This is a genomic window from Rathayibacter sp. Leaf299, from assembly GCF_001423055.1.
Classification (GTDB): Bacteria; Actinomycetota; Actinomycetes; order Actinomycetales; family Microbacteriaceae; genus Rathayibacter; species Rathayibacter caricis.
The window spans coordinates 111,056-166,689 of the sequence record NZ_LMNT01000004.1 but is presented as its reverse complement, the minus strand read 5'-3'; the positions used below and the strand labels follow the sequence as shown (position 1 = coordinate 166,689).

The window sequence follows — 55,634 nt, the reverse complement described above, 5'->3', positions numbered from 1 at the left end:
CGGTAGTCCCAGTTGCGGCTGCCGCCGAACTCCTCCGGGAGCGACGTGGTCGCGGCGGCCACGATGCCGCCCGTCTGGTCGTCGGTGAGGGCGCGGAGGGTGAGCAGGGAGCGCACGACCGCCTCGCGGTACGGGCCGTCGTAGCGGATCGATCCGGCCCACTCCGACCACCAGGCCAGCGTGGTCTCGAGGGCCCGATCGACGTCGAGGGCCTTGGGGGAGCGGTGGTGGGAGGGGAACCAGGCCATCGAGAGATCGGTGACGGCACCCGCGGCCACGTCGAACTCGGCGCTGTGGACGTGGTCGGTCGCCGTCAGCCGCACACCGCGGACGACGACCGCGTCCGGCCCTGCCACGGCGACCAGCAGCGGAGCCTCGTCCGTGCCCTCCTGGCGCACCCACGGCACGACCCGCGCGTAGTCGAAGCGGAGGCGCAGCTCCTGCCGCATCCGCACCGTGCCCGAGACGCCGCGCACCCGGCGCACGAGCTCGGCCCGGTCGTCCCGCAACGGCATCACGTCGGTGACCTCCACCACTCCGCTCGACGTCGTCCACCGGGTGAGCAGGGCGAGCGTGTCGCCGAGATAGCGGCGCTCGACGCGGGCGTCGGGATCGACCGGCCGCAGGGACCAGCGCCCCTGCTCGTCGCCGCCCAGCAGGGCGCCGAAGACGGACGGGGAGTCGAAGCGCGGGAGGCAGAGCCAGTCGATGCCGCCGTCGCGGGAGACGAGAGCGGCGGTGCGGCAGTCGGAGAGGACCGCGTAGTCCTCGATCGGGGAGACCATGCACGGATCCTCTCAGCACGAGCCGGGCACTCCCCGTCAAGGCGGAGCGTCGGTCCTCACCCGCGCCGTAGGGTGAGCCGCATGACGCACTCGGTCTCGACACTGCTCATCCTCGGAGCGACGGGGGACCTCTCCTCCCGGCTCCTGCTCCCCGCGATCGGCCAGCTGCTGACGCGCGAACCCGACCGGAGGCTGCAGCTCGTCGGCGCCGGCCGCGAGGACTGGACGCAGGAGCACTGGCACGAGGTCCTCTCCACCTCGCTCGCGACGGTCGAGACGAGCGGCACCGGCGCCGACGAGATGGTGGCGGGCACCCGGTACCAGCAGATCGACGTCACCGATCCGGAGGCGCTCGCCGCGCTGCTCGCGAGCTTCGCAGGACCCGTCGCGATCTACTTCGCCCTGCCGCCCGCGATCGCGGCGAAAGCGTGCGACGCGCTCGCCGCGCACGACCTGCCCGCGGGAACCGTGCTCGCGCTCGAGAAGCCCTTCGGCGTCGACGAGGAGAGCGCCCGTGCCCTCAACGAGCGCCTCGCCGCGCTCGTGCCCGAGGAGCGGGTCCACCGGGTCGACCACTTCCTCGGCCGCGCCACCGTGATGAACCTGCTGGGCCTGCGCTTCGCCAACCGGATCCTCGAGCCGCTGTGGTCGGCCGAGCACATCGAGAGCGTCGCCATCGTCTACGACGAGCAGCTCGGGCTGGAGGGGCGCGCCGGCTACTACGACGGCGCCGGTGCCCTGATCGACATGATCCAGAGCCACCTGCTGCAGGTGCTGGCGGTCGTCGCGATGGAGGCGCCGTCGACGCTCGACGCCGCCGACCTGCGCGACGCCAAGGGAATCGTGCTGCGCGCCACGCGGATCCGCGAGGAGGAGGGCTCTCGCCGGGCGCGGTACACCGCCGGGTCCGTCGACGGACGCGAGCTCCCCGCGTACGCCTCGGAGGAGGGCGTGGACCCCGAGCGCGGCACCGAGACGCTCGCCGAGCTCACGGTCGAGATCGACACCTGGCGCTGGGCGGGCGTGCCCTTCACGCTGCGCTCCGGCAAGGCGCTGGGCGAGCGCCGCCGCGAGGTGGTCATCCGCTTCAAGCCCGTGCCGCACCTGCCGAGCGGCTTCCACGGCACGGAGTCGCCCTCGGTGCTGCGGCTGTTCCTCGCTCCGGACAAGATGGCGCTCGAGCTCAACATCAACGGTCCCGGCGACCCCTACACGCTCGAGCGCGCGTCACTCGAGGCGACCTTCGGAGCCGGCGAGCTGCTGGCCTACGGCGAGGTGCTGTCGGGCATCCTCGACGACGACCCGTCGCTCTCGGTCCGCGGGGACGCGGCCGAGGAGTGCTGGCGGATCGTGCAGCCGGCACTCGACGCCTGGCGCTCGGGCGCCGTGCCGCTGGACGAGTACCCCGCGGGCAGCGAGGGCCCGGAGGGCTGGAAGCAGGTCTGAGCGGGAGGCGCGTCTCACGACCCCGCGGTGGAGGGGGGGATCTCGATACGCCCGCTGCGCGGGCTACTCGATCAGCAGGGGAGGGGCGGGGTCCGCTCGCCGCGCCTAGCGGGTCGCGTCGACCGGGAGCTGCGCTGGCGCGTCGGGCTCCGCCCAGACGGCGATCGGCTTCGGTTCCCAGGTGAGGGCCGCGGGCTCCGTCTCGACGGGCGGAGTGGAGGCGCGCATCACCGGGATCGCCGAGGTGACGGGATTCTCGGTCTCCGCGACGCCTGCGCGCAGCTGCTGCGCCTGGATCGCTCCGGCGAGCTCGTGCGCCAGGGACCTCGCGAGCATCCCGTGGAAGATCGGATCGCGGTCGTCGTGGCTGCGGCGTGTGACGACCCACGCCCCGTCGGAGCCGACGAACGCGGCGAGGCGCTCGTGCACGACGGCGAAGAGCTCGTCCTGCGTGAGCGCCGGGGCCGCGACGACCTCGGGGACCGGCGGGCGGCGCCTCAGACGAAACCTCATGACGAACCCCGATTCCCGTGCGACCAACAGCTGAGACCAGTGTCGCGGGGGAGCGGGGACGCAGTCCGCTGACACGCCGCCGCACAGGGCGAACGGCGCGTCAGCGGGCACGATCAGCGATCGCGCTTCTTGCCCTTCTCCTCCTTGGCGAGCTCCTTGGAGTCGTAGGAGACGGATCCGAAGGCGACCGCCACGGCGATCGCCCAGCTGACCCACTGCAGGACGAGTCGCCAGTCGCGCGGCCCCTTGCGGGTCGTCTGAAGGATCGACCAGCCGCCGACCAGCGCGCTGATGACGCTCGAGTTGAGGATGAACTTGCGCATCGATTGCCTCCCGGTGTTCACGACGACGCTACCGGTGCCGTCGCGATGCCCGGAGCGGTTGACAGGACGGAGCCGTTCTCCCGCTACCGTGGACCGCCGCCCGGCAGCATCCGGGCGCCGGGAGGATCGGAACCGCATGCGCACCGCAGTCATCGGGGTGGTCCTGCTCCTGCTCGGAGCGGTGGCGGTGCTCACGGGCGTCCTCCCTCCCGAGGCGCTGGGCGCGCTCGTCGAGCGGACGGGACCGATCCTCGCCTTCGTGGTGGCGGTCACGGTCGTGGCCGAGCTGGCTTCGGAGGCGGGCGTCTTCACCGTGGTCGCCGAGCGCGCCGCCGTCTGGGGTCGGGGCCGCACGGCCGTGCTCTGGCTGCTCGTCGTGCTCCTCGCGGTGCTGAGCACGGTCTTCCTGTCGCTCGACACGACCGCGGTGCTGCTGACGCCCGTCGTGGTGCTGCTCGCGGCGCACGTGAAGGTGTCGCCCCTGCCGTTCGCGATGGCGACGGTCTGGCTGGCGAACTGCGCGTCGCTCCTGCTCCCCGTGTCGAACCTCACGAACCTGCTCGCGGAGCGTCGGCTCGGCGTCGACGGGCCGCTCGAGTTCGCCGCGCTGACCGCTCTGCCCGCCCTGGTGGCCGCCGCGGTCCCGGTGCTGGTGCTCGCGATCCGGTACCGCCGCGAGCTGGCGGGCCGCTACAGCGCGGGGGAGCGGACGCCGATCGGGGATCGCGTGCTGCTCGTCGGCTCCGGCGCGGTGGTGGCCCTCCTGCTGCCCGCGCTGGTGTCCGGACTGGAGGTGTGGATCCCCGCCACGGCCGCGGCGGTGGTGCTGGTCGTCCTGTTCGCGGTGCGCCGGCCCCGCGCGCTCCGCGCCTCGCTCCTCCCGTGGCAGCTCGTCGTCTTCGCGGCCGGCCTCTTCGTCGCGATGGAGGCGGCGCACCAGCTCGGGCTGGGGGCGGCGCTCGCCGTGGTCGCGGGGCAGGGCGGCACAGTCGCGGACCTGCTGCGTCTCGCCGGCTCCGGAGCCGTGGCCGCGAACCTCGTCGACAACCTGCCGGCGTACCTCGCTCTCGAGCCCGTGGCCGCGGATCCGGTGCGACTGGTCGCCCTGCTGATCGGCGTCAACGCCGGTCCGCTGATCACGCCGTGGGCGTCGCTCGCGACCCTGCTCTGGCACCAGCGGCTGACGGCGATGGGCGTCCGGATCTCGTGGGCGCAGTACGCGCTGCTCGGTCTCGTCGCGGTCGTGCCGACCGTCGGCGGCGCGGTCCTCGCGCTCGCCGTCACGCAGGGTTAGGCGGCGGAGGGACATCTCCTGTCCGACACCCGTTCGAGAGGGGCTGGTAGCCTCCTGGGGTCCACGACGACCCGATTCGACGAGGGGTACACCATCTCCGAGCACGCAGTTCCCGACCTCCAGGACGGTGCTCCGGCGCCGCGCAACGCGTTCGTGGTGGTGTCCAACCGGCTCCCCGTCGACCGTGTGACGGCCGAGGACGGCACCGCCTCGTGGAAGACGTCCCCCGGCGGCCTGGTGACCGCGCTCGAGCCCGTCATGCGGGCGAACGAGGGCGCCTGGGTGGGCTGGCCGGGAGTCGCCGACGAGGTCGTCGCTCCGTTCGAGAACGACGGCGTGCTCATCGTGCCCGTCGCCCTCAGCGCCCAGGAGCTCGAGGACTACTACGAGGGCTTCTCGAACGACACGCTCTGGCCGCTCTACCACGACGTCATCGCGCCCCCCACCTACCACCGCGACTGGTGGGACGCCTACGTGCGGGTCAACCGGCGCTTCGCCGAAGCCGCCGCCGCGGTGACGGAGGAGAACGGCGTGGTCTGGGTGCAGGACTACCAGCTGCAGCTCGTGCCCAAGATGCTCCGCGAGCTCCGACCCGACGTCACGATCGGCTTCTTCAACCACATCCCGTTCCCGCCGTACGGGATCTTCGCCCAGCTGCCGTGGCGCAAGCAGATCGTCGAGGGCCTGCTGGGCGCCGACGTCATCGGCTTCCAGCGCCAGGGCGATGCGGGCAGCTTCCTCCGGGCGGTGCGGCGACTGCTCGGCTACGACACCCGCAGCACCGTCGTCGAGGTCCCGGTCGAGGACGAGGCCGCCGGCGGCACCCGGCGCGTCAACCGCTCCCGCCGGGGGGCGAGCGTGCGGCCCGTGGTCGCCCGGCACTTCCCGATCTCGATCGATTCGGCCTTCTTCGAGGAGATGGCCCGCACGCCCGAGATCCAAGCGCGCGCGAAGGAGATCCGCGACGAGCTCGGCAACCCCGAGGTGATCATGCTCGGCGTCGACCGGCTCGACTACACCAAGGGCATCGGGCACCGCCTGAAGGCGTTCGGCGAGCTCCTCGCCGACGGCCGCCTCAGCACCGCCGACGCCGTGCTCGTGCAGGTCGCCAGCCCGAGCCGCGAGCGCGTCGACACCTACCGCCAGCTGCGCGACGACATCGAGCTGCAGGTCGGCCGGATCAACGGCGACTACGGCCGGATCGGGCACCCGGCGATCAGCTACCTCCACCACGGCTACCCCCGCGAGGAGATGGTGGCCCTCTACCTCGCCGCCGACGTGATGCTCGTCACCGCGCTGCGCGACGGGATGAACCTCGTCGCCAAGGAGTACGTCGCCTCGCGCTTCGACAACGACGGCGTGCTGGTGCTGAGCGAGTTCACCGGAGCGGCCGACGAGCTGAAGCAGGCGGTGCAGATCAACCCCCACGACATCTCGGGGCTGAAGGACGCGATGGAGGCCGCCGCGCGCATGCCGCGGGCCGAGAAGACGCGGCGGATGCGGGCCCTGCGCCGTCGGGTCCTCGAGAACGACGTCGCGCGCTGGTCCGAGAGCTTCCTCTCGGCGCTCACCGAGCACGCCGCGGGCCAGCAGCTCGACGTGCGGCCGGCGGCGCGCGGCCAGGAGGCCCCGGTCGGCCAGGAGGCCGAGCACCGCGAGGACTCCGAGCGCGGCAAGGAGGCGGAGGCGCGATGAGCACCGTCACCCCCTCGCCCGTCGACCCGCACCTCCCCGGCGTCCCCGACCGCCTCGTCCTCGCCCTGCGCGAGTTGGCGGCGACCGGGCGGCTGCTCGTCGCCCTCGACTTCGACGGCACCCTCGCCCCGGAGGTCGACGACCCCGCGCGCGCCCGCGCCCTGCCCGAGGCGCGCGAGGCCGTGCTGCGCCTCCTGGGCCTGCCCGGCACCCGTGTCGCGCTCGTCTCGGGTCGCGCGCTCGAGAGCCTGGAGGAGGTGTCGCAGCTCCCCGACGAGGCCCTGCTCGTGGGCTCCCACGGAGTGGAGATCCGGCTCGACCCCGACGAGGACGCCGTGCGCCTGAACCCCGTCGAGCTCGCCAAGGTCGACCGGCTCGAGGGCGTGCTCAAGGGCATCGCCCGCGGGATCGACAACGTGTGGATCGAGGACAAGCCGGCCGGCTTCGCCCTGCACACCCGTCTCGCCACCGACAAGCACAGCAGGGTCGCGCACGTCGTCGCCCTGTCGGAGGCGCGCGCCGAGGTCGCGGGCGTCCACGTGCGCGAGGGAAAGAACGTGCTCGAGTTCTCGGTGCGCTCCACGACCAAGGGCGAGGCCGTCGAGCACCTGCGCCGCTACACCGGCGCCACCGCGGTGCTCTACGCGGGCGACGACGTGACCGACGAGGACGCCTTCGCCGTGATGCGCGCGGGTGACGTGGGCGTGAAGAGCGGGCCGGGCACCACCTCCGCGGCGTACCGCGTGCGGGGCCCGGAGCAGGTCGCGCACGTGCTCTCCCTGCTGGCGGAGTTCCGCGGCGCCCCGGCCTGACGAGGAGCGTGATCGGGGCGCTCGGGAGCGCCGGAGCAGGGGTCGCGAGGCGGTAGCCTCGTCACATGCCGGAAATCGATTGGAAGCCTCGTTCGCGCACCGTCACGGACGGCATCGAGGCCACGACGTCCCGCGGGATGCTCCGCGCCGTCGGAATGGGCGACGACGACTGGGAGAAGCCCCAGATCGGGATCGCCTCCTCCTGGAACGAGATCACCCCCTGCAACCTCTCCCTCGAGCGCCTCGCGCGCTCCGCGAAGGAGGGCGTGCACTCGGGCGGCGGGTACCCGCTGCAGTTCGGCACCGTCTCGGTGTCGGACGGCATCTCGATGGGCCACGAGGGCATGCACTTCTCGCTCGTCTCGCGCGAGGTCATCGCCGACTCCGTCGAGACCGTGATGATGGCCGAGCGCCTCGACGGCACCGTCATGCTCGCCGGCTGCGACAAGTCGCTGCCCGGCATGCTGATGGCCGCCGGGCGACTCGACCTCGCCGCCGTCTTCGTCTACGCCGGATCGATCGCTCCGGGCTGGGTCAAGCTCTCGGACGGCACCGAGAAGGACATCACGATCATCGACTCCTTCGAGGCGGTCGGCGGCGTCAAGGCCGGGATCATGTCCGAGGAGGACGCCAAGCGCATCGAGTGCGCCTTCGCCCCGGGCGAGGGCTCGTGCGGCGGCATGTACACCGCGAACACCATGGCCAGCGTCGCCGAGGCGCTCGGGATGAGCCTGCCCGGCTCGGCCTCGCCCGCTGCGGCCGACCGCCGCCGCGACTACTTCGCCCGCAAGTCCGGCGAGGCCGTCGTGGAGCTGCTGCGCAACGGCACCACCGCGCGCGACATCCTGACGAAGGAGGCGTTCGAGAACGCGATCGCCGTCGCGATGGCCTTCGGCGGATCCACCAACGTCATCCTGCACCTGCTCGCGATCGCCAACGAGGCCGAGGTCGACCTCACGATCGACGATTTCAACCGCATCGGCGACACGATCCCGCACATCGGCGACCTCAAGCCCTTCGGCAAGTACGTCATGAACGACGTGGACCGCCACGGCGGCGTCCCCGCCGTCATGAAGGCGCTGCTGGACGCCGGCCTCCTGCACGGCGACTGCCTGACGGTCACCGGCAAGACGGTCGCCGAGAACCTCGCGGCGATGGACATCGCGCCGCTGGACGGCGAGGTCATCCGCACGCTCGACAACCCGATCCACGCGACCGGCGGCCTCACGATCCTCAAGGGCTCGCTCGCCCCCGAGGGCGCGGTCGTCAAGACGGCCGGCTTCGACGCGTCCGTGTTCGAGGGCCCCGCGCGCGTCTTCGAGCGCGAGCGCGCCGCGATGGACGCCCTGACGAACGGCGAGATCGAGAAGGGCGACGTGGTGGTCATCCGCTACGAGGGACCGAAGGGCGGCCCGGGGATGCGCGAGATGCTCGCCATCACCGCCGCCATCAAGGGCGCGGGCCTCGGAAAAGATGTACTACTCTTGACCGACGGACGATTCTCAGGCGGCACAACCGGCCTGTGCATCGGACACATAGCACCCGAATCGGTGGACGCAGGTCCCATCGCATTCGTGCGCGATGGGGACCCGATTCGGGTCGACATCGCCGCTCGCTCGATCGACCTACTTGTCGACGACTCCGAGCTCGCCGCCCGCCGAGAAGGCTGGGCCCCCCTTCCTCCGCGCTACACCCGCGGTGTCCTCGCCAAGTACGCCAAGCTCGTGCGCTCGGCGGCCGTGGGCGCCACCACCGGGTGACCCCGGCCCGCTCCCGCCGGCCGCGCACTCGCGCCTCCCGCGTCCAGGACCTCGCGGTCCCGGGCCCGCCGCCGCACTCCCTCTCGAAGGAAACGACACCCGCATGACCCCGGACCCGTCCGCCGTGCATCCCGCACCCACGCCCCAGCCACCCCGCCCCGCCGCGTCCGCAGCGGCCCCGGCCCCCGCGGTCGAGACCCTCACCGGAGCGCAGGCGGTCGTCCGCTCGCTCGAGATGCTCGGGATCGAGGACGTCTTCGGCCTGCCCGGCGGCGCGATCCTCCCGGTCTACGACCCGCTGATGGACTCGTCGAAGATCCGCCACATCCTGGTCCGCCACGAGCAGGGCGCCGGCCACGCCGCCGAGGGCTACGCCTCGGCGACCGGCAAGCTCGGCGTCTGCATCGCGACGTCCGGCCCCGGAGCGACGAACCTCGTCACGGCGATCGCGGACGCCTACATGGACTCCGTCCCGATGCTCGCGATCACCGGTCAGGTCTTCTCGACGCTGATGGGCACCGACGCCTTCCAGGAGGCGGACATCGTCGGCATCACCATGCCGATCACGAAGCACTCGATCCTCGTCACCCGCCCCGAGGACATCCCGCAGGCGCTCGCCTCCGCCGCCCTCATCGCCACGACCGGCCGTCCCGGCCCCGTGCTCGTCGACATCACGAAGGACGCGCAGCAGAACGAGGCGCCGTTCCTCTGGCCGCCGAAGATCGACCTGCCCGGCTACCGCCCGGTCACCAAGGCGCACGGCAAGCAGATCCAGGCCGCGGCGCAGCTGCTGGCCGAGTCGAAGAAGCCGGTGCTGTACGTGGGCGGCGGCATCATCCGCGCGCGCGCCTCCGCCGAGCTCCTCGCGTTCGCCGAGACGTCCGGCGCACCGGTGGTCACCACGCTGATGGCCCGCGGCGCGTTCCCGGACTCGCACGAGCAGCACCTCGGCATGCCCGGCATGCACGGCACCGTCCCCGCGGTGCTGGCGCTGCAGGAGGCCGACCTGATCCTCGCGCTCGGCTCGCGCTTCGACGACCGCGTGACCGGCAAGGCGGCGCTCTTCGCCCCACACGCCAAGGTCGTGCACGTCGACATCGACCCCGCCGAGATCTCCAAGATCCGCACCGCCGACGTGCCGATCGTGGGAGACCTCAAGGATGTGCTGCCCGACCTCACCGACGCCTACGCCAAGGTGATCGACGGCGGCGCTCCCGACACCTCCGAGTGGTGGTCCTACCTCAAGGGCCTCCAGGAGGAGTTCCCGCTCGGCTACACGGAGCCGGCCGACGGCCAGCTCTCGCCGCAGTACGTGATCAAGCGCATCGGCGAGATCACCGGTCCCGAGGGCGTCTTCGCCTCCGGAGTCGGCCAGCACCAGATGTGGGCCGCGCAGTTCATCAAGTACGAGCGCCCCAACTCGTGGCTGAACTCGGGCGGCGCCGGCACCATGGGCTACTCAGTCCCGGCCGCCATGGGCGCCAAGGTCGGCGAGCCCGAGCGCGTCGTGTGGGCGATCGACGGCGACGGCTGCTTCCAGATGACCAATCAGGAGCTCGCCACCTGCACGATCAACGACATCCCGATCAAGGTCGCGGTGATCAACAACTCCTCGCTCGGCATGGTGCGGCAGTGGCAGACCCTCTTCTACGAGGGCCGCTACTCCAACACCGACCTCAACACGGGACACGACACCGTGCGGGTGCCCGACTTCGTGAAGCTGGCCGACGCGTACGGCGCGCTCGGCATCCGGGTCACGAAGCCCGAGGAGATCGACGACGCGATCCGCCTCGCGATCGCGACGAACGACCGCCCCGTGGTCATCGACTTCGTGGTCAGCCGCGACTCGATGGTGTGGCCGATGGTGCCCCAGGGCGTCTCGAACAGCTACGTCCAGTACGCCAGAGACCACAGCCCGACCTGGGACGACGAGGAGTAGACCGCATGACGCACCACGTTCTCTCCCTGCTCGTCGAGGACAAGCCGGGACTGCTCACCCGTGTCGCCGGGCTCTTCGCCCGACGCGGCTTCAACATCGAGTCCCTCGCCGTGGGTCCGACCGAGCTCGACGGACTGTCGCGCATCACGGTCGCCGTCGACGTCGAGGACCTCCCGCTCGAGCAGGTCACGAAGCAGCTCAACAAGCTCGTCAACGTGATCAAGATCGTCGAGCTCGACCCCGACCAGTCGGTGCACCGCGAGCACCTGCTCGTGAAGGTGCGCGTCGACAACGTCACCCGCTCGCAGGTGCTCGAGGCCGTGAACCTCTTCCGCGCGCGCGTGGTCGACGTCGCGACCGACGCCCTCGTCATCGAGGTGACGGGCGACTCCGGGAAGACCAACGCCTTCCTGCGGGTCATCGAGCCCTACGGCATCAAGGAGATCGCGCAGTCGGGCCTGCTCGCCATCGGGCGCGGCTCGAAGTCGATCACCGAGCGCGTCTTCAAGAACTGACCGCGACCACTCCTCAACAGAAAAGGACACACCACGTGACCGAGCTCATCTACGACACCGACGCCGATCTCTCGATCATCCAGGCCAAGAAGGTCGCCATCGTCGGCTACGGCTCGCAGGGCCACGCCCACGCGCAGAACCTCCGCGACTCCGGCGTCCAGGTCGTCATCGCGCTCAAGGACGGGTCGAAGTCGACCGCCAAGGCCGAGGACGACGGCTTCGAGGTCAAGAGCGTCGCCGACGCCGCCGACTGGGCCGACCTGATCATGATCCTCGCGCCGGACCAGCACCAGCGCGCGATCTACAGCGAGCAGATCGCCGACAAGCTGACCGAGGGCAAGACGCTCGCCTTCGCGCACGGCTTCAACATCCGCTTCGGCTACATCGAGGCCCCCGCGGGCGTCGACGTGATCCTGATCGCGCCGAAGGCCCCCGGCCACACCGTGCGCCGCGAGTTCGTCGCCGGCCGCGGCATCCCGGACATCATCGCCGTCGAGAACGACGCTACCGGCACCGCCTGGGAGACCGCGAAGTCGTACGCGAAGGCCATCGGAGGAACCCGCGCGGGCGTCATCAAGACGACCTTCACCGAGGAGACCGAGACCGACCTGTTCGGTGAGCAGGCCGTGCTCTGCGGCGGCACCTCGCAGCTCGTCCAGTACGGCTTCGAGACCCTCGTCGAGGCCGGCTACCAGCCCGAGATCGCCTACTTCGAGGTGCTCCACGAGCTCAAGCTGATCGTCGACCTGATGTGGGAGGGCGGCATCGCCAAGCAGCGCTGGTCGGTCTCCGACACGGCCGAGTACGGCGACTACGTGTCGGGCCCCCGCGTCATCGACCCCAGCGTCAAGCAGAACATGCAGGCGGTCCTCGGCGACATCCAGAGCGGCGCGTTCGCGAAGCGCTTCATCGCCGACCAGGACGCCGGAGCCCCCGAGTTCCAGGAGCTGCGCGCCAAGGGCGAGCAGCACCCGATCGAGGCGACCGGCCGCGAGCTGCGCAAGCTGTTCGCCTGGAAGCAGACCGACACCGACTACACCGACGGCAGCGTCGCGCGCTGACGCACTGACGCCTGACGGACCGAGGGAACCCCGGACCGTCGAAGGAACCCGCTCCGGCGGTATCCCTCGACGGGTCGGGGTTCCCTCACGTCCGGGGTTCCCTCGGGGCGGCGGGTAGCGTGGGGCGGATGGAGCGACGGGCGCGGCGGCTGCGGCAGTGGGACGAGACGGCGGCGGCGATCCGGGACGGGCTGTCGTACGGGGTGTCGGCGGGGGTCGTGCTGTGCGGGCTCGCAGGAGCGGGTCTCGCGGCGGCGCTGGCGTTGCTGTCGGGCGGGATCCTGGAGTCGTCTCCTCCGCTGCTGCGCACCCTCGCGGCTCTGCCGCTCGCACTCATCGCGGCGACGACGCTGGTCGTGACGGCGTCGCAGCTCCGTCGGCACTCCGACCGTGCTGCGCGGCGGTTCACGGCGGCGGCGTGGCCCGTGCCAGCGGACTTCGACCGGAGCGATCTGGATCGGACCGCCGATCTGCCGTTCGACGTGCGCCTGCCCGAGGACGCCCTCGACCCCGCGGACCTGGCCCGGATCCTCGCACCGTCGGCCGGCGAGCGCGCCGAGGCGCGGACGCGGAGCGCCGCGGCCGGCCTCCGGAGCCGCTCGGTGCTGGTCGCCCTGCTCTCGATCGCGGGCGTGGCCGCGGCGGGTGCCGGCCTGCTCCTCCTGTTCGCGACTCTCCTCCTCAGCGGAGAGGAGCGGTTCGCCGTCGCGGCCGCCGTGCTCGCCGCCGCCGGGGCCGGGGCGGGCATCGGATCCTCCCAGGCGAACGCCGTGCCGATCGCCCTCGCGCGCGTCGGCGACGCGCAGCTGGCGCGGAGCCGTCGCCTGCTCGTCGAGCTGTGGCCGGGGGACCTCGAGGAGGGGCCGCTGTCGGTCCGCGGGGGAGCGGCCGCGATCGACCGGCGGGCCCTGCCCGGGGCGTCACGGAGGGCGGCGCCGGCGAGCCCCGCCGCCGGACGGGCGGCTCCGATCGTGATGCTGGCCGCCGTGCTGCTCCCGGTGCTGGTGCTGCCACTGCTGAGCTGACGGGCTCTAGCTCCCGGCCTCCCGCGCGAGGCGGCGCAGGCCGCCCTTCGGAGGGACGCGCACGGGGTCCGGCCAGCGGGGCGCCAGGTGGTCGCCGAGGGTGACACGCCGGATCTTCCGGCCGACCAGGGGGAGCACCCAGTCCGTCGTCCAGCGCTGCTGGTCGCGCAGCCACTCGAGGGGAGTGAGCGGCTCGGGCGGATCCCACGGTCCGTCCGAGATCGAGTGCGGCACTCCGAGGGTGTCGAGCACGCGGGCGGCGAGGTAGCGGTGGCCGCGCTGGGAGAGGTGCATCCGATCGGGCGACCACATCACCGGCTCGCGGAACGCCTGCATCCGCCAGTAGTCGACGAGGACCGCGCCGCGCTCGCGGGCGATGCGGCGCACCGCGCTGTTGTAGATCCGATTGCGGCGCACGAACATCCGCGGCGCGGGCAGTCCGGGGATGTCGAAGCCCGTGAAGAGCACGAGGACGGCACCCGTGGTCGCGAGGTCGTCGACGAGCTTCTCGTAGCGCCGGACCAGCACCTCCATGTCGGTGCCGAGGTCGAGGATGTCGTTCCCGCCCGCGTAGAGCGTGACGAGCGTGGGCCGCAGCGCGAGCGCGGGCTCGAGTTGCTCGTCGCGGATCTGCGCGAGCCGCTTGGAGCGGATGGCGAGGTTCGCGTACTCCCAGCCGGGCTCGGCCTTCGCGAGACGGTCGGCGACGCGGTCGGCCCAGCCCCTGACTCCGTTGGGCAGTCGCGGATGCGGATCGCCGACGCCCTCGGTGAAGGAGTCGCCGATCGCGACGTAGCGCCGCTCGCCGGCCGCCGCAGTGCGTTCCCCCATCCGGGGAGGATCGCGGGCGGGGGAGACCGGGCGGTGGCGAGCAGGTGTCCGGGCGGTGACCCCTCACTCCGAGCCGCCTGGGAGCCGAGCGCGGTTAGGGTGTCGGGGTGATCGATGCCAGGGACGACGACGCGCTCAGCTGGGCGGGCGAGGACGAGGACCCGACGCTCGCGGCGGGGCCGGGGACGACGCGGCGGCGTCCGCCCCGCGCGGTCCGCTCGGCGCCCCAGGAGCGACCGGCGCTCGAGGACGAGACCGAGGCGCCGCTCCCGGAGGAGCTGCGCGAGGACGAGCCGGAGGAGGACGAGGCGTCCGAGCTCGACGCCGCGGCCGCCTCCTCCGTGCTGCTCATCGCGACCGGGGTCACCGCCGGCGTCTACCTGCTGTACACGATCGCGTGGATGATCTCGGCCACCCGTCAGAACGCCACGATCGCGGGCACCTTCGCCGGCGACGCGGTCGGCGGGGGGCTCTACGGCCTCGGGCTGTGGCTGGCCGTCGCCGCTCCCGTCGCCTGGTTCACCGCGACGCTGCTCGGCACCCGCGACGCGCGGGTGCGCACCCGCGTGCTCTGGCTGGTCGCGGGACTCGTGCTGCTCGCTCCGCTGCCGTTCCTGAAGGGGGCGTGAGGATGAGCGACGAGACCGCCACGAAGGCCACCCTGGGCGGCCGGCGCGCGGGTCGGGGGAAGCGCTTCGCGCTCTCGGCGCTGATCGCCGTGCTGTTCGGGGCCCTCTTCGCGTGGGACGTGTGGGAGGCGATCGGCAACCTCGTGGGTATCCGCGCCTACGCCGCGGGGCTGAACACCGATCTCAACGCGACCGGATGGACGGTGCTGCTGCTCGGGCTGGCGCTGCCCGTCGTGTGCTTCACCGTCGCGCTGCTGCTCGGGCGGCGCCGAGGAGTCGCCGCGCGCGCGGGGCTCCTGTTCGCGGCGCTCTGCCTCTCGGCCGTGCTGTCGCTGGACGTGCAGCAGGTCTTCGGCTTCGCGAGCCTCGTCTCGCTCGGCTGAGCAGCGCGTCGCCACGGCGGGGAGCGCGGCGTCACACGGCCGAGCCCGGCGGCGGGGCTCCGCTACAGTGGCGGGGGCTCCCGCGACGCCCGCGTCCGGTGCCCGCACCGTCCCCTCCCCGAAGGAAGCGCACTCGTGACAAAGCCGGTCGTCCTGATCGCCGAAGAACTCTCGCCCGCCACCGTCGACGCTCTCGGTCCCGACTTCGAGATCCGCTCCGTGGACGGCACCGACCGCCCGGCGCTGCTCGAGGCGCTCGGCACCGCCGACGCGATCCTCGTGCGCTCGGCGACGCAGGTCGACGCCGAGGCCATCGCCGCGGCGCCCTCGCTCAAGGTGATCGCGCGCGCGGGAGTGGGCCTCGACAACGTCGACATCACCGCCGCGACCGCCGCCGGTGTCATGGTCGTCAACGCGCCGACCTCCAACATCATCTCGGCGGCCGAGTTGACCGTGGGCCACATCCTGAGCCTCGCCCGCCACATCCCCGCGGCGCACAGCGCGCTCGCGCAGGGCCTGTGGAAGCGGTCGAAGTACACGGGCACCGAGCTCTACGAGAAGACCGTCGGCATCATCGGCCTCGGCCGCATCGGCGCGCTGATCACCGCTCGCCTGCAGGCCTTCGGCGTCGACGTCGTCGCTTACGACCCGTACGTCACGAGCGCCCGCGCGCAGCAGCTCGGAGTGACGCTCCTGCCGCTCGATGAGCTCCTCGCGCAGAGCGACTTCATCACCATCCACATGCCGCGCACCCCCGAGACCACGGGGATGATCTCGGACGAGCAGCTCGCGCTGATGAAGCCGACCGCGTACATCGTCAACGTGGCGCGCGGCGGCCTCATCGACGAGGACGCCCTGCACCGCGCCCTCGTCGCGAACACGATCGCCGGCGCCGGGCTCGACGTGTTCGTGAAGGAGCCGCCGGTCGGCTCGCCGCTGCTCGCCCTCGAGAACGTGGTCGTCACTCCGCACCTCGGAGCGTCGACCGACGAGGCGCAGGAGAAGGCGGGCGTCTCGGTCGCCAAGTCGGTGCGCCTCGCGCTCTCGGGCGAGCTCGTGCCGGACGCCGTCAACGTCGCCGGCGGCGTCATCGACGAGTACGTGCGCCCCGGCATCCCGCTGGTCGAGAAGCTCGGCCAGGTCTTCGCGGGCCTGGCGCACTCTCCCGTCACCTCCATCGACGTCGAGGTGCGCGGCGAGCTCGCCGCGTACGACGTCAAGGTGCTCAAGCTCGCGGCGCTCAAGGGCGTCTTCACGAACGTCGTGTCGGAGACGGTCTCGTACGTGAACGCTCCCGTCCTCGCCGAGCAGCGCGGCATCGAGGTGCGCCTGATCACCGACGGCGTCTCGGACGAGTACCGCAACCTGATCACGCTGCGCGGCGCCCTCTCGGACGGCTCGCAGATCTCGGTCTCGGGCACGCTCACCGGCACCAAGCAGGTCGAGAAGCTCGTCGCCGTCAACGGCTACGACGTCGAGGTGCCGATCGCGAAGCACCACGTCGTGATGAGCTACGTCGACCGCCCCGGGATCGTCGCGGTCTACGGGCGCGAGTTCGGCGAGGCCTCCGTCAACATCGCCGGGATGCAGATCGCGCGCACCGAGGCGGGCGGCAAGGCCCTCTCGGTGATCACCATCGACTCGCCGGCGCCGGCGGGCCTGCTCGAGAAGGTCCGCGTCGCGATCGACGCCGACATCATGCAGGAGATCGACATCACGGAGCAGTAGCCCCGTCGCTCACCGAGCACGACCCGAGCCCGTCCCGCGCACCGTCGCGGGGCGGGCTCCGTCGTCGGCGCGGTGCGCGCGGCGCTCAGTCGCCGCGCGGGGCCAGGAGGCGGTCGATGACCGCGAGGACGTCCTCCGCTTCGCCGCGCGACTGCTGGCCCGTGGGCAGCAGGGCGGAGTTGTAGTAGAGGCCGTCGCTCATCAGGACGATCGCGCGGGCGACCAGCGGATCGCCGACGGCCTCGACGACGACGTCGTTCCAGCTGTCGTGGATCCGGGCGAGGGCGGCGCTCGCCCGCTCGTCGTGGCCCTGCGCGATGCGCGAGACGGCGAGGATCGTGCGGTCGAAGGGGGTGTCGGCGGCGAACGAGGTGCGGATCAGGTACGGGACCACGCCCTCGTCGGACGTGCGGATGCGGTCGATGTCCTCGGCGAGGCGCTCGTCGAGCCGTGCGACGAGTCCGTCGACCAGCGCGTCCTTCGAGGGGAAGTGGTAGAGCAGGCCGCCCTTGGAGACTCCGGCCGCGCGGGCGACGGCGTCGAGGGTGGCCGCGCGCTCGCCCTGCTCGTTCAGCAGCTCCTCGAACGCGTCGAGGACGCGGTCGCGAGCGGGGGAGGCGGGAGGCATGCGCCCCATCCTACGGTCGGCCTTGCGCTACTGTACCGGCTGGACGGTATACTCCTCGGGTCGCCTGCTGCGCGCCGTCCGGTGCCGGCGCGACGTCGATCCGAGAGAGAGCACCACCGTGTCCGCCCGCACCGCCCCCGTCACCGTTCCGCCCACCTCCGCCGCGCTCGCCGAGGACCGCGTCGGCCGCCGAGCCTGGTTCGCCCTCGCGGTGCTGATGCTGCCGGTGCTGCTGGTCTCGGTCGACAACACGGTGCTGAACTTCGCGCTGCCGCTGATCGCCGAGGACCTCGGACCCACGGGCACCGAGCTGCTCTGGATCGTCGACGCGTACCCGCTGGTCCTCGCGGGCCTCCTCGTGGCGATGGGCAGCCTGGGCGACCGGGTCGGCCGGCGGAAGCTGCTCGTGATCGGCGCGATCGGCTTCGCCGTCGTCTCGATCGCCGCGGCGTTCGCTCCGACGGCCGGTGCGCTCATCGCGGCCCGCGCGGCGCTGGGCCTCTTCGGCGCGACGCTCATGCCCTCGACGCTGTCGCTCCTGCGCAGCCTCTTCCCGAACCGCGACCAGCGCCGTCTCGCGATCGCGATCTGGGCGACCGGGTTCGCGGTCGGCTCCGCGGTCGGTCCGCTCGTCGGCGGGGTGCTGCTCGAGAGCTTCCCCTGGGGCTCGGTGTTCCTGCTCGCGGTGCCCGTGCTGCTGCCGCTGGTCGTGCTCGCGCCGATCCTCGTGCCGGAGTCGCGCGACCCGCAGCCGGGGCCCGTGGACGTCGTCAGCATCCTGCTCTCGCTCGCGACCATGGCGCCCCTCGTCTACGCGGTGAAGTCGGTGGCCGAGCACGGCGTCGACGCGGTGGCCGCGACCGCCCTCGTCGTCGGCGTGGTGAGCGGCGTGCTGTTCGTGCGGCGCCAGCAGCGGCGCGCGGTGCCGATGCTCGACCTGTCGCTCTTCCGCCGCGGCTCGTTCAGCGCGGCCATCGTGGTGAACCTCCTCAGCGTCGTGGCGCTCGTCGGCGGACTCTTCTTCGTCTCGCAGCACCTGCAGCTGGTCATCGGGCTCTCGCCGCTGCAGGCCGGGCTCGTGCTCGTGCCGGGGCTCGCGGTGATGATCCTGGCGGGGCTCGGCGTCGTTCCGGTCGCGCGGCGCATCACTCCGCGGCTCGTCGTGCCCGCCGGGCTCGTGGTCTCGGCGGTCGGCTACGCGCTGCTGGCGATCGGCAGCGGGGCGGAGGGAGGCGCGACGGCGCTGACCGTCGCCGTCGCGTTCGCGTTCCTCGGCCTGGGCATCGGGGCGGCCGAGACGGTGTCGAACGAGCTCGTGCTCGCGAACGCGCCGGCCGACAAGGCGGGGGCCGCGTCCGCGGTGTCCGAGACGGCGTACGAGCTGGGCGCGGTGCTGGGGACGGCGACGCTGGGCACGGTGCTGACGTCGGCGTACCGCAGCGGAGTCGTGCTGCCCGCCGGCCTCGACGCCGATCAGGTGCAGCGCGCGGGGGAGACCCTGGGCGGCGCGGTCGCGGTGGCGGGCGAGCTGCCCGCCGACTCCGCCGCGAGCCTGCTGGCCTCGGCCGGCGCCGCGTTCGACGCGGGAGTCGGCTGGTCGGCCTGGATCGGCGTCGGCCTGGTGCTGTTCGCGGCGGTCGTCGCGGCCTGGCGGCTGCGGCGCAGCTGAGCGGCCCGAGAGTACGCTGGGACCGTCTCTGCCCCGCACTGCTCGCGCACTGCCCCCGCACGCCTGAGGATGCCCCATGCCCCGCACCGTGAAGCTCGCCGTCATCCCCGGAGACGGGATCGGACCGGAGGTGATCGCCGAGGCCGTGAAGGTCCTCGACGCCGTCACCGCCGACTCCGACCTGGTGATCGAGAAGACGCCGTTCTCGCTCGGGGCGGCCCGGTTCCTCGAGACCGGCGACGTGCTGACCGACGAGGACCTCGCGGCGATCGCGGCGCACGACGCGATCCTCCTGGGTGCCGTCGGCGGCGTGCCCGGCGACCCGCGCCTGAAGGACGCGAACATCGAGCGCGGGCTGCTGCTGCGCCTGCGCTTCGCGCTCGACCACTACGTGAACCTGCGCCCGACCCGGGTGTACCCGGGCGTCCCGTCGCCGCTGTCCGCGCCGGGCGACGTCGACTTCGTGGTCGTCCGCGAGGGCACCGAGGGTCCGTACGTCGGCAACGGCGGAGCGATCCGCCAGGGCACCCCGCACGAGATCGCGAACGAGGTGTCGGTGAACACCGCCTACGGGGTGGAGCGGGTGGTGCGCCACGCGTTCGAGCTGGCCCGCAAGCGCCGCTCGAAGCTCACGCTGGTGCACAAGACGAACGTGCTCGTCTTCTCCGGATCGCTGTGGAAGCGGCTGGTCGACGAGGTGGGGGCCACCTACGAGGACGTGGCCGTCGATTACCTCCACGTGGACGCCGCCACGATCTTCCTCGTGACCGACCCTGCTAGGTTCGACGTCATCGTCACCGACAACCTCTTCGGCGACATCCTCACCGATCTGGCCGGCGCGATCAGCGGCGGCATCGGCCTCGCCGCCTCGGGCAACATCAACCCCGACGGCGCGTTCCCCAGCATGTTCGAGCCGGTCCACGGATCCGCGCCCGACATCGCCGGGAAGCAGCTCGCCGATCCGACCGCCGCGATCCTCTCGGTGGCACTGCTGCTGGACCACCTGGGCCGGCCCGACGAGGCCGCCCGCGTGACGGCCGCGGTGACCGCCGACATCGAGTCCCGCGACGGCTCCGCCCGCGCCACCTCGGCGATCGGCGACGCCGTCGTCGCCCGGCTGAGCTGAACCGGCCCCCACTCCCGACGCTCCCGACGAAAGACACCGAGATGACCATCCCCCTCCCGCTCGCCCCCCAGGACCTCGCCTTCCAGGTGACTCCGAACCCCGAGCCGCGCTCGATCGAGGAGCGCGACCGGATCCTGGCCGACCCCGGCTTCGGCGTCTTCTTCACCGACCACATGGTCGACATCTGCTGGTCGCGCACCGGCGGCTGGCACCGCCCGCGCGTGCAGCCCTACGGCCCCATCGCGCTCGACCCGGCCGCGGCGGTCCTGCACTACGCGCAGGAGATCTTCGAGGGGATGAAGGCCTACCGCCACGCGGACGGCTCCGTTTGGACGTTCCGCCCCGAGGCGAACGCCGCGCGCCTGCAGCGCTCGGCCCGCCGTCTGGCGCTGCCCGAGCTGCCGACGGAGCACTTCATCGAGTCGCTCCGCCAGTTGATCGCCGTCGACGGCGACTGGGTGCCCTCGGAGCCCGAGACGAGCCTGTACCTGCGGCCCTTCATGTTCGCGAAGGAGGCGTTCCTGGGTGTCCGCGCGGCCGAGAAGGTCGGCTACTACGTGATCGCGAGCCCCGCCGGCGCCTACTTCTCGGGCGGCGTCGCTCCGGTGTCGATCTGGCTGTCGACCTCGTACGCCCGCGCGGGCAAGGGCGGCACGGGAGCCGCCAAGACCGGCGGCAACTACGCCTCGTCGCTCCTGCCGCAGCAGGAGGCCTACGGGCACGGCTGCGCGCAGGTGCTGTTCCTCGACTCGCAGGAGTCGCAGTACATCGAGGAGCTCGGCGGCATGAACGTGGTGCTCGTCAAGAAAAACGGCACGCTCGTCACTCCGGAGTCGGACTCGATCCTCGAGGGCATCACGCGCGACAGCGTGCTGCAGCTCGCGGAGGACCGCGGGCACCGCGTCGAGCGGCGTCGCGTGAGCATCGACGAGTGGCGCGACGGGGTGGAGTCGGGCGACGTCGTGGAGGTGTTCGCGTGCGGGACCGCCGCGGTCATCACTCCGATCGCCGAGCTCAAGGGCGAGGGCTTCTCGGTCGGGCACGCGGACGCGCCCGCCGGCGAGCTCACGATGTCGTTGCGGGAGGAGCTGACCGGCATCCAGTACGGACGCCGCGAGGACCGGCACGGATGGATGACGAGGTTGGACGCATGAAGATCGCACGATTCGCCACGCAGCGCTCGGGGGACAACGGGGGAGCGATCCACTTCGGGATCGTCGACGAGGACGACCTGGTCGTGCTCGCCGGGGACCCCATGTTCGCGGGCTTCGACACGACCGGGGAGCGCATCCCGATCTCGGAGGCGAAGCTCCTCGCCCCGGTGATCCCGCGCTCGAAGGTGGTCGGCATCGGCAAGAACTACTCGGACCACGCGGCCGAGATGGGCGGCGACGCTCCGGCGGAGCCGCTGATGTTCCTCAAGCCGAACACGTCGGTGATCGGTCCGGACGAGGCGATCGTGCTTCCCGAGGACAGCCAGCAGGTGGACTACGAGGGCGAGCTCGCGGTCGTGATCGGCGCCGTCGCGCGGAACGTGCGCGCGGAGGACTACGAGGACGTAGTCTTCGGGTACACGATCGCCAACGACGTCACCGCCCGCGACCTGCAGAAGAGCGACGGCCAGTGGGCGCGCGCCAAGGGCTACGACACGTTCTGCCCGATCGGGCCGGTCATCGAGACGGAGTTCGTCTGGAACGAGGCGGCGCTGGAGACGCGCGTGAACGGGCGCCGCGTGCAGTCCGGGAACACGGGCGACATGATCCACGGGGTGCCCGAGATCATCGCCTACGTGTCGCGGGTGTTCACGCTGCTGCCGGGGGACATCATCCTGACCGGAACGCCGGCCGGGATCGGGCCGATCGCGAACGGGGACGCCGTGGCGATCGACATCGAGGGCATCGGGACGCTGTTCAATCCGGTGATCGTCCGGGGCTGAGGCCCGGCTGCGGTTGCGGCCGCGACGTTCGGCCCGCAGGGATGCGTTCGGCTCGTCGGAATCGCTGATTCCCGCGAGCCGAACGTGGTTGTGCGAGCCGAACGTGGTTGTGCGAGCCGAACGTGGTTGTGCGAGCCGAACGTGGTTGTGCGAGCCGGAGGTGCGTGCGCCGGCCGCGAGTCCGGGCGCGTCAGTCGGCGGTGGTCGGGCCGGTCGTCTCGTCGGGGAGCTCGTCGTCGTCGGCGACGGAGTCGCCTCCGCTGTCGAGGTCGGTGACCTGATCGGACGTGCCGCGGTCGATCGCGGTGCCGCCGGGAGCGGCTCCCGCCATCGAGGTGTCGGTCGCGTCCTCGCCGGGCAGGGTGGTCTGCGCGCCGTCGACGGCGGTCGGGTCGGCACCCGCGGTCGAGCCGGCTCCGGTGGTCTGCTCGGGGAGGTCCTCGTTCGCCATGGTGGCTCCTTTCCAGTCGGTCGACCCAGCCCAGCACCCGCTGCGGCAGCGGCGCAGGACGTTGACAAACGCGGCGGAGGAGCGTCCGGCGCGTCGCAGGGACCGGCCCGTGGGAGCGCTTCACCGTGCTCCCCCGAGCTGTCAAGCGGAGTCGCTCGAAGAGGTGTTCGACGTAGCGTCGAAGGCATGAACTCGTCCCGGAACGACCCCGTCGCACGCATCGCCCGAGAGGACTTCGGCTGGACGTCGCTCCTGCCGGGGCAGCGCGAGGCGATCGAATCGGCGGCCTCCGGACGCGACACCCTGCTGGTCCTCGCGACCGGCGGCGGCAAGTCGGCGGTGTACCAGATTGCGGGGGCCCAGCGCGGCGGTGTCGTGCTCGTCGTCTCGCCGCTCGTCGCGCTGCAGGCCGACCAGCTCGCCTCCATCGAGGCCGCCCCCGCCGCACCGCCCGCCGTCGCCATCAACTCCTCAGCGGGAGCCGGGGCCGTCGCCCGTGCATGGAAGCGCATCGACGAGGGCGGCCCGCTCTACGTACTGCTCGCTCCCGAGCAGCTGGCCAAGGAGGAGAATGTCGCGCGGCTCGCCGCGGCGGGCGTCTCGCTCCTCGTCGTCGACGAGGCGCACTGCGTGTCGTCCTGGGGCCACGACTTCCGACCCGACTACCTGCGCCTCGCCGACGTTCGCCGCGAGCTGGGCGATCCGCCGGTGCTCGCAATGACGGCCACCGCGTCGGGTCCCGTGCGCGACGAGATCGTCGAGCGCCTCAGGATGACCGATCCCGAGGTGCAGGTGCACGGGGTCGACCGCCCCGAGATCCGGCTCGTCGTGCACCGCCACGAGAGCGAGAACGAGAAGCGCGCCGCGGTCGTCGAGGAGGCGCGCAGCTGGACGGCTCCCGGTCTCGTCTACGTCGCGACCCGCAAGGAGACCGAGGCCTACGCCGCCGAGATCGCCGCAGAGGGGCGCCGCGTCGCCGCCTACCACGCCGGCCTCAAGGTGAGCGAGCGCCGCGGCGTGCAGGACCAGTGGCGCGACGGTGGCCTCGATGTCGTCGTCGCGACCTCGGCCTTCGGTATGGGCATCGACCGGGGCGACGTGCGCTTCGTGCTGCACGCGACGACCACGGAGTCGCTCGATGCGTACTACCAGGAGATCGGACGCGCGGGGCGCGACGGCGAGCCCGCGACGGGGGCGCTGCACTACCGCGCCGAGGACCTCGGACTCCGCCGCTTCTTCGCCAAGCGCTCGATCGACAAGGCGGCGCTCCGGGTGATCTGGGCCGCGGTCACCGCGGAGCCCGGCCGGACGATCGCGGAGCTCGCGGACGAGCTCGGGAAGCCGGCCCGGACGCTCTCCCGACTCGTCAACGACCTCGCCGACGCCGACCTGATCGAGACCGGGAAGGGCGTCCGCCCGACCCGGGAGGCGAGCGCCGACGACGCCGTGCAGGCGGTGGCCGACGCCGTCGCCTCCCGCGAGCGGATCGCGGAGTCGCGGCTGTCGATGATGCGCGCGTACGCCGAGACGCAGCAGTGCCGGCGCCGGGTGCTGCTCGACTACTTCGGCGTCGAGGGCCCGGAGTGGTGCGGCAACTGCGACGGCTGCGAGCGGCACGAGGCGCAGCAGGAGGCGGCCTCGACGGCGCCGGCCGACGCTCCGCTCTCGGTCGACGAGTCGGTCGAGCACCGCGAGTGGGGCACCGGCACGGTCATGAGCGTGGAGTCGGACCGGGCGACGATCTTCTTCGAGTCCGAGGGCTACAAGGTGCTGTCGTTCCAGGCCCTGGAGTCGGGAGTGCTGCGCGAGCGCGAGGACGCGACGGTCTGATCGCTCCGGGAAGTCCCGCTCCGGGAACGGGGAGAGGCCCCTCGCGCACCGCCGGACGGCGGGCGCGAGGGGCCTCTCGCGTGGTGGGTCAGACGTTCGAGACGGCCGAGCTCACCGCGGTGGGGGCGTCGTAGTCGCCCTCGGGGATCGCGCGCAGAGCGTCGAGGACGTCGCTGGGAGCGTTCTCCTTCTCTGCGGTCTCGACGATCGTGTCCTTCGAGGCGGGGTAGTCGATTCCCGAGAGGTACTTCTGGATCTGGATCGGGTTGGGTGCGTCCATGGTGCTGTCCTTTCGTCGCCGTGCTGGTGGTGGCGCCGGTGTCACCGGCTGTGCTCTTCGGCGAAGAGCCGGTCGAAGGCGTCGACGCGCCGGTCGGTGACCGTCGTGGGCGTCTCGAGGTGGACGGCGCCGCTGGGGATGAGCCCCGCGCCGCCGAACCGCTCCATGACGCGCCACTGCGCGGCGACGTCCTCGCCGCTGTGCTCCGGGGGCAGCTGCTCCCAGAAGTCGAAGCCGCCGCTGGCCACGAGGGCGTCGCGGCGGTAGAGGACGCAGGCGCCGAGCCAGGCGACGCGGTAGGCGCGCCAGTCGCCCTCGGCCAGGTCGAGCCGGGCGGCGAGATGCGTCAGGTTCGCCGCGTTGTGCAGCGGCCAGCGCTCGAACTCCGGGGTGCCGCGGCGGATGCGCTCGGGCTGCACACCGTCGTCCCACGGCTCGAAGGTGGTCTGCTCGTGCGGGCGCACGTCCTGGAGGTAGGACAGGCCCTGCACCGCGGAGCCGACGAAGCCGCAGCCGAGGCGCTCGAGGGCCTCGTGCATCCGGAGCAGCGTGCCCGGCTCGAGCCACACGTCGTCGTCCAGGAACAGGACGGCCGGGGCGGTGGAGAGCGAGAGCAGGTACTGGCGCTGCTCGGCGAGACCGCGGCGAGGGAGGTGACGGGTGACGAACGGCGCCCGGCCCTGCGCCTCCAGAACGCGCAGCATGGCGAGCACGGTCGGATCGTTCTCGGCGACCGCGTCGTCGGACTGGTCGCTGACGATCACGCGGAACGCCGGATCGTCCTGCGCCGCGAGACCGGCGAGGGTCGCGGCCAGTTCGGCGCGGCGCCCGACGGTCGGCACGAGCACGTCGATCAGCGGAGCGTCGGGCTCGGTGGGCCGCCCCCATCGGCCCGACCAGCGCCGGCTGGTCACCGCGGGGCCGCCGATCGGATGCGCTGCACCATCTCGGTGGTGGAGTGCTCGGACACGTAGCCGACGGTGGTGACGGTGCCGCCGTAGGAGCGGACGACCACCGCCTCCTGGAGCATGTCGGGGTTGTAGTCGCCGCCCTTGACGTACACGTGCGGCTGGATGCGCTCGAGCAGCGGGATGGGGGTGTCGCCGCTGAAGAGCGTGACGTAGTCGACGCAGCCGAGCTCGGCGATCACTCCGGCGCGGTCGCCCTCGGGATTGATCGGGCGGCCCTCGCCCTTCAGGCGGCGGACGGAGTCGTCGTCGTTCACGGCCACGACCAGCACGTCGCCGAGCTCCCGCGCCTGGCGGAGGTAGGCGGTGTGGCCGCGGTGCAGGACGTCGAAGCAGCCGTTCGTGAAGACGACCCGGCGGCCGCGGCGCGATTCCTCGGCGAGCACCTCGACGAGGCGGTCCTCGCCGAGGACCACGGCGCCGGGGGCGGCGAGGGAGGCGAGGAGGTCGTCGGCCGAGCAGACGGACGTGCCGGGGCGCTGGACCACGACGTCGGCCGCCGCCTGGGCGAGGTCGACGGCGGTGGCCAGGGAGCGGCCTGCGGCGAGGGCGAGCGTGGCGGTGGCGGCGAACGTGTCGCCGGCTCCGGACGCCTGCTTCTCCTCAGCCGGCTGCGCGAAGGTGCGGCTGACGGTGCCGTCGGCGTCGAGGGCGAGGCTGCCCTCGCGGTCGAGGGTGACCACGACGTGTCGGGCGCCCGAGCGCTCGCGGAGCTCATCGGCGGCCTCGCGGACGGCGGTCGCCCTCGCTGCTCCCCGGCCGAGCGGCGCGCCCAGGAGCGCCTCCGCCTCCTTCGCGTTCGGGGTGACGAGGTCGGGGCGGGCGAAGGCCCAGTCGGCGAGCTCGTGCGCGTCGATCACGAGCAGGCCCGGGCGGTACTCGGCGAGCACACGCTCGACGGCCGCGCGGAGGATGCCGGAGCCGTAGTCGCAGACGAGCACGGCGTCGGCGCCCTCGGCCGCCCGCACGGCCAGCTCGGCGAGCCGCGCGATCTCGTCGTCGGAGGGCCGGTGCGGTCCGGAGTCGACGCGCAGCATCACGCTGTCGCCGCCGACCACGCGGGTCTTGATCGTGGTGGCGGCGGCGGTCCGGAGGATCGACCCGGTGTCCAGGCCCGCCCGCTCGAGCGACGCGATCAGGCGGTCGCCCTCGGGATCGCGGCCCGCGACTCCGACCGTGCGGACCTCGGCACCCAGGGCGCGCAGGTTCGCGGCGGTGTTGGCGGCACCGCCCGCGACGTCCACGACGTCGTCGAGGCGGAGGACCGGGGCCGGAGCCTCGCGCGTCACGCGCTCGGCGTCGCCCAGCCACCAGGAGTCGAGGATCAGGTCGCCGACGACGGCGACGACCGGCGGGTGCTCGCGCACGTGCGCGACGAGCGCGCTCGCCCGCTGGAGCGCGGAGCCCTCGAGGCTCATCGCGCGCCGCCGGGCAGGACGGGGAGGCCGAAGTGGACGACCGTGGTGGTGGTCATCTCGTCCAGCAGCTCGGGGCCGTAGCCGAAGCCGGAGCCGCTCGTGCCGCGCGGCTGGGCGCTGCCGCCGGGAGCGCCTCCGAAGACGGCGTTGATCTTGACGGTGCCGACGGGCAGAGCCGCCGCGGCGCGGTGCGCGTGCTCCATGTCGGCGGTGAGCACGGTGGCGGCGAGGCCGTAGGGGCTCGCAGCGGCGCGGAGGAGCGCCTCGTCGAAGTCGTCGACGACGACGATCGGAGCGACGGGGCCGAAGGTCTCCTCGGTCATCACGAGCATCTCGTCGGTGCAGTCGGCGAGGACCGTGGCCGGGTAGAAGGTGCCGTCGCCGGGCTCGCCGCCGGTGAGGGCGCGGGCGCCCGACTCGAGCGCCTCGGTCACGTGATCGTGCACGGCGTCGCGCATCCGGGCGTCGACGAGGCGGGGGAGCGGGCCCGCGCTCCAGCGGTCGGCCTCGGCGACGAGCGCCGCGGTGAACGCGTCGGCGACGGCGCGGTGCACGTAGATGCGCTCGACGGAGGTGCAGATCTGGCCGGCGTTCGCGAAGGCGCCCAGAGCGGCCTGCTCGGCGGCCCAGACCGGATCGACGTCGGCGTCGACGACGAGCGCGTCGTTGCCGCCGTTCTCGAGGATCACGTGCGCACCGGTGACGGCGGCGACGCGGGCGAGCGCACGGCCGGTGGCCGTGGATCCGACGTGCGCGAGGACGGCGACGCCCTCGGTGCGGGCCAGGGCGTCGCCGACGGCGCCGTCCCCCTCGACGAGCGTCAGGACGCCCTCAGGGAGGGCCTCGGCGAGGATCCGTGTGAAGAGGGCGCCGGTGCCAGGGCTGCGCTCGCTCGGCTTGTGGACGACGACATCGCCCGAGACGATCGCGGCGCCGAGCATGCCGGCGGCGACGGCGACGGGGTCGTTCCACGGGGTGAGCGCGAGGACGACGCCGCGCGGGTGCGGGAGGGCGAGGTCGACGTTCAGGGCGCCGCCGCGGAGCGACTTGCCGCGGTGCAGCGGGCCGAGCTCGGCGTACTGGAGGAGCGTGTCGACTCCGGCGCGGACGCCGCCGAGGGCGTCCCCCGCGGGCTTGCCGGTCTCGTCGGTGTTGAGGGCGGCGAGCTCCTCCTCGCGTTCGGCGACGCGGTGCGCGGCGGCGCGGAGGAGGGCTCCGCGCTCGGCGGGCGGGGTGGCGGCCCAGCCGGGGAACGCGGCGCGGGCGCGAGCGACGGCGGCGGTCGCGGTGTCGGTGGTGCTGCGGGGGGCGTCGTCCGCGGTGGCGGAGTCGGCGGGGGTCGCGGTGTCGATGGTCACGGTCACCTCTCGTTCCAAGGCTCGCCGGAGGCGGCGGGCGCGTCTGCCCACGTCCGGTACCCCGGGGGTCCGCGCCTAGACACGGCCCGCGGGATCGCCGGACGGGGTTGCGCGCGGGGCGGGTGGTACGGCGCGGTTCCGCAGAAGTTGCGGGGGAGGCGCGCGGTTGCCGCAACTTCTGGAGGAGCGGGAGGGCGCCCGCGAGGAGGGGCGGGCGCGGTTCCGCAGAAGTTGTGGGAGAGGCGCGCGCTTACCGCAACTTCTGGAGAAGGGCGGGGGCGATCGGGAGGAGGGGCCGGCGCGGTTCCGCAGATGTTGCGGGAGAGGCGCGCGTTTACCGCAACTTCTGGAGGAGGGTGTCGGCGAGCAGGGGAGGGTGGAGAGGGGACGAACGGTGACGCGCCTCGGAGCCGCTCAGGCCGCGCCGAGGCGCGTCACCGCGGAGGCGATGGCGCCGGTGGTCTCGCCGTCCGGCCAGCGGAGGACGACGCCCTCGCCCGGGACGAGGCGGCCGATCGGAGCGGTCGCGGCGTGCGCCGCGCGCATCCGCCCCCGGCCCGGCCGGTCGGCGGTGAGCATCGCGAAGCCGGGGAAGCAGGAGAGCCAGTCGGCGACTCCGGCGGCGGTGGGGCGGGGGATCGCGGCGACGTCGAGCTCGGCGGCGGTGCCGGACGCCTCGGCGAGCATGCCGACGGTGCCGACGAGGCCCGCCATGCTGACGTCCTTCGCGCCGTCGGGAGCGCAGGCGCCGACGCTCGCGGCGAGGGATCGCAGGACGTCGGGGGAGCGGCCGGAGGTCGAGTCCCACTGGGCTCCCGCATATCCGGGGCGCCAGGATCCGCTCAGATCGGCGGTCAGGCTCAGCTCGTGACCGAGCGGTGCGGAGCCGGGGACCGGTCGGGAGGTCCGGCCCAACCCTGTCACGGACAGTGCGGCGGGGACGCCGAGCTGGGTGTGCCCGCCGAGCAGTGGAACGCCCCAGGCCTCGGACGCCGCGCGGAGGCCGCGCAGGATGCAGGCAGCGGAGCCTGCGTCGCGGGCGCCGACCGCGTCGAGCAGGCCCACGGGATCCGCGCCCATGGCGGTGAGGTCGTTCACGTTCACGAGCACCGAGCACCAGCCCGCCCACTCCGGATCGCGCTCGACCATCGAGGGGACGATCGCGTCGCAGACGGCGATCAGGTCGGAGCCGGGCACGGGGGCGCCGTCGTCGCCGCGGAAGCCGGGGCCGCCGAGCTGACCGGCGAACGCCTCGAGCAGCGGTCCGAGGGAGGCCTTCGCCGCGCGGGCGAGGCGGTCGAAGCGGTCGATCGGCCAGCGCATCCGCACGTGCGGCAGGCCCGCGACGTCGGCGGTGCCCAGGCGGTCCCAGCCGAGGCGGCGGAAGAGGACCTCGTTCTGCCGCTGCACGGTCGCCTCGAAGCGGATCACTCCGCGCGACTCCGCCTCGGCGCACGCGGCGCGCACGAGAGCGGCGCCCAGCCCGGCCGCTCCGCGGGCGTCGCGGCGGACCACGAGGCGGCTGCCGGTCCACCAGCCGAGGTCCTGCTCGAGCGCGGGCGCGAGGCGCACCCCGCCGACGACCTCGCCGCCGAGGCGGGCGACGAGCACGACTGTGCGGGGATCGTCGTCGAGGGCGTCGCGATCGTCGGAGTCGAAGAGCTGCTGCTCCTCGACGAACACCGCACGACGCAGGGCGCGATAGGCGCGGGCGTCGGCCGCGTCGGCGACTCCGATCGACGGCAGGGCGGCCGGAGTGGTCCTCCGCACACCCTCGAGGATCGACAGCTCCATCAGGCGCCGGCGGTCTTCAGCACGCCGCACGCACCGCAGGCGGCGCAGCCCGCCTTCTGGCCCGACGACAGCATGCCCGCGGCGATGAGCAGCGCGGCCACCTGCTCGCTGACCGTCTCGAGGAGCGAGCCGGCGGGCGGGAGGACGTGGTCCACCTCCGTCGCGAGCGTGCCCTTCAGGGGGCGGAACGGGACGACGAACGGGTAGACCCCCATCTCGATCAGCTCGCCGGCGCTCGCCACGAGCTGGTCCGGGTCCTCGCCGAGGCCGACGAGGAGGTAGGTCGAGACCTGGTTGCGGCCGAAGATCCGCACGGCCTCCGCCCACGCCTCCTTGTACTTCTCGGTCGAGACGCGGGCCTTACCGGGGGTCCAGCGGCGGCGGATGTCGTCGTCCATCGACTCGATGTGGATGCCGATCGAGAGGGCGCCGGCGTCCTTGAGCTCCTGCAGCGCCGCGAGATCCTCGGGCGGTTCGCACTGCACCTGGATCGGCAGCCCGGGCACGGCCTCGAGCACGGCGCGGACGCAGCGGGCGAGGTGGCGGGCGCCGCGGTCGCGGCCCTTGGAGGTGCCGGTCGTCATCACCATCTGGCGGATGCCGTCGAGCCGGGCGGCCGCCTCGGCGACCTCGGCGAGCTGCGCGGGGGTCTTCACCGCGATGGTCGAGTCGTTCTTCAGGGACGCCTCGATGGCGCAGAAGCGGCACCGCTCGGCCTCGTCGTAGCGCATGCAGGTCTGCACGACGGTGGTGGCGAGGATGTTGCGGCCGTGCAGCCGGGCGATCTTCTCGTACGAGACGCCGTCGGCGGTCGCGAGGTCGTAGAAGCGCGGGCGTTTCACCGGCTCGACGTCCAGGCCGATGTCGGCGCCGTCGAGCAGCAGGCGGCCGTTGGTGACGGAGTAGGGGCTGCGCGGGTTCACGGGGATCGCGGCGCCGAGCCCGCCGAGTACGACGTGGCCGTCGTCGCTCGGGCCGGCTCCGGCCTCGCGGTGCACGGGGGCGTCGACGCGGATGCCCTGCAGGGCGATGTCGACGCGGGTGCGCAGCGGAGTCGCTCCGCAGGACGAGTCGGCGGAGTCGGACGGGACGGAGTGCGAGGCGGTGCGCAGGCGGGGCATCTGCAGATCGGTCATGGGGCTCCTCGGTGCATCGAGTCGAGCGGTGCGCGGCGCGGACGTCCGTCGCCGTGAGCACCCATTAGAGGCGCCGGGTGTTTCCGAACGATGACATCGGGAACGCGATCGTGTTACATCCGCGACGGCTGTCGTGTAATGCAGGCTTCTTCCGCTCGAAACCACACGGAAACAGGAGCGGCCTTGACTGATCGGTACCGGGAGGCGTCCTCGACGACCCGGCCCCGTCGCTCCGCTCGTCCGGATCCGCCCCGAGCGACACCCGCATCACAGCACGACCGCATCACCGGCTCTCCTGTCCTTGCTCGACTCGCACCGTGCTCAGGCGCGGTCGTCCCCCCTCGCACCTGCGCCCCTCGGCGCAGGCCCTCGACGAACCCCGGAGGTTCCCGTGTCCGACATCGAAGACCAGATCACCGCCAACATCGAGAAGTCCCGCTCCGAGATCGCGCACCCGTCGCTCCCGAACGGCAGCAACCTCTACGGCTCGACCAAGGTGTTCCCCGACTACCAGGCCGAACCCGGCCAGTCCTACTTCACGCTCGTGCACGGCATCGCCCACGAGTCCTCCGTCAGCTTCGTCGCGATCCTGCAGGCGACCCGCGCCGCCCGGAAGGGCTTCGAGTCGGCCGTCTACTTCTACGGACCCGGCACGATCAACGCGATGGCGACCCGCGGCTTCCCCACGGTCGGCGACTCCGGATTCCCGGGCGAGCAGAACATCAACAACGCGCTGAAGACGTTCATCGACGAGGGGAACCGCGTCTTCGTCTGCCGCTTCGGCATGGCGCTGCACGGCCTCCGCGAGGAGGACCTGATCGAGGGCACGATCCCGTGCCACCCGCTCGACGTGCAGGACGCCGTCATCCACTACGCCCGCAAGGGCGCCATCATCAACTCCACCTACAACCTCTAGGCGCCCGCGATGACCGTCGTCGGATCCGTCGCGGCCAACTTCGCCCGCGACCTCGACCAGAACTACGCGCTCATCCAGGCGCTCGTCGACGAGGCGAGGGAGAAGCGCGTCGAGTTCCTCGCGCTGCCCGAGGCCGCGATCGGCGGCTACCTCTCCTCGCTCGGCAACCACGGCGACACCCTCCGCACCACCACCCGCTCCCTGCCGCCGGCGATCTCGCTCGACGGGCCGGAGCTGCGGCGGGTGCAGGAGATCGCGGGCGACCTGCTCGTCGCGATCGGCTTCTGCGAGCTCGACGAGGACGGCGAGACGCGGTACAACGCGGCGGCGCTGCTGGACGGCGGGCAGATCTACGGCAGCTACCGCAAGGTGCACCAGCCGCTGGGCGAGCACATGTCGTACTCGCCGGGTCCCGGCTACGCGGTGCACGACACTCCGGTCGGCCGCGTCGGTCTGCAGATCTGCTACGACAAGGCGTTCCCGGAGGCGGCGCGCTCGATGGCGCTCGACGGCGCCGAGATCATCGCCTCGCTCTCGGCGTGGCCGGCCGCGCGCACGGCGACGGCCGAGAACCTGCAGGAGGACCGCTGGACCTACCGGTTCAACCAGTTCGACATCGCCCGGGCGCTCGACAACCAGGTGTTCTGGATGGCGTCGAACCAGTCGGGCACGTTCGGGTCGCTGCGCTACGTCGGCAACGCGAAGGTCGTGGATCCGGGCGGCAACATCCTCGCGACGACGCTGCTGGGCTCGGGGATGGCCGTCGCCGAGATCGATGTGCAGGGCACGTTCGAGGCGATGCGCGGCGGGATGTTCCACCTCCGCGACCGCCGCCCCGACGCGTACGACATCGACCGGGTCTGGAGCGGGGGCCTCGTCCATGCCTGAGATGACCTTCTCCGTGCGCTGGCCCGACGGCGTCGAGGAGCGCTGCTACTCGCCGAGCCTGGTGATGCACGACTTCCTCGCCGCGGGCGAGAGCTACCCGCTCGAGGACTTCGTCGACCGCTCGAGCGAGGCCCTGCGCATCGCGAGCGACCGCGTCCGCGCGAAGTTCGGCTTCGCCTGCACCTCCGCGATGCAGCAGGAGGCGGACATCGTCGCCGCGGCCGCCCGCTTCGACGGCGGACGCGTCCGCGTGCTGGCCATGGATCCGCCGGCGGTGCCCTCGTGACGGCGCTCGAGAACGGCCGGCACGTCGAGGTCGCGGTGATCGGAGCGGGCCAGGCCGGCCTCTCGATCAGCCGTCACCTCACCGACGAGGGGATCGACCACCTGGTGATCGAGCGCGACACGATCGCGCACGACTGGCTCGACAGGCGGTGGAGCAACTTCACGCTGGTCACGCCGAACTGGCAGTGCCGTCTGCCCGGCTACCCGTACGACGGCGACGATCCCGACGGGTTCATGACGCGCGACGAGGTCCACGCGTGGGTCCGCCGCTACGCCGAGTCGTTCGACGCGCCGGTGGCCGAGGGCACCGAGGTGCTGCGGATGCGCGAACGCGAGGGCGGCGGGTTCGAGGTCGTCACCTCGCGCGGCACGATCACGGCCGACCGCGTCGTCGTGGCCACCGGCGGCTACCACCGCCCGGTGCTGCCGGCCGTGGCGCAGCGGATCCCTGACTCCGTCGCGCAGCTGCACTCGGCCGACTACCGCTCGGCGGCCGACCTGCCCGAGGGCGGCGTGCTCGTCGTCGGCTCCGGTCAGTCGGGCGCGCAGATCGCGGAGGACCTGTTCCTCGAGGGCCGCGAGGTGCACCTGGCGCTCGGCACGGCTCCGCGGGTCGCCCGCTTCTACCGCGGGCGCGACTGCGTCGCCTGGCTCGCGGACATGGGCGTCTACGACGTGCCCGTGCACGCGCAGGTCGGCGGCCTCTCGAAGCGGGAGTCGACGAACCACTACGTGACCGGGCGGGACGGAGGGCGCGACATCGACCTCCGAGCGTTCGCGCGCGACGGCATGCACCTCTACGGCCGGCTGCAGAAGGTCGACGGCGGGGTGCTGCGCTTCGCGCCGACGGCGGAGGCGTCGCTGGACTACGCGGACTCGGTGGCGGAGTCGATCAAGAACGACATCGACGCCTACATCGAGCGCTCGGGAGTGGCGGCGCCGACCGAGGCGCGGTACGTCCCCGTCTGGCGGCCGGAGCGCGAGATCGAGGAGCTCGACCTCGCGGCGAGCGGCATCACGAGCGTGATCTGGGCGGTCGGCTTCCGCTCCGACTACTCCTGGGTGCAGGTCGGCGTCTTCGACGGAGCGGGGCACCCGACGCACCGCCGGGGGGCGACCGCCGTGCCGGGGCTCTACTTCCTGGGCCTGCCGTGGCTGCACACCTGGGGCTCCGGACGCTTCGAGGCCATCGCGCGCGACGCGGGCCACGTCGCGGAGCAGCTGCGCTCCGGACGCCGACTGGACCGGCTCGAGAGCACCGCGGTACGGTGACGCCCACCGGTCGCGGGGCCGGTCGCCGGGAAGAGGACCATGACGACGATCACCATGGCCGCCGTTGCGGCGCACTTCGGCCGCGACCTCGAGCGGACCCTCGTGAAGCTGCCCGGGATGATCGCCAGCGCCCGCGAGCGCGGGATCGACCTGCTCGTGCTCCCCGACGCCACGCTCGGCGGCTACCTGCTCGACCTGCACCACCCGGGTCCCGACGATCTGCCGGAGGCGGTCGAGGTGGACGGGCCGGAGGTGGCGGCGGTCGCCGAGATGGCCGGCGACATGACCGTCTGCTTCGGCATCGCCGAGCGGGCCCTCGAGGGCGGGGAGGCGCGGCGCTACAACTCCGCCGTCTGCGTGCAGGGCGGTGAGGTCATCGGCACGCACCGGAAGGTCCACCTGCCGCTGGGGGAGTCGCGGGTGTACGCGCCGGGCGACCGCTTCGGCGCCTTCGACAGCCCGGTCGGGCGGATCGGCATGATGATCGACTTCGACAAGACGTTCCCGGAGTCGGCGCGCTCGCTCGCGCTGGAGGGGGCCGAGATCCTCTGCTGCCTGAGCGCGTGGCCCGCCAGCGTGACGGACCGTTCCGACCGCATCCGCAACGACCGCCAGGCGCACCTGTTCGACCTCTACGACTGCGCGCGGGCGGCCGAGAACCAGGTGTACCTCGTGTCCTCGAACCAGACCGGGGTGCTGGGCGGGCTGCGCTTCCTCGGCCAGGCGAAGGTCGTCGATCCGGCGGGCGAGATCGTGGCGAAGACCTGGGCGAAGGGGGGGCTCGCGACCGCGACGGACGACGTCGCCGCCTCCGTCGCCCGTGCCCGCCGCAGCATGGACCACCTCCGCGATCGGGCGGAGCACAGCTACCACCCCGGCGTGCGGCTCGCGGCAGACGAGGGCTGACGGCGTGCGCATCGCGCTGCTGACGTACTCGACCCGTCCGCGTGGGGGAGTCGTGCACACCCTCGCCCTCGCGGAGGCGCTCGCCGCCCGCGGTCACGAGGTGACGGTGTGGACGCTCGGGCGCGGGGGCGACGACGCGTTCTTCCGGCCGGTCGCGCCGGCGGTGCGGGTGCGGGTCGTGCCGTTCGCGGCGCGCGACGACGAGAGCGTCGGCGACCGCATCGTCCGCTCGCTCGTAGCGATGGCCGCGGCGCTCGGCGGCGAGGCCGACGTCGTGCACGCGCAGGACTGCATCTCGGCGAACGCGGCGCTGGACGCCGGATTCGCGGGGCCGGGCGGACTGCTGCGCACGGTGCACCACCTCGACGAGTTCACGACTCCGGCGCTCGTCGCGTGCCACGAGCGCGCCCTGGTCGCCCCGGCGGCGCTCGTCTGCGTGTCGCAGGCGGTGGCCGACGACGTGGCGGTGGGATGGGGACGGCGGGCGGAGGTGATCCCGAACGGAGTGGACGCGGCGCGGTTCGCGGCGGCGGCCGGGAGCGACGCGGCGCTGGCCTGGCGCGCCCGGCTCGGCCCGTACGTGCTCGCCCTCGGCGGCATCGAGCCGCGCAAGGGCAGCATCGACCTGCTCGAGGCGCACGCCCGCCTCGCTCCGGGCACCGCGCTCGTCTTCGGCGGAGGCGAGACGCTCTTCGACTACCGGCCCTACCGCGAGGAGTTCGAGCGCCGGGCCCGCGAGCTCGGGGTGTCGCCCGTCGTGCTGGGCACTCTGGCCGAGGAGGAGGTCGCGCCGCTCGTCGCCGGTGCGTCGGTGCTCGGCTTCGTGTCGACCAAGGAGGGCTTCGGTCTCGCGGCGATGGAGGCGCTCGCCGCCGGGGTGCCCGTCGTCGCCCGAGATCTGCCGGTGCTGCGGGAGGTGTTCGGCGACACGGTGGCGTACGGATCGGACGTCGAGGGGATCCGGTCCGCGCTCGCGGCGGCCCTCGAGGGGTCGGCACCGCGCGACGGCCGGGCGCTCGCCTTCTCGCACGACTGGCGCGACGTCGCGGCCCGGCACGAGGACCTCTACCGCCGGCACCTCGCGAGCTGATGCGCCGCTCCTTCTCGCGCTGCGTGACGGCGCTCGCCGAGGCGGATCCGGAGCGGATCGTGGTGATCGCGGACGACCGCACCCTCACCGCCGGCGAGCTCGAGGCCGAGAGCACGCGGCTCGCCCGCGCGTACCTGGCGCTCGGAGTGGCGCACGACTCGCTCGTCGCGGTGTCGCTGCCGAACACGGCCGAGTTCGTCGTGGTCTGCGCGGCGATCTGGAAGGCGGGAGCGACTCCGCTGCCGCTGTCGAGGGACCTCTCGCCGCGCGAGCGGGCGGAGATCGCCGACCTCGCGCGGCCGGCGCTGACGGTCGGCTTCGCGCTGGACGGGGTGCCGTCGGTGCCGGCCGGGCACGAGCCGGACCCCGCGCTGCCGGACGCGCCGCTGCCGGACGCCGCCGCGTCGTCGTGGAAGGCGCCCGCCTCCTCCGGCAGCACCGGCCGACCGAAGATCGTGCTCGCCGCCGCGCCCGCCGTCATGGATCCGACGCAGCCGGTCGCCGCGTTCCTGCCGCGGGAGGGGGTGCAGCTGGTCGCGGGGCCGCTCACGCACTCGGCGACGTTCACCTACGCGTTCCGCGGGCTGCTGACGGGCCAGCGGCTCGTGATCCTGCCCCGGTTCGACGAGCGGCGGGTGCTCGCGGCGATCCAGGAGCACCGGGTGACCTGGGCGCTGCTGGTGCCCACGACCATCCACCGGCTCCTGCGCTGGCCGGGGCACCGCGACGTCGACGTGTCCTCGCTCGAGACGGTGCTGCACCTGGGCTCGCCGTGCCCGCCCGCCGACAAGCGCGGGCTGATCGAGTGGGTCGGGGCGCGGACGGTGGTCGAGGTGTACGCCGGGAGCGAGTCGAACGGGCTCACGATGATCCGCGGCGACGAGTGGCTCGAGCGGCCGGGCAGCGTCGGTCGGCCGATCGGAGGGACGGAGGTGCGGATCCTCGACGCGGACGGGGCTCCGGTGCCGGTCGGGCGGCCGGGCACGATCTGGATGCGGCGCGGCGCGGATCCGGCGTACCGCTACCTCGGCGGGGAGTCGCGGCGGACAGGGGACGGCTGGGACACGCTCGGCGACCTCGGGTCGCTCGACGCCGACGGCCGGCTGACCGTGCTCGACCGCGTCGACGACCTCGTGCTGCGCGGCGGGGTGAGCATCCACCCGGCCGAGATCGAGCGGGTGCTGGAGGAGCATCCGGCCGTGCGCGGGGCCGTCGCGTTCGGCGTGCCCGACGAGGACCTGGGGCAGGCGATCGAGGCGGTGGTCGACATCGACCGGGCCGACGTGGGGGCGGAGGAGCTCCTCGCGTTCGCCCGGGAGCGGCTCGGGCGGGCGCAGACGCCGCGGGCTCTGTGGCTGCAGCGGGAGCCGCTGCGCAGCGACGCGGGGAAGGTGAACCGGCGGCGGCTGCGCGAGGGGTGAGCGCGGCGCCGCTTCCGCAGAAGTCGCGGTAACGGCGCGCGCTCACCGCCACTACTGAGGAACCAAGAACACGCGCGTGGGTGGCTGAGGCGCAGGCCGGACGTCGTCCGTGCTGCTTTCGCAGAAGTTGCGGTAACGGTGCGCGCTCACCGCAACTTCTGGAGAAGGAGGAGGGAGCCGGCGCTCAGTCGCGCGGGCAGTGCAGCTGCGTGCGCTCGCCGGAGCGGTCGATCGAGTGCTGCGCCATCGGGCGGCCGCAGAGCGGGCAGACGGGGTCCGCGGGGGCGACGTACGGCTCCTCCGGGCGGCCGATGCCGACGTGGGCGGGGCCGGTGAAGGAGTAGATCGCGCGGTTGATCCGGTTGTAGAGGCCCGGCTTGCCGTCGAAGGGGTTCATCGGGTTCGGCGTGCGCTTCGAGGAGCCGTCGTTCTTCCTTCGTGCCATAAAGGTTAGTATACGAAGGATTGTGGTGAGCGGCGAGGAAACACGGGGTTCTCCTGTCGATCGCCGAGCCGCCCGCTGGCAGACTCGAGTGATGAGTGCGGCACTGCCGGCGGTGTCCGGCTTCGAGCACGCGAGCCGCCGGGTCGACGAGGCGGTCGCCTTCTACTCGGACGGGTACCACGGCACGCGGTTCCGGGCGGAGCCGCTGCCCGACTCCTTCTTCTTCCGCTACACCGCGCTGGGCGACGAGCAGGTCAGCGTCCGCACCTCCACCTTCCGCGGCTCCATCCGCGGAGAGATCGCACCGAAGGGGGAGTACGTCGTCTCGTGGCTCCAGGCGGGTCGCGGAGTGATGGACGTCGGCCGTGACGAGACGCCGCTCCTGCGCGCACGCCCGGCCGTGTTCCCCACGGGACGCCCGTTCGAGTTCGACTTCGGCGAGTACGACCAGCGCCTCGTGCACGTGGGCGGCGGGTTCCTCGAGGGAGTCGCCGCGGAGTCGACGGGCGCCGATCCGGCCCCGCTGGTCTTCGACCACCGCGTGGTGCCCCGACCCGCCGATGTCGACGCCTGGTGGGATGCGGTGCGCGACCTGTCCGGGGTGCTCGCCTCCCGCGCGCCGGCACTGCAGCTGGCCGAGGCCGACCGCGGAGTCGCGCTCCGGCTCCTCGCGGCGTTCCCGCACCGCCCGGTCGCCGTCCCCGCCGACGTTCTCCGGCCGCGCAACGCCCACCTCCTCCGGGCGGCCGAGTTCGTGCACGCCTTCGCCTCGTCGCCGATCTCGCTCAGCGACATCGCGACATCGGCGGCGCTCACTCCGCGCGCGCTGCAGCTCGCGTTCCGGCGGCACTTCGGCCGGACCCCGCTCGGCTACCTCCGCGACGTCCGGCTCGACCGGGCGCGCGACGAGCTGCGGCACGCGGATCCGGACACGACGACGATCGCCGCGGTCTCGGCGCGCTGGGGTTTCCTCAACCCGGGCCGCTTCGCCGGCGCGTACCTGCAGCGGTTCGGGGAGTATCCGCTCGAGACGCTGCGCGGAGGGCGCTGAAGCGGGCACACGGCGCTGAGGCGGCTCAGGGCCCGCCGAGCCAGTGGTCGATGCGGTGGTGATCCGGTGTGAAGCCGTGGTCGACGCCCCAGAGCACGGCCTGCGTGCGACTCGTCGCTCCGATCTTCCCGTAGACGCTCCGGATGTAGGACTTCACCGTGTTGGGGCTGAGATAGGTGAGCGCGGCGACGTCGGCGTTGCTCTTGCCCTGCGTGATGAGCGCGAGGATCTCGGACTCGCGGTCGGTGATGCCCTCGTGCCGGCCCGGCCAGTCGAGCCCGGGCGCGGCTCCGGCCCGCTGCGGAGGATCGCTGACGACGATCTCGCCCGCGGCGACCCGCTCGAGGGCGGCGACGAGGTCGCGGGCGGGCAGCGTCTTGGAGAGGTAGCCGTGCACGCCCTGCTCGAGTGCGTCGGCGACGAGGGTCGGTGCGAAGTTCCAGGTGTAGACGACGACGTGGCGGGCGCGCGGGTTCCTCACGAGGCCCGCGATCTCGTCGTGGTCCGACTCCGGTTGCGCGAACGAGTCGTAGAGCACGATGTCGATCGTGTCCGAGAGGCTCGCGTTGGCGTCGATCTCGGCGACCAGCACGCGGTGGCGGTAGTGGTCGAACATGTGCGCGAGGCCGGTGAGGACCACGTCGTAGTCGTCGACCAGCGCGACGGTGAGGGGCGCGGTCCGGGACATGGGTCGGACGCTACCGCACCCCGGCGAGCGGAGACCACACCCCCAGGGGTGTACCGCAGCCTCCCTGCGGGTGGAACCTTTGCCTCAGGCCCCGCACCAGCAGGGCTGACACGCGGACCCGGTCCGCCCAACGGAAGGTGACCATCGTGATCGGTCTCATCATCAGCATCGTCGTCGTCGGTCTCATCGCCGGAGCGCTGGCGCGCCTCCTCGTCCCCGGACGGCAGAGCATCAGCATCCTCATGACCATCGTGCTCGGCATCGTCGGCTCGTTCGTCGGCGGGTTCCTCGGCTTCCTGATCTTCGGGCAGGACGCCGGCGACGGATTCCTGCAGCCGGCCGGCATCATCGGCTCGGTCATCGGCGCGATCATCGTGCTGCTCGTCTACACCCGCTTCGCCGGCCGCTCGGGCGCGCGCCGCTGACCCCGCGGGGTCGACTCCGGTCGCGGGCGTTTCGGATCGGGCCGTCCGGGGAAGGGGAGGAGTGCACCTTCCCCGGATCCGGCCCTCCGGCTCCGCACCACCGAGAGGAACACCCCGTGGTCGCCATCGCCCCCCTCCGAGAGCGCTTCGACGGAGTCGAGAGGATCGCCGTGCTCCGCGGCGGCGGCCTCGGCGATCTGCTGTTCGCGCTGCCCGCCGTGGATGCGCTGGCCGCCGCCTACCCGGGAGCCGAGATCACCCTGCTCGGCACTCCCGCCCACCGCGTCCTGCTCGAGGGCGGAGTGTCGCCCGTCTCCGACGTGGAGGTGCTGCCCGTGGCGCAGGGTGTCCGCGACGGCCAGGGCGAGGACCCGCGGGTCGTCGAGGACTTCACCGCCCGGATGCGCGCGCGCTCCTTCGATCTGGCCGTGCAGCTGCACGGCGGCGGGCGCTACTCCAACCCGTTCCTGCAGCGACTGGGCGCGCGCCACACCATCGGCTCCCGCACACCCGACGCCGCCGAGCTCGAGCGCACGATCCCCTACGTCTACTACCAGCACGAGATGCTGCGCGCGCTGGAAGTCGTCGGCCTCGCCGGGGCGCCGGCGGTCCGGCTGGAGCCGGAGCTGCGCGTCGACGTCGAGCGCCGCGACCGGCTCGCGGCGACGCTGGGCGGAGGCGGTCCGCTCGTGCTGATCCACCCGGGGGCGACGGATCCGCGCCGCCGCTGGCCCTCCGAGTCGTTCGCCGCGGTGGCCCGGGCCCTGCTCGAGGACGGAGCGCGCGTGCTCGTCGTCGGCGACGACTCCGACGTGCCCGCCGCCGACGCGATCGTCGCGGGGGCGCCCGGCGCCGAGTCGTGGGCGGGACGCGTGGAGCTGCGCGACCTCGCTCCGCTGCTCTCGCTCGCCGACCTGGTGCTCGGCAACGACAGCGGCCCCCGCCACCTCGCCGCTGCGGTCGGCGCCCCCACCGTCGGCGTCTTCTGGGTGGGCAACGCGATCAACGCCGCACCGCTGGGTCGGCAGCGCCACCGCGTGCAGCTGAGCTGGACCACCGCGTGCCCGGTCTGCGGTCGCGACACGACGCAGGTCGGCTGGACGGCTCCGCGCTGCGAGCACGACCCGTCGTTCGTGGCGGACGTGCGGATCGAGGCCGTCCTGGAGGACGTGCGCGAGGTGCTCGCCGCCACCCGCTGAGACGCGAGACGCCACTCCGGTGCGCCTGCGACGATGTGTCGCGGACCGGAGTGGCGTCTCGCGGAGTCGATCCCTAGGGGATCACGCGGCTCACGGCCAGGACGGCTCCTCCTCGTGCGTGATGACGAGCTCGCGCACCTCGCAGCCCTGCGGCTGGCCGAGGACGAACATGACGGCGTTCGCCACGTTCTCGGGCTCGTTGAGCAGGGCGTCGGGGCCCGGCTTGTACTGCGCGTCGCGGTCGTCGAAGAAGCGCGTCTTCATGCCCGAGGGGATGAGCGTCGTGACGCCGATCTCGCCCTTGGTCTCGGCGGCGAGGGCGCGGGTGAAGCCGAGCACGCCGAACTTCGACGCGCAGTAGGCGGTCGCGTCCGAGACGGCCTTGATCGCGAGCGAGGAGGCGACGGTGACGACGCGGCCGTGGGTCTCGGTGAGGAACGGCAGCGCCGCCCGGACCACCGCGGCGGTGCCGAGGAGGTTGACCGAGATGACGCGCTCCCACTCCTCCGGGTCGACGTCGACGAGGCGGCCGCAGCGGTCGATCCCGGCGGCGGTGACGACGGCGTCGAGTCCGCCGTGCTCGCGGGCGATGTCGACGACGGCCTTCTCGGCCTCGCGGGTCTTCGCGACGTCCACCTGGTAGGCGGCGACGCCCTCGGCCACGCTCGAGACGTCGCGGTCGAGCACGATCGGGGTGCCGCCCGCGGCGGTGACCGCGGCGGCGACGGCGGCACCGAGGCCGGAGGCGCCTCCGGTGATCAGGACGCGGCCGATGGGGGTGGGGGTGAGACTCATGATGTCCTTCTGGGTGACGGTGCGACGGGTCGCGGGTGGCTCGCCGTCGCGGGGCGGGAAGAGAGAGGTCAGCCGACGCGGGCGAGCGCCGCGGCGAGGTGGGTGGTCGAGCGGCCCGGGTGGTACGGCACGGTGAGCACGCGCCCGCCCCACTCGGCGACGGTCGCGGTCTCGGGGAGGGACTCGGCGGAGTAGTCGCCGCCCTTCACCCAGACGTCGGGGCGGATGCGGCGCAGCGCCTCGTCGGGGGTGTCCTCGCCGAAGACGAGCACCGCGTCGACGCATTCGAGCGCGAGCAGCAGATCGACCCGGTCGTCCTCGGGGATGATCGGTCGCGACACGCCCTTGAGACGGCGCACCGAGTCGTCGGAGTTGAGGCAGACGATCAGGCAGTCGCCCAGCGCCCGGGCCGCCGAGAGCGTGCGGGCGTGTCCCGCGTGCAGCAGGTCGAAGCAGCCGCCGGTCGCGACGACTGTGCCTCCGGAGCCGCGGACCGCCTCGGCGACGCGCAGAGCGTCGACGCCGGCGCCGTGCAGGACCGCGGTGTCGGCGGGCGCCGAGAGCGAGGCGACCCCGCCCGCGAGGAGGTAGGCGCCGGCGTCCGAGACGGCCGCGTTCACCGCCTCCGAGGCGGTCGCGCCCGAGGCGAGGGCCACCGCGGCCGACGCTGCGAACCGGTCGCCCGCTCCGCACGGGTCGGTCGGCGGCACGGAGGCGGCGGGCACGACGACGGGCACGCCCGCGCCGCGCGAGCGCACCAGGGCGCCGCTGCCGCCCAGGGTGACGGCGACGGCGGCGCAGCCCCAGCGCTCGAGCAGGGTGGTCGCGGCGGTCTCGGCGAGCGTGACTCCGCGGCCCGTCGCCTGCGAGAACGCGGTCGCCTCGGCGAGGTTCGGAGTCGCGAGCGCAGTGCCGGCGACGGGCGCGGTGCCGCGGGGGTGCGGATCCCACACGAGCGGCACGGTGAGGGCGTCGAGCGCCGCGCGCAGCGACCCGTCCTCGGTGAGGCGGCGGCCGTAGTCGGCGACGACGACGGCGTCGACGTCCTGCAGCGCCGCCAGCATGCCGTCGGTGACGGCCGGGACCGGCGGGCGCTCGCAGCCGCGGTCGAAGCGCACGACGGCCTGCCCCGAGGCGGCGACGCGCGTCTTCACCGGAGTCGGTGCTCCCGACGGGCCGGCGACCACGCGGATCCCGTCCAGCGCCGCGCGCAGCTCCGCCACGTCGGCGTCGGAGTCGTCGGCCAGCGCCGTCACGAGGGTGACGTCGTGTCCGTCGCGGGCGAGCATCCGTGCCACGAGCCCGGCTCCGCCGGCGCGCACGCCGCGGGTAGAGACGTCGACGACGGGAACGGGCGCGTCGGGGCTCAGCCGCTCGGCGGGCCCCGAGAGGTCGACGTCGAGCATCACGTCGCCGACCACGGCGATCCGCAGGCGCGGGCTCACGCGGCGGCTCCCGTGCGGGCGCGGATGCGGTGCTCGAAGGCCCGGCAGAGCGCGTGCACGAGCACGAGCTGCGCCTCCTGCACGTTCGAGCCGTGGCCCTCCAGTGCGATCGCCTCGTCGCACGCGTCGGTCAACGGGTTGGGACCGTCACCGGTGAGCGCCCAGGTGCGGGCTCCTGCGGCGCGGGCCGCCTCGGCGGCGTGCAGCAGGTTGGCGCTGCGCCCGCTGGTCGAGAGCAGCACGACCACGTCGCCGGAGCGCGCGTGAGCCGTGACCTGGCGGGCGAAGACGTGGTCGAAGCCGTAGTCGTTGCCGATCGCGGTGAGGCTGGACGTCTCGGCGTGCAGCGAGATCGCCGAGAACGGCACGCGGTCGCCGTCGAAGCGGCCGACCAGCTCGGCCGTCAGATGCTGCGCCTCGGCCGCGGAGCCGCCGTTGCCGGCCGCGAGCAGCCGGGCGCCCGAGTGCAGGCGGTCGGCGAGCTCGACGCCCCAGGCGACGATCTGCTCGGAGTGGCGCTCCAGCTGCGCGACGACGTCGAGCGAGCGGGAGATGTGGTCGTCGACGATCCGCCGGGCGGCGTCCGTCGGGGTGTCCAGCACGGTGTCGATGCTCATCGTCGGGGGGCCGCCTTCCGGGTCTTCGAGGAGTGGGAGCTGCGGGGAGCGCCGGTCAGGACGGCCTCCCCCTCGCCGAGTCCGGCGAGGGTGGTGAGGTACGCGCGCTCCGTGTCCGCGGCGACGCGGTCCCAGGAGTAGCGCGACTCGACGCGCTCGCGACCCGCGGCTCCGTAGGCGCGGGCGCGCTCGGGGTCGGCGATCAGAGCGGCGAGGGCGGCGGCGAGGGCCGCCGGGTCGCGGGGCGGCACGTGCACGCCGGTGACGTCCTCGACGACGGTGTCGATGAGCCCGCCGACCGAGGACGCGACGACCGGCCGGCCGCACGCCATCGCCTCCAGCGGCACGATGCCGAACGGCTCGTACCACGGGGCGCAGACGACGATGTCGGCCGAGCGGAGCATCGCGGGCATCTCGGTCTGCGAGAGCTGGCCCACGAGGTGGACGCGGTCCGCGACTCCGAGGCCCTCGGCGACGCCGTGCAGGCGCTGGTACTCGGGATCGGCCACGAGCGCGTCGCCCGAGCCCGAGCCGCCGACGATGACGAGCTCGGCGTCGTGCCCGTCGTCGACCAGGCGGGCGAGCGCCTCGATCGCGTGGCCCATGCCCTTGCGGGGCACGAGGCGCCCGATGCTCATGAGCCGGATCGGACGCGTCTTCTCGGCCACGGGTCCGTCCGGGGAGAAGCGCTCCAGGTCCACCCCGCAGGGCACGACCGAGATGCTGCTCGTCGGCACGCCGAGGCCCTTGAGCTCGAACGCCTCGTCGGAGCAGGTCGCGACGATGCCGTCGGCGCGCTGGCCGACTCCGGGCTCGAGCCAGGCGCGCTCCTCGGGGCTCGTGTCGAGCGCGCCCTGCTGGCGGCGCTTGACCACTCCGAGCGCGTGGAAGGTGTGGAACACCGGCACGCGGCGGCCCGTCGCGCGCTCCACCCGCTCGGAGGCGTCGAGCGCGGCGACCCCGGACATCCAGAAGTGGCTGTGCACGAGGTCGGGGCGGGAGTCGAGCCAGTCGTTCGCGAGGTCGACGGCGAAGTCGCCCATGTACGGGAGCAGATCGTCCTTGGACACCTTCGCGGCCGGGCCGGCGTCGATGTGCACGACCTCGACTCCGGAGGTGAACGGGACGCGGCGGGGGAGGGAGGGGTCGTCGCGCCGGGTGTAGACGGTGACGCGGTGGCCGCGGCGGGCGAGCGCGTCGGCGAGGGCCGCGACGTGCACGTTCTGGCCGCCCGCGTCGACGCCTCCGAGCGTCGCCAGCGGGCTCGCGTGCTCCGAGACCATCGCGATCGCGAGCGGTCGGGTGGTGGTCGTGTGCATCATCGGGTGCTCCCTCCTCGGGTCCCTGCGGCGGTGAGGGTCCGGCCGGTGCGGCGCGGACGATCGGAGAGGACCTCGTCCCAGTCCCGGTGGAACCGGGCGAGGCCGTAGCGCTCGAGGACGCTCTCGCGGGCGATCGCCCCGGCGGCGGCGGCGCGCTCCGGATCCGCGATCAGGTCGCGAGCGGCGGCGACGAGCTCGTCGAGGTCGTTCGAGACCGCTCCCGCGCCGGGCGGCACCGCGCGGCCCGCCTCGGTCGTCTCGAGCGCGATGACGGGCATGCCCAGGTGCATCGCCTCGAGCAGCGCGAGGCCGAGCGAGGTCCAGCGGAACGGATGGAGGTAGACGCGGCGGCGGGCGAGCTGCGCGTGCATCTCGCTCGTCCGCACGTCGCCGAGGACGGCGAGCCGCCCCTCCGGGAACCCGGCGAGCTCGGCGAGGCCCTCGGTCTTCATCCCGAACACGTCGAGCGGCGCGACCTCGGCGAAGCGGGGCAGCAGATCGGTGCCGGTGACGCGGTTGCGCCGCACCGGCTCGTTGATCACGACTCCCAGGTGCGCGAGCTCACCCGTGTAGAGGGGACCGGGGTCATGGATCCCGTGCTCGATCACCGTCGTCGCCGTCGATCCGGTGTCCCACATCAGCGCGTTGAAGTGCGTCACGTGCACCAGGAGGAGGTCGTCGCGGTCGGCGAGCGGGTGACGGCTGGTCGGGGCGTCGCCGCGCGGGGTGTTGTGCTCGACGTAGACGGCGGGCACGTCGCGGCCGAGGCGCCGGCCCAGCAGTCGCTCCGCCTCCTCGAGCTCCTCGGGGCGCTGCAGGAGCACGACGTCGACGTCGGCGTCGAGCAGGTCCTCGGGGGCGATCTCGATCGCGTTCGGCCAGTCGCGGCCGCCGGTGCCCAGGCCCCAGCCGTCACGGGCGTCCGTCGTGGGGAGCAGGTACTCGTGGTCGCCGCGGACGAACGCGTCCGCCCAGCCGCCGTGCACGTGCCAGAGGAGGATCCTCATGCCATCGCCTCCGTCGTGGTCGTGGTGGAGCGCCCGAGGGCGCGGAGTCGCAGGACGGCGGCGACCGCCTCCTCGGCGCTCACCCCCGTCAGACAGGGGTGGCCGGGCACCGGGCAGACCCGGGCGCGGGAGCCGGCGCACGCGGCGCCCTGATCGCCCAGCAGCTCCACGGGCACGCCGTACGGCGCCCAGCGGATCGCGGGGACGACCGGGGCGAAGAGGCTGACGACCGGAGTGCCGACGGCCGCGGCGAGGTGCGCCGGACCGGTGTTGCCGCTGACGACGACCTCGGCGCGGGCGAGCACCTCGGCGGCACCGGCGAAGTCGGTCGCGCCGCCCAGGTCGATGCCGCGGGTGCCCGCGACCTCGGCCGTGAGGGTGCGCTCGCCGGGGCCGCCGGTCACGGCGACGGCGAAGCCCTCGTCCGCGAGCAGCTCGACGGCGCGGGCCGCGTTCGCCGCGGGCCAGGCGCGCGCCGGCACCGCCGCTCCGGGGTGCACGACGACGTAGGGGCCCACTCCCTCGAGCGCGGCCGGCAGCACGCCCTCGCGGCGCACGCGCAGGCGTCCGTCGTCGCCCTCGGGCAGCGCGAAGCCGGCCGCGGCGGCGATGGCGAGGGCGCGCTCCGGTTCCGGCTGGTCCTCCTCGAGCGTCTCGCCCGGCACGAGGCGCACGTCGAGCAGCGCACCCGCGAAGTCGACGGAGGCGCCGCTGATCCGCGCGACGCCGGCCAGACGCAGCAGCAGCGCGAGCGGCAGCGGCGACTGGTGGAAGGAGGTCAGGATCACGGCCTCGTCGGGGGCGAACTCCTCGACGATCGCGTGCAGCTCCGCCACGAGCGCGGCGTCGACCGGTCGCGAGGCGTCGCCGATCCACGGGCACCACCAGGTGCGGACGCTCGTCGGCCCGGGCAGCAGAGCGGCGGCGGGCGCACCCTGGGGCCCCGCGAGCAGCAGCACCTCGGCGTCCGCGGCGATCGCGCGGACGGCGGGGCCGCAGAGGAGCACGTCGCCCGCGCTGTCGAGGCGGGCGACGAGGACGCGGCGGGTCATGCGGGGCCCTCCTCGGACGGGTCCGGCTGCATCGCCAGGAGCAGCTCGACCGCCTCGAGGAGCGTGTCGGCGCGCAACGCCGCGGCCGCCACCTCCTCGGCCCGCGTGACCGGAGTGGGGACGAGCACGCCCCGCGCGCCCGCGTTGGCCGCCGCGCCCACGTCGGCGCCGATGTCGCCGATCACGGCGAGGGAGTCGGCGGGCAGCCCGAGCGCCGCGGCCGCGCCCAGCACCATCCCGGGCGCGGGCTTGCGGCAGTCGCAGCCGTCCTCGGGTCCGTGCGGGCAGAGCATCCAGACGTCGAAGCCGCCGAAGAGCTCGTCGACCCGCCGGTTCACCGCGTCGGCCTGGCCGCGGTCGATGATGCCGCGGGCGATGCCGGACTGGTTCGTGACGACTCCGATCGCGAGCCCCGCCTCGCGCGCGCGCTCGACGGCGTCGAGGGCGGTCGGCATCGGCTCGACCCGCGAGGGGTCGCCGTTGTAGGGCACGTCGACGACGAGCGTGGCATCGCGGTCGAAGAGGATCCCGCGCAGTCGCGGGGTCCGCTCGAGCTCGGCGGTGCCGCGCTGCTCGCGCGGGTGCATCGGGTCGGTCACACCGTTCTCGTACCCTGCTTCTCCTCCTCGTAAACGGTGCCGAGGAGAAGTGGTGCCGCTCGGGCGCGTCGGGATCGGGGCGCGTGCGTCTGAGCGTCCGGCGACGGGGTACGGGACCTCCGACAGGAAGGAGGCGCCGTGCGCGCTCTCACCGAACCGGACGGCACCCCGGAGGTCCTCGCGCTCCGCGCGCTCAAGCTCGGCGACATCCTCGTGGCGGTGCCGGCGCTCAGGGCGCTGCGCCGCGGCTTCCCCGAGCACCGGCTGATTCTCGCCACGACACCCTGGCTCGAGCCGATCGTCGACCTGATCGAGGGGCTCGACGCCCTGGTGCCCACCCTCCACGGTCTCGACGATCCGCTGCCGATGGCCGCCGGCCGCGTCGAGCTCGGCGTCAACCTGCACGGCAACGGTCCGGAGTCGCGGCTGCGCCTCGCCGAGATCGAGCCCGAGCGCACGCTCGAGTTCCGCGTGCCGGCCCTCGATCCCGACGCGAGCCACGACGACCCGCGCCCGCTCTGGATCGACGGCGAACTCGAGCGCGCGCGCTGGGCTCGCCTGGTGAACTCGATCGGCCTGGACGCCGATCCCGAGGACGTCGCCATCGCGGTCCCCGAGGTCGCGCCCCGGGTCGACGGCGCCGCCGTCGTGCACATCGGCGCCTTCTACGGCTCGCGGGAGTGGCCCGAGGAGCGCTTCGCCGCGGTCGCCCGCTCGCTCGCCGACCAGGGGCACCGCGTCGTCTACACCGGAGGCGCGAACGAGGCCGATCGCGCCCGTCGCGTCGCCGAGCTCGCCGGCACCGGGGAGGTGCTGGCCGGGGAGGTCGACCTGGTCGAGTTCGCCGCGGTGGTCGCCGCCGCCGAGACGCTGGTCACCGTCGACACCGGAGCCGCTCACCTCGCCTCGGCCTACGGCATCCCCTCGGTCGTGATCTTCGGACCGGCGCCGCCCGAGGCCTGGGGCCCGCCCGTCAGCGGACCGCACATCGTGCTGACCGACGCGTCGCTCCGCAAGGGCGACGTCTTCTCGTCCGAGCCGGACCCGGCCCTCCTGGCCGTGCAGACCGAGGACGTCCTGGACGCCCTCGCCTCGCTGCCCTCGCGCGCCGAGGCGCACCTCAGGCGGACCGCAGGCGGGGTGCCTGCCGGACGGGCGTGACCACGGCGACGCGGGAGCGGGGGGAGCGCGGCTGATGGGAGCGCGAGGGAGCGCCCAGGCGGTCGGCGAGCTGCGCGAGGATCCGGCGCTGCAGGCGCGAGACCTGCATCTGCGTCGTGCCGAGCGCCTCCGCGATCTGCTGCTGGGTCATCTCCTCGACGAAGCGCATGCGCAGCAGCTCGCGCTGCGCGTCCTCGAGCTCCGCGAGGGCCGCGGCAAGGCCGTGACGACGGTCGATCGCCGCGAGGTTCTCGTCGTCGCCGCCGAGCGTCTCGCCGAGCCGCACTCCTCCGTCGCCGCCCGTGCCGACCGTCTCGTCGAGCGAGAGCGGATGACCGGCCGAGCGGGCATCGGCGACCTCGGAGGCGTCGACGCCGAGCCGCAGAGCGATCTCGCGGTCGGACGGGTGCCGACCGAGCTCCTGCGAGAGCTCCTCCGCGACGACCCCGGAGCGGCGGTGCAGCTCCTGCACGCTGCGCGGCGGGCGGACCATCCAGCCCAGGTCCCGCAGGTGGCGCTTGAGCTCGCCGGTGATCGTGGGCACGGCGAAGGCGGCGAAGCTGTCACCGCGCTCGGGAGCGAAGCGACGGGCGGCCTTGACGAGGCCGACGTACGCGACCTGGCGCAGGTCCGCCCAGTCGCCGCCGGCTCCGCCTCCGCGCGAGACGCGGCGGGCCATGGCTTCGGCGAGTCCGAGGTGGTCGAGCACGATGCGCTCGCGGATGCGGTCGCCCTCGGCGCCCGTGGCCTCGGCGGCCGCGCGGAACAGCGAGAGGGTGCGCGCGTCCTTCTCCTCGCGTGCCGGATCCATCGCGGCGGTGGCGCGCGACATGGCGACGGTCGTGCTCATCCGAATCCCCTTTCCGGGCGTGCTGGCGCGAGGCCCGGGGCATGGCGGATGCGGTGCGCTCCTCATCGAGCGGCCCCGGAGAAGCGCTCTGCACAGAGCACCACTGCTCCTGGGAGAAGACGAGTCCGTTGACGCGGAGCACTGCTTCGCGATAAAGGGCGTGGGAGCGCGGTCATGCGGAGGATCCCGTCCGTGCGGCGGTGCGGAGGACCCCTGAACCGGCGTCCGCGCGGAGGCCGCACCCCCGGAACGCCCCTTGTCCAGCCCGACGGCACTGCGCGCTCCGCGGCTAGAATCGCGGGCGTATGTCTGAGCTCACCCCGCCCTCCGATCGCGCCGCAGCGGCGCACCCGTTCACGACCGCGACCGGGAGCGACGTGCGCGTCCGCTTCTGCCCGTCCCCGACCGGGACGCCGCACGTCGGCCTCATCCGCACCGCCCTGTTCAACTGGGCGTACGCGCGGCACACGGGGGGCACCTTCGTCTTCCGCATCGAGGACACCGACGCGGCCCGCGACAGCGAGGAGAGCTACGAGCAGATCGTCGACGCGCTGCGCTGGCTCAAGCTCGACTGGGACGAGGGCGTCGGAGTGGGCGGCCCGCACGGTCCGTACCGCCAGTCCGAGCGGAGCGACGTCTACCTCGACGTGATCCAGCGCCTGCTCGCGTCGGGCCACCTCTACGAGAGCTACTCCACGGCCGAGGAGATCGACGCGCGCAACGAGGCCGCCGGCCGCGCCAAGCAGCACGGCTACGACAACTTCGACCGCGGTCTCACCGAGGAGCAGCGCGCGGCGTTCCGCGCCGAGGGCCGCAGCCCCGCGCTGCGTCTGCGGGTCCCCGACGCCGACCTCTCCTTCGACGACCTCGTCCGCGGCGAGATCACCTTCCCCGCCGGCTCCTTCAGCGACTTCGTCGTCGTGCGCCCCAACGGCCAGCCGCTCTACACGCTGGTGAACCCGGTCGACGACGCGATCATGCAGATCACGCACGTGCTCCGCGGCGAGGACATCCTGCCCTCCACCGCCCGGCAGATCGCGCTGTACCACGCGCTGATCGACATCGGAGTGACCACCTTCGTGCCGCGCTTCGGCCACCTCCCGTACGTCATGGGCGAGGGCAACAAGAAGCTCTCGAAGCGCGACCCCTCCTCGAACCTCTTCCACCACCGCGACCGCGGCTTCATCCCCGAGGGCCTGGTGAACTACCTCGCGCTGCTGGGCTGGTCGCTGACCCACGACCGCGACGTCTTCTCGATCGACGAGATGATCGCCGCGTTCGACGTCGCCGACGTGAACCCGAACCCCGCGCGCTTCGACCTCAAGAAGGCCGAGTCGATCAACGGCGACCACATCCGCCTGCTCGCCGTCGACGACTTCACCGAGCGCACCGTGCCGTACCTGATCGCCGCGGGCGTGCTCGACGGGGAGCCGACCCCTGCGCAGAGGGCCGTCCTCGACGCCGCCGCGCCGCTCGTGCAGGAGCGCATCGGCCTGCTCGGCGAGGCGCCCGGCATGCTCGGCTTCCTCTTCACCACCGCCGAGGCGCTGTCCTACGACGAGGACGCGCTCAAGGGCCTCCCCGCGAACGCCGGCGACGTGCTCGCCGCGTCGATCGAGGCGCTTTCCGCTGTGCCGGAGGGGGAGTGGCTGACCGCCTCGATCCAGGCCGCGCTCGCCTCGGCCCTGATCGAGGGCCTCGGGCTCAAGCCCCGCATCGCCTACGGACCTCTTCGCACCGCGATCTCGGGTCGCCGAGTCTCGCCCCCGCTGTTCGAGTCGATGGAGATCCTCGGCAGGGCGGAGTCGCTCGCGCGCCTCTCGCGCCTCGCCGACCGCACCTCCGCCTCCGCCGGACCGGCCTGAGCATGGCCGAGGCGGTGGGAGGCCAGTACGACGTCGTCGTGATCGGCGCGGGCCCGGCCGGACTGTCGGCCGCGCTCAACCTGGCGCGCGCCCGTCGCAGCGTCCTGCTGCTCGACAGCAACCGTCCGCGGAACGCCGCGACGCTGCACTCGCACGGCTTCCTGACCCGCGACGGAGTCTCACCGCTCGAGCTCCGCCGCCTCGGCCGCGAGGAGGTCGAGAGCTACGAGGCCGCTGAGGTGCACAACGCCCTGGTGACCTCGGTCGAGCGCTCCGGCGGCGAGTTCCTCGTCTCCGCGCGCGGCGTGCGCGGCGCCGCGAACCGCGCCGTCGTGGCCACCGCCGTGGTCGTCGCCGCGGGCCTCAGTGAGAAGCTGCCCCGCCTGCCCAGCCTCCGCGCCTACTACGGCACCGCCGTGCACAGCTGCATGGAGTGCGACGGCTACGAGAAGGCGGGGGAGCCCCTCGCCCTGATCGGAGAGACCTCCGACCTCGCCGAGCGCGCCATGCTCCTCTCGCAGTGGTCCACCGATCTGATCGTCTTCACCAACGGCATCGGAGTCGTCAGCGACGCCGACGAGTCCCTGCTCGGCTCGATCGGCATCCGCGTCGAGCGCCGCCCTGTCGCAGACCTCGCCGGCGAGCGCGCGGAGATGACCGGCGTCCTGCTCGAGGACGGCGACGTCATCCCGCGCACCGGCGCCTTCGTCCGCCCGATCTGGGTGCCGGTCCTCGAGTACCTCGACGCCGCCGGCCCCGAGACCGACCGCGACGGCTTCCTCCGGGTGGACGCGGGCGGACGCACCTCCGTCCCCGGCCTCTACGCCGCCGGCGAGGTCACCGCCCCCGGCCCGCAGCAGCTGATCGTGGCCGCCGGCTCCGGCGCCCAGGTCGCCTCGGCCGTCAACCGCGACCTCGTGCGCGCCCGCCTCGGCGAGGCCGCCCCCGAGTCCGAGGCCCACGCGATCCACGAGGCCGGCGTCGATTTGAGCGGCGTGCGCCCGTAGGGTAGTGTTCTTCCTCGGCGCCGGAAGTTCTTCCGGCCGCCGCCTGGCCTCCTCCCTCACCTGTGGATGGCCATTGGGGTATGGTGTAATTGGCAACACGGCTGATTCTGGTTCAGTTGTTCTTGGTTCGAGTCCAGGTACCCCAGCAGTTTCTCGGCTCCGCTTCGGCGTGAGCATCCTCGCCGGAATCGTCCTGCAAGGTCGTGTCGGCCTGCGCGTCGCTCCGTCCGCGTGTTGCTGTCGATGCCCCGCGTTCGATGCGCCAGAGCCGCGGTCGATCGCGTCACTCGACTCGGATCGGGCCTTTCGCGGTCCTCAGGCCCCGTTCGCGCGCAATCGCTCCGGCCTTCCTCCGTCAGTGGACGCGGAACGGCCTCCGTATTCCGTTCGGGACCCGATCCGCGACGACTCGTCGTCGAGCGAGCACGGACCTGCCGCGTGAAGCACGCCGAACGCGATCCGTCCACTCCGTTCGACCTCTGGAGCACCCGGTTACGCTGGCGCCATGCGGGCTGAGCGGATGCGGATGTTCGGCCTCGCCGCCCTCGCCCTGACCTCCGTCCTCCTGCTCACCGGCTGCTCCGGCGACTCGTTCCGCGCCGGCTTCGCACGGACTTTCGGCAGCGACGAGGCGATCGCGGATCTCGAGCTCTCGACGGTCGACAACATGCCCTTCACCGGCGGAGTGAGCGCCGAGGTGGTGGCGCGCGACGACCTCGCCGATGCCGACCTGCGGGCGCTCGCCGACCGACTCAGTGCCTTCGCGTCCGAACGCCCCGCGGGAGACGTCCGGGTCGTGCTCGACGCGGAGGGGCTCAGTCTCCCTGTCTCGGGCGACTCCGATCTCACCGACGGGAGGATCGCGGCGGCGCTCGAGTTGCGGGACGATCCGCGCGTGTCGTCCGTCGCGCTGGCCGCGGACGACAGCGACGACCGAGTCAGCGGGCTGAGCCTCATCCTCGCCGAGTCGGCGACGGCGCGGGACCTCTTCGCGCTCGCCCGGGACGCTCCCGACCTGCTGCCGGACGCGGCTCCGGTCCACGTCAGCGTGCAGAGCTCCGACCGGTCGGAGCTCGTCGGCGGCGACCCGGGGGCGTGGATCGACGCTGCAGAGGGCACGTGGGAAGCGGTCTCGGCGGCGGTGCCGGTGATCGGCTTCCGGGCGGCGCCGGAGCGGCTCGAGGTGACGCTGGGCAGCGAGGAGGACCTCGCGGCGGCGGAATCGGCAGCGGCATCGCCCGGCGGCCCTGCGGTCGCCTTCTCGAGTCCATTGGTCGCGCTCGGCGACGGCGCGTCCGGGGAGTCGGCGCGCATCGTGCTCGCCGCTCTCGACCCCGAGGTCCTCGCCGACCTGCGCTCCGTCTGGACGGACGACGACCACCTCCGGCTCGCCGTCGATGCAGTCGATCGGGCCGTGACCGTCGCGGAGGCGGTGTCCGCGACTCCGGGGTCCGTGCAGTTCTCGACCGTCACGATGAGCGTCGGCGAGGCTCGAACGCTCGAGATCAGTGCACCTCCCCGCTCTCTCGGTGTGGCCGTCGCGGACGCGTCGGCGGTGCTCGCGACTCCGGGCGTCACCGCGGTGGCCCGGTCGGACCGGTCGGTGACGGTGACGGCCTCGGGTGACGACGGCGACCTCGGGCGACTGCTCCCTGCGGCGCGGAGCCTCGCCCCCGAAGGCGCCCGCGTCTGCATGGAGCGCGCCGACGGCACCGGGGTCTGCGACACCTCCACCGACTGACGGCGCAGAGTCGCGGTCGCTCAGTGCCGAGACCCGCCGCCCTCCGCTCCGCCTCGGGCCGGGGCATGCCACGATGAAGGCGTACATCGCTCAGAGACACGTCTCCGGCGTGTCCCGAGAAGGGGGAATCTCGTTCATGCAATCCGACCTGCTCTGGATCGTCATCGCGGGGGTCGTCGCCGGCGCCCTGCTGCTGCTGGCACTCATCGGCTTCTTCATCTTCCGCGCCTGGTACCAGGTGCCCCAGGCCGACG

54 protein-coding genes and 1 tRNA gene (2 of these 55 running past the window's edge) are annotated in these 55,634 nt (G+C 73.2%); 33 read left to right on the top strand and 22 right to left on the bottom strand.

All coding sequences use genetic code 11. The annotated features are described in order from the left end of the window. On the bottom strand, window positions 1–785 hold the 5' end (the start) of the coding sequence (locus ASF48_RS15235) for a glycoside hydrolase family 15 protein (RefSeq protein WP_055793584.1). It extends 988 nt beyond the left edge of the window; 785 of the gene's 1,773 nt are visible here — the first part of the coding sequence; its start codon is at window positions 783–785; the stop codon falls past the left edge of the window. A gap of 81 nt (window positions 786–866) precedes the next feature. Between ASF48_RS15235 and ASF48_RS15230 the strand changes: the two genes are divergently transcribed. After that, window positions 867–2,231: a glucose-6-phosphate dehydrogenase gene (locus tag ASF48_RS15230; protein WP_200931025.1), complete on the top strand. Its 1,365-nt coding sequence runs from the start codon at window positions 867–869 to the stop codon at window positions 2,229–2,231. A 105-nt stretch (window positions 2,232–2,336) separates the two neighbouring features. Here the strand turns inward: ASF48_RS15230 and ASF48_RS15225 are convergent, their stop codons facing one another. Both ASF48_RS15225 and ASF48_RS15220 read right to left on the bottom strand, forming a co-directional pair. Beyond that, entirely contained in the window at window positions 2,337–2,744 is a 408-nt protein-coding gene (locus ASF48_RS15225; RefSeq protein ID WP_055793578.1) for a hypothetical protein, read from the bottom strand. A 113-nt stretch (window positions 2,745–2,857) separates the two neighbouring features. Continuing rightward, window positions 2,858–3,067: a hypothetical protein gene (locus ASF48_RS15220; RefSeq protein WP_055793576.1), complete on the bottom strand. Its 210-nt coding sequence runs from the start codon at window positions 3,065–3,067 to the stop codon at window positions 2,858–2,860. A gap of 136 nt (window positions 3,068–3,203) precedes the next feature. Between ASF48_RS15220 and ASF48_RS15215 the strand changes: the two genes are divergently transcribed. From ASF48_RS15215 to ASF48_RS15180, 8 genes are all read left to right on the top strand, one after another. Beyond that, complete coding sequence (locus ASF48_RS15215; protein ID WP_055793574.1) at window positions 3,204–4,361, top strand: SLC13 family permease; 1,158 nt, start codon at window positions 3,204–3,206, stop codon at window positions 4,359–4,361. Window positions 4,362–4,520: 159 nt separating this feature from the next. After that, window positions 4,521–6,056, top strand: a complete 1,536-nt coding sequence (locus ASF48_RS15210; protein ID WP_055793923.1) for an alpha,alpha-trehalose-phosphate synthase (UDP-forming) — start codon at window positions 4,521–4,523, stop codon at window positions 6,054–6,056. After that, a complete protein-coding gene (gene otsB, locus ASF48_RS15205; protein ID WP_055793572.1) occupies window positions 6,053–6,868 on the top strand; it encodes a trehalose-phosphatase in 816 nt (271 codons plus the stop codon). Before ASF48_RS15210 ends, otsB begins: the two co-directional genes overlap by 4 nt. A gap of 65 nt (window positions 6,869–6,933) precedes the next feature. Continuing rightward, entirely contained in the window at window positions 6,934–8,628 is a 1,695-nt protein-coding gene (gene ilvD / locus ASF48_RS15200; RefSeq protein ID WP_055793570.1) for a dihydroxy-acid dehydratase, read from the top strand. Window positions 8,629–8,731: 103 nt separating this feature from the next. After that, entirely contained in the window at window positions 8,732–10,567 is a 1,836-nt protein-coding gene (locus ASF48_RS15195; protein WP_055793568.1) for an acetolactate synthase large subunit, read from the top strand. 5 nt (window positions 10,568–10,572) lie between these two features. After that, complete coding sequence (gene ilvN / locus ASF48_RS15190; protein WP_055793566.1) at window positions 10,573–11,082, top strand: acetolactate synthase small subunit; 510 nt, start codon at window positions 10,573–10,575, stop codon at window positions 11,080–11,082. Window positions 11,083–11,117: 35 nt separating this feature from the next. Next, window positions 11,118–12,143 (top strand): ketol-acid reductoisomerase, encoded by a 1,026-nt coding sequence (ilvC, locus tag ASF48_RS15185; protein ID WP_055793564.1) that lies wholly within the window; start codon window positions 11,118–11,120, stop codon window positions 12,141–12,143. A 128-nt stretch (window positions 12,144–12,271) separates the two neighbouring features. Further along, window positions 12,272–13,168, top strand: coding sequence for a hypothetical protein (locus ASF48_RS15180; RefSeq protein WP_055793562.1), 897 nt, complete (start codon window positions 12,272–12,274; stop codon window positions 13,166–13,168). 6 nt (window positions 13,169–13,174) lie between these two features. Here the strand turns inward: ASF48_RS15180 and ASF48_RS15175 are convergent, their stop codons facing one another. Next, entirely contained in the window at window positions 13,175–13,999 is an 825-nt protein-coding gene (locus tag ASF48_RS15175; protein ID WP_055793560.1) for an SGNH/GDSL hydrolase family protein, read from the bottom strand. Window positions 14,000–14,106: 107 nt separating this feature from the next. Here ASF48_RS15175 and ASF48_RS15170 point away from each other — a divergent pair, with 107 nt between their 5' ends. From ASF48_RS15170 to serA, 3 genes are all read left to right on the top strand, one after another. After that, on the top strand, window positions 14,107–14,628 hold the full coding sequence (locus ASF48_RS15170; protein WP_055793559.1) for a hypothetical protein: 522 nt from the start codon (window positions 14,107–14,109) through the stop codon (window positions 14,626–14,628). A 2-nt stretch (window positions 14,629–14,630) separates the two neighbouring features. Then, the gene (locus tag ASF48_RS19465) at window positions 14,631–15,011 is read left to right on the top strand and encodes a hypothetical protein (RefSeq protein WP_055793557.1); all 381 of its coding nucleotides are present in this window, start codon (window positions 14,631–14,633) and stop codon (window positions 15,009–15,011) included. Window positions 15,012–15,146: 135 nt separating this feature from the next. Then, window positions 15,147–16,739: a phosphoglycerate dehydrogenase gene (gene serA, locus ASF48_RS15160; RefSeq protein WP_055793554.1), complete on the top strand. Its 1,593-nt coding sequence runs from the start codon at window positions 15,147–15,149 to the stop codon at window positions 16,737–16,739. An 85-nt stretch (window positions 16,740–16,824) separates the two neighbouring features. On the opposite strand, the gene ASF48_RS15155 is transcribed toward serA, so the two are convergent. Continuing rightward, the gene (locus tag ASF48_RS15155; RefSeq protein WP_055793552.1) at window positions 16,825–17,367 is read right to left on the bottom strand and encodes a TetR/AcrR family transcriptional regulator; all 543 of its coding nucleotides are present in this window, start codon (window positions 17,365–17,367) and stop codon (window positions 16,825–16,827) included. Between the two features lie 118 nt (window positions 17,368–17,485). On the opposite strand from ASF48_RS15155, the gene ASF48_RS15150 reads away from it, so the two are divergent. The 4 genes from ASF48_RS15150 to ASF48_RS15135 all read left to right on the top strand — a co-directional run bounded on the left by ASF48_RS15150 (window position 17,486) and on the right by ASF48_RS15135 (window position 22,098). Then, complete coding sequence (locus ASF48_RS15150) at window positions 17,486–19,036, top strand: MFS transporter (RefSeq protein ID WP_055793550.1); 1,551 nt, start codon at window positions 17,486–17,488, stop codon at window positions 19,034–19,036. A 76-nt stretch (window positions 19,037–19,112) separates the two neighbouring features. Continuing rightward, a complete protein-coding gene (locus ASF48_RS15145) occupies window positions 19,113–20,162 on the top strand; it encodes a 3-isopropylmalate dehydrogenase (protein WP_055793549.1) in 1,050 nt (349 codons plus the stop codon). A gap of 41 nt (window positions 20,163–20,203) precedes the next feature. Continuing rightward, window positions 20,204–21,316 carry a branched-chain amino acid aminotransferase gene (locus tag ASF48_RS15140; RefSeq protein ID WP_055793547.1) on the top strand — a complete coding sequence of 371 codons (1,113 nt, stop codon included), beginning with the start codon at window positions 20,204–20,206 and terminating at the stop codon, window positions 21,314–21,316. Continuing rightward, complete coding sequence (locus tag ASF48_RS15135) at window positions 21,313–22,098, top strand: fumarylacetoacetate hydrolase family protein (protein ID WP_055793545.1); 786 nt, start codon at window positions 21,313–21,315, stop codon at window positions 22,096–22,098. Before ASF48_RS15140 ends, ASF48_RS15135 begins: the two co-directional genes overlap by 4 nt. 190 nt (window positions 22,099–22,288) lie before the next feature. Here ASF48_RS15135 and ASF48_RS15130 read toward each other — a convergent pair whose 3' ends face one another. Beyond that, window positions 22,289–22,549, bottom strand: coding sequence for a hypothetical protein (locus tag ASF48_RS15130; protein ID WP_055793543.1), 261 nt, complete (start codon window positions 22,547–22,549; stop codon window positions 22,289–22,291). A gap of 186 nt (window positions 22,550–22,735) precedes the next feature. Here ASF48_RS15130 and ASF48_RS15125 point away from each other — a divergent pair, with 186 nt between their 5' ends. After that, the gene (locus ASF48_RS15125) at window positions 22,736–24,379 is read left to right on the top strand and encodes a RecQ family ATP-dependent DNA helicase (RefSeq protein ID WP_055793541.1); all 1,644 of its coding nucleotides are present in this window, start codon (window positions 22,736–22,738) and stop codon (window positions 24,377–24,379) included. An 88-nt stretch (window positions 24,380–24,467) separates the two neighbouring features. Here the strand turns inward: ASF48_RS15125 and ASF48_RS15120 are convergent, their stop codons facing one another. From ASF48_RS15120 to ASF48_RS15095, 6 genes are all read right to left on the bottom strand, one after another. Continuing rightward, the gene (locus tag ASF48_RS15120) at window positions 24,468–24,659 is read right to left on the bottom strand and encodes a DUF2795 domain-containing protein (RefSeq protein WP_055793540.1); all 192 of its coding nucleotides are present in this window, start codon (window positions 24,657–24,659) and stop codon (window positions 24,468–24,470) included. A gap of 41 nt (window positions 24,660–24,700) precedes the next feature. Beyond that, window positions 24,701–25,573 carry a glycosyltransferase family A protein gene (locus ASF48_RS15115; RefSeq protein WP_200931024.1) on the bottom strand — a complete coding sequence of 291 codons (873 nt, stop codon included), beginning with the start codon at window positions 25,571–25,573 and terminating at the stop codon, window positions 24,701–24,703. Next, on the bottom strand, window positions 25,570–27,045 hold the full coding sequence (rfaE2, locus tag ASF48_RS15110) for a D-glycero-beta-D-manno-heptose 1-phosphate adenylyltransferase (RefSeq protein ID WP_055793538.1): 1,476 nt from the start codon (window positions 27,043–27,045) through the stop codon (window positions 25,570–25,572). The genes ASF48_RS15115 and rfaE2 overlap by 4 nt, the downstream gene beginning before the upstream one ends. Continuing rightward, complete coding sequence (locus ASF48_RS15105) at window positions 27,042–28,403, bottom strand: aldehyde dehydrogenase family protein (protein WP_082481609.1); 1,362 nt, start codon at window positions 28,401–28,403, stop codon at window positions 27,042–27,044. The genes rfaE2 and ASF48_RS15105 overlap by 4 nt, the downstream gene beginning before the upstream one ends. Before the next feature lie 414 nt (window positions 28,404–28,817). Beyond that, window positions 28,818–30,227, bottom strand: a complete 1,410-nt coding sequence (locus tag ASF48_RS15100) for an MSMEG_0567/sll0787 family protein (RefSeq protein ID WP_235577267.1) — start codon at window positions 30,225–30,227, stop codon at window positions 28,818–28,820. Beyond that, on the bottom strand, window positions 30,197–31,333 hold the full coding sequence (locus ASF48_RS15095) for an MSMEG_0568 family radical SAM protein (protein WP_235577266.1): 1,137 nt from the start codon (window positions 31,331–31,333) through the stop codon (window positions 30,197–30,199). Before ASF48_RS15095 ends, ASF48_RS15100 begins: the two co-directional genes overlap by 31 nt. 391 nt (window positions 31,334–31,724) lie before the next feature. Between ASF48_RS15095 and ASF48_RS15090 the strand changes: the two genes are divergently transcribed. From ASF48_RS15090 to ASF48_RS15060, 7 genes are read left to right on the top strand one after another with little or no spacing between them, the layout of a single operon-like run. Then, entirely contained in the window at window positions 31,725–32,249 is a 525-nt protein-coding gene (locus ASF48_RS15090; protein WP_055793533.1) for an MSMEG_0572/Sll0783 family nitrogen starvation response protein, read from the top strand. A 9-nt stretch (window positions 32,250–32,258) separates the two neighbouring features. Further along, window positions 32,259–33,137, top strand: coding sequence for a carbon-nitrogen hydrolase family protein (locus ASF48_RS15085; protein ID WP_055793530.1), 879 nt, complete (start codon window positions 32,259–32,261; stop codon window positions 33,135–33,137). Continuing rightward, window positions 33,130–33,423, top strand: a complete 294-nt coding sequence (locus ASF48_RS15080) for an MSMEG_0570 family nitrogen starvation response protein (protein WP_055793528.1) — start codon at window positions 33,130–33,132, stop codon at window positions 33,421–33,423. The genes ASF48_RS15085 and ASF48_RS15080 overlap by 8 nt, the downstream gene beginning before the upstream one ends. After that, entirely contained in the window at window positions 33,420–34,694 is a 1,275-nt protein-coding gene (locus tag ASF48_RS15075) for an MSMEG_0569 family flavin-dependent oxidoreductase (protein WP_055793526.1), read from the top strand. Before ASF48_RS15080 ends, ASF48_RS15075 begins: the two co-directional genes overlap by 4 nt. 39 nt (window positions 34,695–34,733) lie before the next feature. Further along, complete coding sequence (locus ASF48_RS15070) at window positions 34,734–35,600, top strand: carbon-nitrogen hydrolase family protein (RefSeq protein WP_055793524.1); 867 nt, start codon at window positions 34,734–34,736, stop codon at window positions 35,598–35,600. Between the two features lie 4 nt (window positions 35,601–35,604). Beyond that, window positions 35,605–36,690 (top strand): MSMEG_0565 family glycosyltransferase, encoded by a 1,086-nt coding sequence (locus tag ASF48_RS15065; protein WP_055793521.1) that lies wholly within the window; start codon window positions 35,605–35,607, stop codon window positions 36,688–36,690. After that, on the top strand, window positions 36,690–38,111 hold the full coding sequence (locus ASF48_RS15060; RefSeq protein ID WP_055793519.1) for an AMP-binding protein: 1,422 nt from the start codon (window positions 36,690–36,692) through the stop codon (window positions 38,109–38,111). The genes ASF48_RS15065 and ASF48_RS15060 overlap by 1 nt, the downstream gene beginning before the upstream one ends. 184 nt (window positions 38,112–38,295) lie before the next feature. Here ASF48_RS15060 and ASF48_RS15055 read toward each other — a convergent pair whose 3' ends face one another. Next, window positions 38,296–38,556: a hypothetical protein gene (locus ASF48_RS15055; RefSeq protein ID WP_230673988.1), complete on the bottom strand. Its 261-nt coding sequence runs from the start codon at window positions 38,554–38,556 to the stop codon at window positions 38,296–38,298. Between the two features lie 91 nt (window positions 38,557–38,647). On the opposite strand from ASF48_RS15055, the gene ASF48_RS15050 reads away from it, so the two are divergent. Next, on the top strand, window positions 38,648–39,607 hold the full coding sequence (locus ASF48_RS15050; RefSeq protein ID WP_055793515.1) for a helix-turn-helix transcriptional regulator: 960 nt from the start codon (window positions 38,648–38,650) through the stop codon (window positions 39,605–39,607). Window positions 39,608–39,632: 25 nt separating this feature from the next. Here the strand turns inward: ASF48_RS15050 and ASF48_RS15045 are convergent, their stop codons facing one another. Next, window positions 39,633–40,295 (bottom strand): response regulator transcription factor, encoded by a 663-nt coding sequence (locus ASF48_RS15045; RefSeq protein WP_055793513.1) that lies wholly within the window; start codon window positions 40,293–40,295, stop codon window positions 39,633–39,635. Window positions 40,296–40,441: 146 nt separating this feature from the next. On the opposite strand from ASF48_RS15045, the gene ASF48_RS15040 reads away from it, so the two are divergent. Both ASF48_RS15040 and ASF48_RS15035 read left to right on the top strand, forming a co-directional pair. Then, the gene (locus tag ASF48_RS15040) at window positions 40,442–40,720 is read left to right on the top strand and encodes a GlsB/YeaQ/YmgE family stress response membrane protein (protein WP_055793914.1); all 279 of its coding nucleotides are present in this window, start codon (window positions 40,442–40,444) and stop codon (window positions 40,718–40,720) included. 116 nt (window positions 40,721–40,836) lie between these two features. After that, window positions 40,837–41,919, top strand: a complete 1,083-nt coding sequence (locus tag ASF48_RS15035) for a glycosyltransferase family 9 protein (RefSeq protein WP_055793511.1) — start codon at window positions 40,837–40,839, stop codon at window positions 41,917–41,919. A 90-nt stretch (window positions 41,920–42,009) separates the two neighbouring features. Here ASF48_RS15035 and ASF48_RS15030 read toward each other — a convergent pair whose 3' ends face one another. The 7 genes from ASF48_RS15030 to ASF48_RS15000 all read right to left on the bottom strand — a co-directional run bounded on the left by ASF48_RS15030 (window position 42,010) and on the right by ASF48_RS15000 (window position 48,756). Then, window positions 42,010–42,714, bottom strand: coding sequence for an SDR family oxidoreductase (locus ASF48_RS15030; protein WP_055793508.1), 705 nt, complete (start codon window positions 42,712–42,714; stop codon window positions 42,010–42,012). Between the two features lie 68 nt (window positions 42,715–42,782). After that, on the bottom strand, window positions 42,783–44,147 hold the full coding sequence (locus tag ASF48_RS15025; protein ID WP_055793913.1) for a PfkB family carbohydrate kinase: 1,365 nt from the start codon (window positions 44,145–44,147) through the stop codon (window positions 42,783–42,785). Between the two features lie 8 nt (window positions 44,148–44,155). Beyond that, complete coding sequence (locus ASF48_RS15020; protein WP_055793507.1) at window positions 44,156–44,776, bottom strand: D-sedoheptulose-7-phosphate isomerase; 621 nt, start codon at window positions 44,774–44,776, stop codon at window positions 44,156–44,158. After that, entirely contained in the window at window positions 44,773–46,098 is a 1,326-nt protein-coding gene (locus ASF48_RS15015) for a glycosyltransferase (RefSeq protein ID WP_235577265.1), read from the bottom strand. Before ASF48_RS15015 ends, ASF48_RS15020 begins: the two co-directional genes overlap by 4 nt. Beyond that, window positions 46,095–47,105, bottom strand: coding sequence for a glycosyltransferase (locus ASF48_RS15010; protein ID WP_055793505.1), 1,011 nt, complete (start codon window positions 47,103–47,105; stop codon window positions 46,095–46,097). Before ASF48_RS15010 ends, ASF48_RS15015 begins: the two co-directional genes overlap by 4 nt. Beyond that, the gene (locus tag ASF48_RS15005; protein WP_055793503.1) at window positions 47,102–48,157 is read right to left on the bottom strand and encodes a glycosyltransferase family 9 protein; all 1,056 of its coding nucleotides are present in this window, start codon (window positions 48,155–48,157) and stop codon (window positions 47,102–47,104) included. The genes ASF48_RS15010 and ASF48_RS15005 overlap by 4 nt, the downstream gene beginning before the upstream one ends. Further along, a complete protein-coding gene (locus ASF48_RS15000) occupies window positions 48,154–48,756 on the bottom strand; it encodes an HAD-IIIA family hydrolase (protein WP_327205447.1) in 603 nt (200 codons plus the stop codon). The genes ASF48_RS15005 and ASF48_RS15000 overlap by 4 nt, the downstream gene beginning before the upstream one ends. 138 nt (window positions 48,757–48,894) lie before the next feature. On the opposite strand from ASF48_RS15000, the gene ASF48_RS14995 reads away from it, so the two are divergent. Then, window positions 48,895–49,917, top strand: coding sequence for a glycosyltransferase family 9 protein (locus tag ASF48_RS14995; RefSeq protein WP_055793501.1), 1,023 nt, complete (start codon window positions 48,895–48,897; stop codon window positions 49,915–49,917). On the opposite strand, the gene ASF48_RS14990 is transcribed toward ASF48_RS14995, so the two are convergent. Beyond that, window positions 49,877–50,767 carry a sigma-70 family RNA polymerase sigma factor gene (locus ASF48_RS14990; protein ID WP_055793499.1) on the bottom strand — a complete coding sequence of 297 codons (891 nt, stop codon included), beginning with the start codon at window positions 50,765–50,767 and terminating at the stop codon, window positions 49,877–49,879. The two genes, ASF48_RS14995 and ASF48_RS14990, sit on opposite strands and share 41 nt — an antisense overlap. Window positions 50,768–51,072: 305 nt before the next feature. Between ASF48_RS14990 and gltX the strand changes: the two genes are divergently transcribed. From gltX to ASF48_RS14965, 5 genes are all read left to right on the top strand, one after another. Next, a complete protein-coding gene (gene gltX, locus ASF48_RS14985) occupies window positions 51,073–52,632 on the top strand; it encodes a glutamate--tRNA ligase (RefSeq protein WP_055793497.1) in 1,560 nt (519 codons plus the stop codon). Window positions 52,633–52,634: 2 nt separating this feature from the next. After that, window positions 52,635–53,639 carry an NAD(P)/FAD-dependent oxidoreductase gene (locus ASF48_RS14980; protein ID WP_055793495.1) on the top strand — a complete coding sequence of 335 codons (1,005 nt, stop codon included), beginning with the start codon at window positions 52,635–52,637 and terminating at the stop codon, window positions 53,637–53,639. Between the two features lie 74 nt (window positions 53,640–53,713). Further along, window positions 53,714–53,785: transfer RNA gene (locus ASF48_RS14975), tRNA-Gln, on the top strand. A gap of 359 nt (window positions 53,786–54,144) precedes the next feature. Next, the gene (locus tag ASF48_RS14970) at window positions 54,145–55,380 is read left to right on the top strand and encodes a hypothetical protein (RefSeq protein ID WP_157603185.1); all 1,236 of its coding nucleotides are present in this window, start codon (window positions 54,145–54,147) and stop codon (window positions 55,378–55,380) included. 136 nt (window positions 55,381–55,516) lie between these two features. Continuing rightward, window positions 55,517–55,634, top strand: the 5' portion of a protein-coding gene (locus tag ASF48_RS14965; protein ID WP_055793491.1) for an SPFH domain-containing protein. The gene runs 1,391 nt beyond the window's last position; the window shows 118 of its 1,509 coding nt (coding positions 1–118); its start codon is at window positions 55,517–55,519; the stop codon falls past the right edge of the window.

Excerpts from the sequence above, each read along its gene's own strand:
- ASF48_RS15230 (WP_200931025.1), top strand. The coding sequence starts at position 867 with ATGACGCACTCGGTCTCGACACTGCTCATCCTCGGAGCGACGGGGGAC.
- ASF48_RS15225 (WP_055793578.1), bottom strand. The coding sequence starts at position 2,744 with ATGAGGTTTCGTCTGAGGCGCCGCCCGCCGGTCCCCGAGGTCGTCGCG.
- ASF48_RS15220 (WP_055793576.1), bottom strand. The coding sequence starts at position 3,067 with ATGCGCAAGTTCATCCTCAACTCGAGCGTCATCAGCGCGCTGGTCGGC.
- ASF48_RS15215 (WP_055793574.1), top strand. The coding sequence starts at position 3,204 with ATGCGCACCGCAGTCATCGGGGTGGTCCTGCTCCTGCTCGGAGCGGTG.
- otsB (WP_055793572.1), top strand. The coding sequence starts at position 6,053 with ATGAGCACCGTCACCCCCTCGCCCGTCGACCCGCACCTCCCCGGCGTC.
- ilvD (WP_055793570.1), top strand. The coding sequence starts at position 6,934 with ATGCCGGAAATCGATTGGAAGCCTCGTTCGCGCACCGTCACGGACGGC.
- ASF48_RS15195 (WP_055793568.1), top strand. The coding sequence starts at position 8,732 with ATGACCCCGGACCCGTCCGCCGTGCATCCCGCACCCACGCCCCAGCCA.
- ilvN (WP_055793566.1), top strand. The coding sequence starts at position 10,573 with ATGACGCACCACGTTCTCTCCCTGCTCGTCGAGGACAAGCCGGGACTG.
- ASF48_RS15180 (WP_055793562.1), top strand. The coding sequence starts at position 12,272 with ATGGAGCGACGGGCGCGGCGGCTGCGGCAGTGGGACGAGACGGCGGCG.
- ASF48_RS15175 (WP_055793560.1), bottom strand. The coding sequence starts at position 13,999 with ATGGGGGAACGCACTGCGGCGGCCGGCGAGCGGCGCTACGTCGCGATC.
- ASF48_RS19465 (WP_055793557.1), top strand. The coding sequence starts at position 14,631 with ATGAGCGACGAGACCGCCACGAAGGCCACCCTGGGCGGCCGGCGCGCG.
- ASF48_RS15155 (WP_055793552.1), bottom strand. The coding sequence starts at position 17,367 with ATGCCTCCCGCCTCCCCCGCTCGCGACCGCGTCCTCGACGCGTTCGAG.
- ASF48_RS15145 (WP_055793549.1), top strand. The coding sequence starts at position 19,113 with ATGCCCCGCACCGTGAAGCTCGCCGTCATCCCCGGAGACGGGATCGGA.
- ASF48_RS15140 (WP_055793547.1), top strand. The coding sequence starts at position 20,204 with ATGACCATCCCCCTCCCGCTCGCCCCCCAGGACCTCGCCTTCCAGGTG.
- ASF48_RS15135 (WP_055793545.1), top strand. The coding sequence starts at position 21,313 with ATGAAGATCGCACGATTCGCCACGCAGCGCTCGGGGGACAACGGGGGA.
- ASF48_RS15130 (WP_055793543.1), bottom strand. The coding sequence starts at position 22,549 with ATGGCGAACGAGGACCTCCCCGAGCAGACCACCGGAGCCGGCTCGACC.
- ASF48_RS15125 (WP_055793541.1), top strand. The coding sequence starts at position 22,736 with ATGAACTCGTCCCGGAACGACCCCGTCGCACGCATCGCCCGAGAGGAC.
- ASF48_RS15120 (WP_055793540.1), bottom strand. The coding sequence starts at position 24,659 with ATGGACGCACCCAACCCGATCCAGATCCAGAAGTACCTCTCGGGAATC.
- rfaE2 (WP_055793538.1), bottom strand. The coding sequence starts at position 27,045 with ATGAGCCTCGAGGGCTCCGCGCTCCAGCGGGCGAGCGCGCTCGTCGCG.
- ASF48_RS15095 (WP_235577266.1), bottom strand. The coding sequence starts at position 31,333 with ATGACCGATCTGCAGATGCCCCGCCTGCGCACCGCCTCGCACTCCGTC.
- ASF48_RS15085 (WP_055793530.1), top strand. The coding sequence starts at position 32,259 with ATGACCGTCGTCGGATCCGTCGCGGCCAACTTCGCCCGCGACCTCGAC.
- ASF48_RS15080 (WP_055793528.1), top strand. The coding sequence starts at position 33,130 with ATGCCTGAGATGACCTTCTCCGTGCGCTGGCCCGACGGCGTCGAGGAG.
- ASF48_RS15070 (WP_055793524.1), top strand. The coding sequence starts at position 34,734 with ATGACGACGATCACCATGGCCGCCGTTGCGGCGCACTTCGGCCGCGAC.
- ASF48_RS15060 (WP_055793519.1), top strand. The coding sequence starts at position 36,690 with ATGCGCCGCTCCTTCTCGCGCTGCGTGACGGCGCTCGCCGAGGCGGAT.
- ASF48_RS15055 (WP_230673988.1), bottom strand. The coding sequence starts at position 38,556 with ATGGCACGAAGGAAGAACGACGGCTCCTCGAAGCGCACGCCGAACCCG.
- ASF48_RS15050 (WP_055793515.1), top strand. The coding sequence starts at position 38,648 with ATGAGTGCGGCACTGCCGGCGGTGTCCGGCTTCGAGCACGCGAGCCGC.
- ASF48_RS15045 (WP_055793513.1), bottom strand. The coding sequence starts at position 40,295 with ATGTCCCGGACCGCGCCCCTCACCGTCGCGCTGGTCGACGACTACGAC.
- ASF48_RS15030 (WP_055793508.1), bottom strand. The coding sequence starts at position 42,714 with ATGAGTCTCACCCCCACCCCCATCGGCCGCGTCCTGATCACCGGAGGC.
- ASF48_RS15020 (WP_055793507.1), bottom strand. The coding sequence starts at position 44,776 with ATGAGCATCGACACCGTGCTGGACACCCCGACGGACGCCGCCCGGCGG.
- ASF48_RS15015 (WP_235577265.1), bottom strand. The coding sequence starts at position 46,098 with ATGATGCACACGACCACCACCCGACCGCTCGCGATCGCGATGGTCTCG.
- ASF48_RS15010 (WP_055793505.1), bottom strand. The coding sequence starts at position 47,105 with ATGAGGATCCTCCTCTGGCACGTGCACGGCGGCTGGGCGGACGCGTTC.
- ASF48_RS15005 (WP_055793503.1), bottom strand. The coding sequence starts at position 48,157 with ATGACCCGCCGCGTCCTCGTCGCCCGCCTCGACAGCGCGGGCGACGTG.
- ASF48_RS14990 (WP_055793499.1), bottom strand. The coding sequence starts at position 50,767 with ATGAGCACGACCGTCGCCATGTCGCGCGCCACCGCCGCGATGGATCCG.
- gltX (WP_055793497.1), top strand. The coding sequence starts at position 51,073 with ATGTCTGAGCTCACCCCGCCCTCCGATCGCGCCGCAGCGGCGCACCCG.
- ASF48_RS14980 (WP_055793495.1), top strand. The coding sequence starts at position 52,635 with ATGGCCGAGGCGGTGGGAGGCCAGTACGACGTCGTCGTGATCGGCGCG.
- ASF48_RS14970 (WP_157603185.1), top strand. The coding sequence starts at position 54,145 with ATGCGGGCTGAGCGGATGCGGATGTTCGGCCTCGCCGCCCTCGCCCTG.